Raw genomic sequence first — 57,671 nt, 5'->3', positions numbered from 1 at the left:
AGCATGGCTGCCTCCTGATAAACTAACGAATGCTGTAATAATGCCAAGCAACAACAAGAAAAGAATGATAAAGACGTTATAAGCATTGAAACCTTCATCCCAAAAAATAATCGTAAATGATGTTACAAGCTCTTGTAAGGCATCAAGTGGTGCAAACCATGTCAATATTACAGCTGCTGCTACAATACCGGTACCTAGCGACAATAGCACACGACGCGTTAAAAGTACCATAACGATTGCAATAATCGGCGGCAAAATCGAAAAAATCGTATTCTCCATAAAAACTCCTCCTAATTTTTGATGGGTGAAAAATGAGATAAAAAAAGCCGACCTCTCCAATTGGATAAAGTCAGCCTTCTACAATTCGTCTGTGCATTAGAACATCAAACAACCCTGTAGCTCCCCATTTAAGCTGTTGCTCAAATGACAGTGACATTCTTATTTAGAATGACCCCAATCCATCTTCTTAGACCTAGAAAATCGATTTCGGCAAAACTTCCTTTCAGATGCGTTCAACGCGGTCAAACTCGCGCATCTTACTGATCAGTCCTGCAGCCTCTACCCACCAATATATATTTCTTTATTAGCATAGCCCAAAATCACCATAAAATCAACTGCGTTTATATTCCGAATAGGCCTTCTACTTCAAGGCTTTGCTATGAAAATACTCGCTAAACACATCACGCAGAAACTCTGGCATAAAATATGTCTTAGCCGCTCTTTTCAAGCTTGGGAAAAAGTAGCCAAACGTTAACATGTCTAACGTAACCAACCGGTAAGTTTGATCGTGCACTGCTAGTTGCCCATTGATATAAAACCGGTGATTCATAATTTCCATATTCAAATGAATCATCTTGCCAAATACCGCGCCACGGAATCCCATTCCTTTTAACTCGAGCTGTGGCCATTCTGAGTTCAAAGACTGCAAATAAATCTCCTTTAACTCTGCTCCGCTTAGCTCGACAAGACAAGGGTTGATTGGATGAGGCAACATTTGATGAAAGTTGTAGCGAGTCATCGCACCTTTTGCCATATCTTCCATAAATATTCCGGCATTAAATAACGCACAATCGGCTTCTGTAAATTCAATCAGCGCTTGTCCAAACAAAGTTGCCAGCTCTGAATCTTTAAACCACTCTGCTTTTAGCGTCTTGTCGCTATGAAAAACTAACTCGTTCATTTGTATTTTTCCCTGCTCAATTAGCAGTTCATCAAATCCTTCTTGTTCTTCGCGTAACCGAGACACTTCAACGAGTTGCGCAGTGGTTTTTTCAAATGCTTCTGCTACAGCAATATGACCAACGTAAAAACCGAATTTTCCTGCAGCACCTAGCAAAGTGTCCCCTTGCCATTTGCCTTCATGAAAAACATGATGCGTATGTGCCCCCAAAATAATATTGATTTGTGGACAAAGATCCACCAATAACTCGTCTTCTTTAATGCCAAGATGTGATAAGCAAATAATTAAATCGGTGTGTTCTTCAATTTCTTTTACTGCTTGAATAATAGATTCTTTGGCATCTGTAAGTCGCCAACCCAGTTTATGATAAAAAGGCGTAAACTCTGCGGTTGCACCTACTAATCCAATCCGTGTTCCGTTTGTTGTACGGATAATATGATAGGGCTTAGCCCATTGAGGTCGATTGCCACGCAAATCAAATAAATTTGACACCACCACTTTAAAATCGGCTTGAACATACAAATCAGCAAGCTCTTCTTTTGACAGTGTAATGCCTTCGTTATTGCCAATCGTCACAGCATCGTATTGCGCTTCGTTTAGCAATTGCACATTGCCTTTGCCTGCTGTGCCTTCTGTATAAGGATGCGAACGATCAACATGGTCACCAATATCTAAAATAAGACAGACGTCGCCTTCTTCTTCGTGCCATCTTTTTCGTTCAGCTAAAAACGATTTAATCTGTGGCCAATTTGTAAAATGGCTATGCAAATCATTCGTATGATAAATATGAATAGTTTCACTCATGAAAACACCTCTTTAAGAACTAAATATTCCTTCGTAAATCGATCGCAACCCGAGAATCAAAAGGACAATACGCAAAATGGTCACCAGCATTTCCGAATTCAGGCGCTTGTTTAACTTCGCACCTATTTTCGCACCCATGTATGCACCTGGAACAACAGCTAGCGTATAAATCCATGGCACGTTTCCTAATGAGATATGGGTAACGGAGTTGACAAGTGCTGATAAAAACACCATAAACATAGACGTCCCAATGGCTACATGTGGTGGGAATAAGAACAATAAAATCATCGCAGGCACGATAATTGAGCCACCACCGATACCGAACAACCCTGAAGCCACTCCAACAAAAAAAGTTAATAACAAGGCAAACCAAATTGGATAACCATAAATATATTCTTTATTTTGATTGTCTATAAACGTTGTTTTACGACCGTTGTCCACGAACCAGCGAACCGATTTGAGCCGGTCGCGCAACAGTAAAAGCAACGATAGAAAAACGAGAAGAATTCCGAAATACAGATTGAATGACGGCAAGTCCAAGTTTTTATTAACAAAAGCACCAATGATTGTACCGGGTGCACTTCCTGCAAAGAAAATAAGTCCACTTTTATAATCGACTGTTCGAACTTTCATATAAGCTAAAGTTGAAGACAAGCCTGTGAAAATCATCATGATGACTGATAAGCCAACAATTTTCTGAGGCGAAAGGTCCGGAAAAAATGCAAAACTGGTGCCTAGAAAAAGTAAAGCTGGAACCAGTATAACGCCACCACCAAGCCCTATCAATGCACCCACTATGCCAGAAGCCACTCCGACAAGTGCCATAACGATGAAAACCATTAAAATCCTCCTTCAAATAAATCCATTTGCTTTGGTGAAAGTCCCTCAAATGATAAATCATTCATATTCTGGAACTCTTTAGCGTCACCTGCTGCATGGCCTCCTGAGTTATTATTAAAAATCACGTAGACCGTTTCTGCTGTTTGCGCCAATAGATTTACAGCACGACTGATCTCGCCCAGTTCTTCTTTATTATAATCATAGAGATAACGAACTTCCCGCCAGTTTTGTCCATGTCCTGGATTTAGCCAGCCATGAACATTGCGACCGTGAATACGAAGTAGCACTTTGTCTGTTCTTGAAGAAATTGGAACCAGTGGAATTGAGCCATCTCCTGCCTGCGGTTCGTCACACACTGTGTGAATCAACTGATTATCCCGTAAGAAGTCCACGGTTTTTTCACTCATCCCATTGGCATACCAGGATTGATGACGAAATTCGATTGCCAGATCAAATTCTTTTAAACGCCCTGTAATCTCTCGAAGTTGATCGACATTGTCTTTTTGGCAATCAAACCACGGCGGAAACTGAAGCAGTACCATTGCCAGTTTCCCAGCTTCTTTTAATGGGCGAATGGATTTTCTAAACGCTTCAAACATGTCATCGCGTGAGTCAAATGGATTTTCTCCACGCAGATGTCCTGTCATTCCTTGATAAGCTTTTACTACAAACTGAAACGACTCTGGCGTTTCTTCCATCCACTTTCGAATATTTTTTTCCGGCTGAACTGCATAAAAGGAGGAATCCAATTCTACAATTGGAAAATGAGCACTGTAATCGATCAATTTATCTGTTTTCTTTGAGCCAGGGCTATAGACATCTGGATGATCTCCCCACCCCGTCAAACCTACATAAATCATCGTCCCGCCTCCATTTCTGGTTATTATTTTATGATAGCATAGAAAAAATAGAACGTCTTTTTTAAAGGGAGTTTCTTTAGATCAATTGAGAGTTTAGGGAGAAAATATTATTTTAGGTTACTAAGATAGCCGTCTAGTTAGAAGTATTTTAATTCCACCGAATAGCATGGGAAGCAATTAAATCTTACAAAACACAAAAAGACTGTCACCAAAAGTCATATTTCATGACCTTTTGGGACAGCCCGTTAGTTATTCGTCTATTAACCGATCGAGCCTTCCATTTCGAACTTGATTAAACGGTTCATTTCTACTGCATATTCCATTGGAAGTTCTTTCGTGAATGGTTCGATAAAGCCCATTACAATCATTTCTGTTGCTTCTTGTTCAGAAACACCACGGCTCATCAAGTAGAACAATTGCTCTTCAGATACTTTTGAAACTTTCGCTTCGTGCTCCAAAGAAACGTTATCGTTTAAGATTTCGTTGTATGGAATTGTATCAGAAGTTGACTGATTGTCCATAATTAACGTATCACATTCAATGTTTGAACGTGCGCCGTCCGCTTTACGTCCAAAATGAACGATTCCGCGATACGAAACTTTCCCGCCTTGTTTTGAAATTGATTTCGAAACAATTGATGAAGATGTATTTGGAGCCAAGTGAATCATTTTCGCTCCAGCGTCTTGATGCTGTCCTTTACCAGCGATTGCGATCGACAAAGTCATGCCGCGTGCGCCTTCACCTTTCAAGTAAATAGCTGGGTATTTCATTGTCAATTTCGAACCGATGTTGCCATCAATCCATTCCATTGTTCCGTTCGCGTCAACAAATGCACGCTTTGTTACAAGGTTAAAGACATTATTTGCCCAGTTTTGAATTGTCGTATAACGGCAATAAGCATCTTTTTTCACAATAATTTCAACAACAGCAGAGTGAAGTGAATTCGTTGTGTAAACAGGAGCTGTACAGCCCTCTACATAATGAACGCTTGCGCCTTCATCAACGATAATTAATGTACGCTCAAATTGGCCCATGTTTTCCGAGTTGATACGGAAATAAGCTTGAAGTGGAGATTCTACTTTAATGCCTTTTGGCACGTAAATAAATGATCCACCAGACCAAACTGCCGTATTCAACGCTGCAAACTTATTATCTGCTGCTGGAATTACTGACTGCCAATATTCTTTGAAAAGGTCTTCGTTTTCACGAAGAGCAGAACCGGTATCTTTAAAGATAATCCCCATGTCTTCCAATTCAACTTTCATGTTATGGTAAACAACTTCAGATTCATACTGAGCCGAAACACCCGCCAAATACTTTTGCTCTGCTTCTGGAATACCTAACTTATCGAATGTGCGTTTGATTTCTTCAGGAACTTCATCCCATGAAGTTTGGCTCGCTTCTGATGGTTTTACGTAATACGTAATTTCATCAAAGTTTAGTGAACCTAAATCGCCGCCCCATTGTGGCATTGGCATTGAATAAAACAATTTTAATGCTTTCAGACGGGATTTCAACATCCATTCTGGCTCATCTTTAATTTTTGAAATTTCTCTTACAATATCTTCAGTCAGGCCACGTTTAGATCTAAAAACTGATACATCTTTGTCGTGGAACCCATATTTATAATCACCGATTTCCGGCATTTTTTTCGCCATCGTCGTTCCTCCGTTCTATATTACGATTTTTCTTCGTTTTGCACGCCTTTTTCCATGGCTTTCCATGCCAAAGTCGCACATTTGATACGGGCTGGAAACTGAGAGACGCCTTGCAATGCTTCAATGTCACCAAGATCAATCGAATCATCGTACTCTTTGCCAAGCATCATATCTGAAAAAATGCTGGAAAGTTTTAATGCCGTATCAATTTCTTGCCCTTTGACAGCTTGCGTCATCATTGAAGCAGAAGCCATTGAAATCGAACATCCTTCACCGTCAAACTTCGCATCTTTGACAATGCCGTCTTCGACCTGCAAAGTCAATTGGATGCGATCTCCACAGGTCGGATTGTTCATTTCAATACTAACGCTATCATTTTCAAGCGTCCCTTTGTTGCGGGGCGTTTTATAATGGTCCATAATAACACGTCGGTATAATTGATCTAAATTATTAGAAGACATCGTTGAAATACTCCTTTGCCGAACGCAGGCCTTCTACTAAACGGTCAACATCTGACTCGCTATTATATAAGTAGAAGCTCGCGCGTGCTGTAGCTGAAACTTCCAGCCATTTCATTAAAGGTTGCGCACAGTGATGACCAGCGCGCACCGCAATGCCGCTCATGTCAAGAACAGTTGCAACATCATGTGGGTGAACATCATTCAGATTGAATGTGACAATCCCTGCCCGTTTTTGTGGATCAGTTGGACCGTAAATAGCCAATCCTTCAATCAAGCTCATTTTTTCCATTGCGTAAGCAGCCATTTGATGTTCATGCTTTTCAATTTCATCTAAGCCGATTTCATTGAGAAAATCGATTGCCGCACCTAGTCCAACAGCACCGGCAATAATGGGTGTACCGCCTTCAAATTTCCAAGGCAACTCTTTCCATGTCGAATCGTATAACCCCACGAAATCGATCATTTCTCCACCAAATTCGACAGGTTCCATATTATTTAATAACTCTTTCTTGCCGTAAAGAACGCCAATTCCAGTAGGGCCACACATTTTATGACCCGAAAATGCAAAGAAATCACAGTCAAGTTGCTGAACATCTATTTTCAAATGCGGCGCTGCTTGAGCACCATCAACAACCATCACTGCACCATTTTCATGAGCAATCTGTGCAACTTCTTTTACTGGATTCATCGTGCCGAGAACATTCGAAACATAAACCATCGAAACGATTTTAGTTCGCTCTGTTACAACTGCACGGACCTGCTCCAAGGAAATCGTGCCATCTTTTTCAAGTTCAACGTATTTTAAAATGGCGCCGCGTTCTTTAGCCAATTGCTGCCATGGAATAATATTAGAATGGTGTTCCATATAAGTAATGACAATTTCATCGCCTTCTTGGACATTGGCTCTTCCGTAGCTTTGCGCAATGAGGTTCATGGCAGTTGTCGTTCCTCGCAGGAAAATAATTTCTTCCATCGAATTAGCGTTAATGAATTTCCGGACTTTTTCGCGTGCGCCTTCATAGTGTTCGGTTGCGCGATTCCCAAGTGTGTGAACGCCTCGGTGCACGTTGGCATTATCCAATTCATAATAATTTTTTAATGCTTCAATTACTTGAACCGGCTTTTGTGAAGTAGCAGCACTATCCAGATAAATCAGTGGGTGACCATTTATTTCTTGGTTGAGTATTGGAAAATAGCTTTTTATCTCTTGGTTGATCATTAGCGGACTTTCCTTTCGATAACCTCCGTCAATTGCTTTTTAACGCCTTCGATTGGCAATACACGGACAACCGGTGCCAAGAAACCGTGAATAACAAGACGTTCAGCTTCCTGTTTTGTAATACCGCGGCTCATCAAGTAATACAATTGAAGCGGATCTACGCGTCCAACTGATGCCGCATGTCCTGCTGTTACATCGTCTTCGTCGATTAACAGAATCGGGTTAGCATCGCCACGTGCTTTTTCACTTAACATCAATACGCGTGATTCCTGTACTGCGTTAGATCTTGTCGCACCGTGTTCGATTTTACCAATGCCGTTAAAGATAGCAGAAGATGAGTCTTTCATAACGCCATGCTTCAGAATAAAGCCTTCTGAATCTTTGCCCCAATGAACAACTTGCGTCGTAAAGTTTTGTTTTTGCGATCCCCGTCCAACGACTACACTTTTCGTATCTCCAAAAGAATTATCGCCGATCAAATGCGTTGTGTTTTCAGAAATTGTATCGCTATCATTCATCATGCCTAAAGCCCATTCAATACGTGCATCACGTGCTACAATGCCACGGCGGTTTACATACGTAATAAAACCTTCTGCTAGCGTGTCTACAGCGCCGTACGTAATTTGTGCGTTATCTTCAGCAAAAACTTCTGACACGATGTTTGCCAAGCCATTCGCGTGTGAAACTGTTGAGTAATAGTTTTCCACATAAGTTACTTTACTGCTTGTATCCGCAACAACGATAACGTGGTTAAACAATGACGCTTCTGCATCATCATGATAGAAAACTACCTGTACAGGTTCTTCTACAACAACGTTTTTCGGAACATAAAGGAATGCTCCGCCGTTCATCAATGCAGCATTTAACGCTGTCAATTTGTGCTCGTCCGTTTTCACGCCTTTAGTCATAAAGTATTTCTTAACCAAATCGCCATGTTCACGTAGAGCTGTAAAAATATCCGTCAAAATAACACCTTGTGCCGCAAGTTCATCAGAAACACGTGAAAATGCAGGTGTATTGTTGTGTTGGATATAAAGGTTTTTTTGCTCTAAATCTACGATAGCTTTAACATCTTCTGTTAAATCTTCAAGTGAATCGAACTTTGCACTTTCAACCGTGTGTACCGGGAAATCTGTAAAGTTCCAGCTAAGAATTTTTGTTTTATCTGGTTTTGGCAATGGCAAGCTTTGCGCTTCCCCAAACGAACGAAGACGAAGCTCAGTAAACCATGAAGGTTCACCATTCATTTCTGAAAAAGAGCGCACATCCTGCTCGGTCATTTTTAAATTTGTTTCAACCGTCATGCTAGTCTCTCCCTTCAATTATGCTTGTCCTACAGTCTCGTCTTCAATGCCAAGTTCAGCTTTGATCCAGTCATATCCTTCAGACTCGAGTTTAAGAGAAAGTTCTTCTCCGCCTGATTTAACGACGCGGCCTTGCATCATAACGTGAACATGATCAGGCGTAATGTAGTTTAGTAGACGCTGATAGTGAGTGATAATCAGGCAACCAAAATTTTCGCTTCTCATTTGGTTAATGCCATCTGAAACAACTTTTAATGCATCAATATCAAGTCCAGAGTCAATTTCGTCTAGAACAGCGATTTTAGGTTTGATCATCATAAGTTGTAAAATTTCATTACGTTTCTTTTCTCCGCCTGAAAAACCTTCGTTCAAGTAACGTTGCGCCATTTCTTGTTCCATATCCAAAACTTCCATTTTGCTGTCTAGTTCACGAATAAATTTCATCAATGAAATTTCAGATCCTTCTTCGCGACGAGCGTTCATTGCAGAACGCATAAAGTCAGCGTTTGTTACGCCAGAAATTTCGCTTGGGTATTGCATTCCTAGGAAAAGACCTGCACGAGCGCGTTCGTCAACTTCCATCTCTAGAACGTCTTCACCGTCAAGTGTAATTGTTCCTTGAGTTACTTCATATTTAGGATGACCCATAATAGCAGATGCTAAAGTAGATTTGCCCGTACCGTTAGGCCCCATAATTGCGTGAATTTCACCTGTATTAATTGTTAAGTCTACACCCTTTAAAATCTCTTTGTCTTCGATTTTAACGTGTAAATCTTTAATGACCAAAGTTGACATGTAAATACCTCCATAAAGTTAATGTTGAATGGCGAACCATTCTTAATTAGTATCATTCTAATCTTAACTCATATTCACCTTACTAGCAAATCATTAAACTACTAAAAAAATGACGATAAAACAATTTAGATTGCTGCATTTATCACTTATTTGTAAAAGCCTAGTGTGACAACTGTCACACCTTCATATTTTCAATAAAAGAATCCTAATTGAGAAATTATATCATTAAAAAAGCCAGCATCCGAAGATACTGGCTTCATGTTGTTATATGCTCTGCTTAGTCTCGATGAACCTGCCGCTCGATCTGACTGGCTACTTTTTGGCCTAGCTGATAATCTTGCTCACGACGTTGTTCTACTTCGAGAATTTTGTCCGGGTCATTTTGATATTCGTCAATTCCGAAGCCATGCGCATTTCTAAATGCATGCTCCATTTTATCGGTCTTCTCAATGCCGTTCGATTCAATAATGAACCATTCCTTTCAATCTGTTGATTTAACGCTTACCTTTTACAGTATACCCGATAAAAGAGCAAATAAACACTAAAATAATCAAACTAATCTGAAAACAGATCTTTTGCCTTATACATAACTTCATCAAAAAGCCCTCTGACATTTAGTTGTCAAAGGGCTTTCTACTTATTGTGAAACTTCGTTCTGAATACTAGAACCGGCTAACCCTTGCTCTGTTAGTAATTCATTTAACATCGTATCTGCTTCGGTGAACTTTTCGTCAGCTGCTTCAAAAGATGCATCTTTCGTTAGTTCTTCCGCTTTTATTTCATAGGACTCACGAATAGCTGTGAATGCTGTTTCAATTTGTTCTTTTTGATTTTCTAATACTGCTGGAATTTCCAAGGTCTCAATAGCAGCAGCTGAATCTTTAGCAGAAACAATCGCTGCGTCTGTCATCGCTTTCAGCTCTTCACCTTCTGGTAATAGGTCTTCTGCTTTCATTTTTTCAAATGTGTTCAGATCTACATCAACTGCATTGATCGTATTTGAAATGGTCAGATAAAATCTCATCATGTCTTTCTTAACATCTTTGCTATCTTCTGAACCGGTAGTAGCTTCAGTTGACTCCGCTGATTGTTCTTCTCCACAGCCAGCCAATAATACTGCCGCCAACAAACCAATTGCCCATAATTTCTTCATGGTGTTTCCCCCTATTGTGTAATATCTTCGCTATAATAGCACAGAAATTATCAATAGAATAGACCTTTCAAAATAGCCATAATTGTTCGAATCGATCGACTATTGCAAACTCTTTTGACCATTTGTGAAACGGTCGACGATGTGTGCTAAAGCACCATCTCCAGTAACATTTGCTGCAGTACCAAAGCTATCTTGCGCCATATAAAGTGCGATCATTAATGCGACCATTGTTGCATCAAATCCTAGCATACTTTGCAGCAAACCAATCGCTGCCATAACAGCTCCACCTGGTACGCCTGGTGCTGCAATCATCGTAACACCCAACATTAAAATGAATGGAAAGAAGCTGCTAAATGTCGGCGCTCCACCTGTTAGTAATAATACGCCGATTGCACAGGACACTAATGTAATAGTACTGCCTGATAAATGGATAGTTGCAAACAACGGAACGGTAAAGTCTGCTACGCGTTCGTTAGCTCCTGACTTGCGTGCTTGACGCAATGTGACGGGGATGGTTGCTGCAGAAGACTGCGTTCCAAGTGCTGTAAAATAAGCAGGCATCATCGTTTTTAAAATTGATAATGGATTCTTTCCTTTTAATGCACCGGCTGCCGAATATTGCAGCAACAGCATTGTCCAGTGAAGTATGATAATCATCACAAAGACGACGGCAAACAACGACAAAATTTCAAATACCGCTCCGCCATACGCCATATTGGCAAATATACCAAAAATATGAAACGGTAATAGCGGAATAATAATGTAAGAAATTGTTTTTTCAATAATTGCCTGAAATTCATCAAAAAACGATACCATTGTTTTGCTTCCTGTAGAAGCCATACCAATACCTAGTAAAAAAGCCAAGATCAATGCGGACATAACACCAAAAACAGGTGCCATATCGAGTGCGATAAACGAAGTCGCTAAAGCATGCTCTGGATCTTCCATACTGCTTAAAGAACCCGCTTTCATAAAGTTAGGTAGAACTGTCGTCGCCACGAAGAATGCTAAGATTCCTGCCGCAATGGTGGAAGCGTATGCAACAACTGTAGCCACCCCCAATAACTTACCAGAACCTTTCCCTAGTTTGGCAATTCCCGGTGCAATGAACCCAAGAATGATTAGCGGCACAACAAAGTTTAAAAAGTTACCGAAAATCGTTGTAAACGTCGCAAATACTCTCACTAATTTTTCTGGTGCTATCAAACCAATTAGCACCCCTAGAACGATTGCCACCACTATTCGAGGCAATAAACCAAAATTGAACTTCATGAACCTGTCCCCCTCATATGAACAAATGCTTCTTTTTTATTATTCAAAAATAGCACAAACCACTCGTGAATGTAAGGCATACAAGAAAACGCGCAATATTTTTATTATTTTGAAAATAATAAAAGGGGGGCTGTCCCAAAAGTCATGAGAAATGGCTGATGTCCATTCCGACGGGCGCTTTCCGTGGGCACGGCCTCAGCCGGCTACACCGTCTTCACCATGTGCTGTTTCCCGCAGGAGTCACCGTCTCCATTCCCATCAGCCGTTCTGGAACAAAAAAGGATACAAAAAACCGTTCATTATTATTCGATGCACCAGCGTCCAACAGATACACACTGTTTTATTCCGCACCTGAAAACTAGCGGTTTCCAGCCTGCCCATGCCAAAGACGGTCATCGCGGTCGCAGGTGGCAGCGAAGAGAATTACCCGTATGCGCTCAGGGATGAAAAAGAGCCACGATTCGACTTTCTCATTCCATAAAGTAACTAGCATTCGCCAGCCACTTTCAGGATCCTCTCCAACCAATCAAAAACAGACGGAGAAAAAGAAAATCTTTTTCTCCGTCTGTTTTATTTTTGGGGCTTATGAGACAGCTCCTTTTTTATTCAATCTACCGGTACTACTGAGCCGCCCCATTCTTCTAAAATAAAGTCTTGGATTTCCTGGGATTGTAATACTTCAACTAAAGCTTTCACATTGTCGTTATCTTCATCACCTGCACGCACGGTAATAATATTTACGTATGGCGAATCAGATGATTCTATTGCAATTGAATCTTCTAGAGGACTGATGCCAGCATCAATTGCATAGTTAGAGTTGATCAAGACTGCATCTCCCTCACCTGATTCATATAATTGAACAAGTAAAGCTGCTTCATAGTCTGGCTCAAGCTGTAAATTTTTCGGATTATCAACAATATCACTCACTTCAGCCGATGTTTTATCTACACCTTCTGCCAATGTGATTAAGCCTTCTACCTCAAGCAGCGATAAAATACGACCCTGCTCCGATACCGAGTTGCTCATCAAAATGGTTGCATCCTGTGGTAGTTCATCAAGAGAAGCATATTTTTGTGAATAAACACCGATTGGTTCAATGTGAATCCCTCCAGCATTTTCAAACTCATAACCATTATCAGCTATTTGAGTTTCTAAGTAAGGAATAGTTTGGAAATAGTTGGCATCAATTTCACCAGACTCTAAATCTTTGTTTGGCAAAATATAGTCTTGATACGTTTCAACTTCAAGTTCAATTCCTTGCTCTTCTAAAAGGGGCTTCGCTTGTTCTAAAATTTCAGCATGCGGTACGTTAGAAGCGCCTATGCGTAATGTCTTAGACTCTTCTTCACTTGCTCCACCGTTTCCACATCCTGCGAGTACCAATGCCGTTAACGCTGTTCCTACTACAAATTTCTTCATCTCAATCTCTCCCTTATGTGTTGTTTTATAGAACGGAAAATCCGTTTTTACCGTTTGTCTGCTTTTATCGTGACCCAATCACCAATGTATTGAATGATAAAGACAATGATTAAGATTAAGATTGTTGCCATCAATGTAACGTCTTCACGACTGCGTTGAAAGCCGTCGAGGAAAGCAAGTGTACCAAGACCACCTGCGCCGATAATGCCGGCCATTGCTGTATAGCCGACCAATGCAATCGCCGTGACCGTAATGCCGGATATCAATGCCGGTTTTGATTCCGGCAATAAAACTTTCCAAATGATGGTGCCGGTTGTTGCACCCATTGAACGAGCCGCCTCGATCACACCTTTATCAATTTCTTTTAGCGCAATTAGCACCATTCGTGCATAAAATGGAGCTGAACCAATGATTAATGCCGGTAAAGCCGCATTCGGTCCGCGAATCGATCCCATCAAGAACAAAGTGACAGGAATCAATAAAATGATCAAGATGATAAAAGGAATTGACCGGAAAATATTGACGAATGCGCCAGTCAGCCAATTAACGAGTTTGTTTGCCCACAATTGTTTCGGTGCTGTTAAGAACAAGATAATACCAAGTGCTAAACCAATAACAAATGTAAATACAGTTGATAATGCGGTCATGTAAAGTGTTTCAAGAGTAGCTTCCCACATGCTGTCCCACTTTACGTTTGGAAATAATGATTCAATCATTGTCCATCACCTCCGCTTGAATATCTTCTGAGCGAAGAAATACCAGTGCTTCTTCAATTTCTGCTTGAGACCCTTTAAGCTGTAAGATTAAGGTGCCGTATGCGCCACGCTGCGTATGCGAGATATTGCCTTGAACAATATTCACTTCCACGGCATGACTGCGAATCAATTTAGTTAAAATGGGTTGTTCGGTTTGATCGCCAACAAAAACCAATTTCACCAATTCGCCAGTTGGGTATAATTCCCGCAGGTTTTTGATGGTTTCCTGTGAATCTCCACTGTCGGCTACTTGCGCAACAAAGCGTTTCGTGATTGCCTCTTTCGGTGATTGGAATACATGTAAAACGTCGCCAAGTTCTACAACTCGTCCGCCTTCCATTACAGCCACACGGTGGCAAATTTTCCGGATGACGTGCATTTCATGAGTAATCAATACAATTGTCAATCCCAATCGCTTATTGATGTCTACTAACAAGTCAAGAATGGCATCTGTTGTTTCTGGATCGAGTGCTGATGTCGCTTCGTCACACAACAAGACTTCTGGGTCATTTGCTAATGCCCGGGCAATACCGACGCGTTGTTTTTGTCCTCCTGATAGCTCAGAAGGATAGGCGTTTTCACGACCCGTCAATCCGACTAATTCAATTAACTCCTGTACACGATTTCCGCGTTGTGCTTTTGCCACTCCGGCAATTTCTAGCGGAAATTCAATATTTTCTCTCACTGTACGAGACCATAGTAGATTAAAATGTTGGAAAATCATACTGACTTTCTGACGTGCCTTGCGTAATTCTCCGCCTTTAATCGCTGTGATAATTTGTCCATTAATCTCTACAGTTCCTGACGTTGGCTTTTCTAACCCATTCAACAATCGGATTAAGGTACTTTTACCTGCTCCACTATAACCAATAATACCGAATATCTCTCCATCAGAAATGGATAAGTCCACTTGATCCACAGCTGTTAAAATTGCCTTGCCTGTATCGAATTTTTTTGTCACTTGCTTTAACTCAATCATTCTTCCAACACTCCTAAATCTTAAAAATAAAAAACCCTTCCGCGCATAACTGAGCAGAAGGGCAAACGTATAGTATACGGAAACCAATCTCTCATCGTCCAAAGCTTTCGCTTTGTGTGATTTGGCACCATTTCATTTTCATGACGGTTGCCGGGCTTCATAGGGCACTTCCCTCCACCACTCGTAATAAGAGTTTTGATATAAAATTTTCGGAAAACTTAAGGACTGTATTCTATTTGACTCTTCGCTTGTTGTCTAGATTTCAGACAAGCAATTGGTTTTTTTATCAGAAGACTAATTTACCATGACCGACTGTATTCGTCAACAGGTTTTAACTTACTATACAAGTATGGCACTGATTGAAAAGCATAGATTTTCTCTTTTAGTTTGCCACCTTCTGTTATAAGTAAGCACGGTACACTCTCCACTTCGTAGAGATCCGCTATTTCTTGAACGTAATTTAAATTTGCTTTGCCCATTGGAAGATCCGGTAACAATTCGGTGACGACTGATAGCATCTTAGACGCAACCTGGCAAGTTCCACACATTGGCGCGTACAAATAATAAGCCGTTGATTTATTCGTATTCTTTTCTTTGATCCATTCTTTGTGCGTCCATTCATTCATTTTCTTCATCCCTCTGTTAATAGCTTATTTACCTGGATATTCGCTGTGATGAGCACATCCATCAATATCCGGAGTGGTGTTGCTGCAACTTCTTTATAATTTCGGTTAATGTAAAAATGACGAGCTTCAGGAAATTCACGCTTGACGAGTTTTCTCAGTTTTTCTCCTGAAGAGTCTGCATCTACTAGTATGATCATATCCTGACCTTCGTACGGTAATAGTAACTCTTCCAGTCTCGATGCACTTACTGTACCATTTGTACAAAGAATGGTCACGGGTTCTGCAATGAGTGGTGTAATCCTCGACTTATCACTGAGTCCTTCGACAACAATCACCTTTCCCATAACACTCACCCCATCAAATATAAAATAAGAAAAGTTCTAAGACTTAGTGGTAAAAGAAAACTTTTGTTTTATTGCGATAAAGCTCTTTATATAAGTCGAACTAATGATTTCCACTTGTTGATATTCCGTAAAACAGCAGTGCTTTCGAGCCCACAGGATGTGGATTATGCAACCCGTTCCTTTGCTGAGCCCAAAGCAGTATAGAAAAGTCGGTTTCTTTTACCAACTTATCTAGTTTTAAAATACCAATAGAACAGGCTGACGTCCATTTCCATGACTTATGCGAACTGCTGACAACACTTATCGGTCATAAAAAAAAGCGCCAAGATAGGCGCTTTTCAGTAATTACTCGTTGGTCATTTCTTTGTATTCGTCTGCTGTCATCAATGCATTAACTTCTTCTTCAGAAGGGGCTTCGATTACAACCATCCAAGCCTGCTCGTAAGGAGACTCGTTCACAAATTCTGGGCTATCTTCAAGTTCAGAGTTAACCTCGATTACTTTTCCGCTAATTGGCGCATACAATTCTGAAACCGTTTTAACGGATTCAACACTGCCGAAAGGCTGATCTTTTTTTAGCTCGTCTCCAACTTGTGGAAGTTCAACAAAAACGATATCCCCTAGTTCCGCTTGTGCGAAATGAGTGATACCGATACGTGCATTGCCATCTTCGGTTTTAACCCATTCATGTTCTTTTGAATAACGAAGTTCTGCTGGTGTGCTCATCTTGACCCCTCCAAATTATGTAGTTCATTCACATTCAGTTTGACATAAACAGCCACGAAATACAAGATGGTGCTACTCGCTTACAACCAGCTATTTTGATAATCTGCTTCTTTAAAGCCAAGTGTCACTTTTTTGCCATCCCAAGCCAAGGGACGCTTGATCAACATGCCATCAGAAGCAAGTAGTTCCAATTGCTGGTCTTCGCTCATAGTCGATAACTTATCTTTTAAACTAAGTGAGCGATAAACCAAACCACTCGTATTAAAAAACTTCTTCAATTCTAAACCACTCGCTTGATACATTTGAGCTAATTGTTCTTTAGTTGGTGGGTTTTCCGCAATGTGTATTTCATTGAATTCCACTTTGTTTTGTTCTAGCCAACTTTTTCCTTTACGGCAAGTCATGCATTTTGGATATGCGTAATAAGTAATCACCTTAAAACCTCCCTTTTTTCTAAGCTTACCAAAGAGAAGCCTTGTGGTCGATGAATAAAAACAGGCAACCCCCAAATTAACGGAGTTGCCTGTTTCATAAAACTTCTTACACGACGTATTTCTCTACGTCAATTAGCTTAACAGCAGCTTCACGTTTTTTCGCAATAACGTTATAAGGAGTTGAACGCGTTAATTTGCGCAACGCTGAAAGCATCATGCGTTGATTATCGCCTTCGATAGCCGCGATCAATGTTTCTTTCGCATCTCGCTCGATCTGATCAAACGCTTCTTGACAATAAATTTGTGTATACAACAGTTTTTGTTTTGCTTTTTCTTCACCTGAAGCGGCAATTGCTTTTTCAGTACGCAACACGACAGATTCCATCGCAAAGACGTTGCTGACGATATCGGCAATGTTCACTAGCACTTCTTGTTCGGCCTCTAGTTTTGTGCCGTATGTTTGTGCCGCTAGTCCCGCTGCGAGCAATGCAATTTTCTTCGCGTTTTTCACCAAGTATTTTTCTTGGTCTAATGCATCTGTCCCTACTTCTTCAGGCATCATCATTAACAGCTCTTCTTGTAACTTTTGAGCGTGTTGCAATAACGGCAATTCACCTTTCATTGCTTTACGCAACAATGTACCTGGTACGAGTAACCGGTTGATTTCGTTGGTGCCTTCGAAAATACGGTTAATGCGTGAATCGCGGTAAATGCGCTCAATTTCATATTCTTGCATAAAGCCGTAACCACCATGCAATTGAACGCCTTCATCGACGATATAATCTAACGTTTCTGTACCGAAAAACTTATTTAACGAACATTCTACCGCAAATTCAGCAATTGAATCTGCCACTAGCTTGCCGTCTGCTTGTTGCTCGTCTGTAAACCCGCTCATTCGGTCTTCAAAAAGGCCAACAGTACGGTAAACAGAACTTTCAACTGCATACAATTTAGAAGCCATTGTTGCTAATTTTTCGCGCGTCAAGTTGAAAGACGAAATCGGTGTTTTAAACTGCTGGCGTTGGTTCGTATACGGAATTGTCAATTCCATTGCACGTTTCGAGGCACCAATTGTCCCTACTCCTAATTTATAACGACCAATGTTCAAAATGTTAAACGCGATAATATGGCCACGTCCTGCTTCGCCCAAAAGATTTTCCACAGGAACTTCAGCGTCTTCAAGAATTAACGTCCGAGTTGAAGACGATTTGATACCCATTTTCTTTTCTTCAGGTCCAACAGAAACACCTGGGAATTCACGTTCAACGATAAACGCAGAGAATTTGTCTCCGTCAATTTTTGCATATACAACAAAGACATCCGCAAATCCAGCATTGGTGATCCATTGTTTTTCACCATTCAAGACGTAATGAGTACCCGCTTCATTTAATTTCGCTACTGTTTTCGCACCCAATGCATCAGACCCTGAACTTGGTTCTGTTAATGCGTAAGCTGCAATCATTTCGCCAGTTGCTAGACGTGGCAAATAGCTTTGTTTTTGCTCTTCGTTACCAAAAAGAACGATTGGCAATGAACCAATTCCTACGTGGGCTCCGTGAGTAATTGAGAAACCACCTGCTTTGGACATTTTTTCAGCAATTAGGGCCGAAGCAATTTTGTCTAATCCCAGACCGCCGTATTGTTCAGGAACATCAGCACCTAGAAGGCCAAGCTCACCTGCTGTTTTTAAAAGACGAACCGAATGCTCAAATTCATGGTTTTCTAACTTTTCAACAACTGGCATTACTTCAGTGTTGACGTAATCTTCTGTTGATTTAGCGATCATTTTTTGCTCTTCAGTAAAATCTTCCGGCGTAAACACACGCGACAGGTCTGCATCTTCGATTAAAAAGCTTCCGCCTTTGATCAATGTTTTTTCTTGTTCCATGATGAATTCCTCCTAGTTTTTACTTGCTTATAGTGTTATAGGTTGAAGAATTCGCTTCAAGCGGACGCTTTCCTGGGGGGCCGGCTGAAGCCGCTTCCCTCGCTTTGCTCAGTCCAGGGTCTTCATCTCGGCCTGATCCCCAAGGAGTCGCCGCCTTCCGCTCATTCTTTTAAATTTTAATGGCGAACTTTCTCTTCTTTTGATAGGTATCGAGTTTTAATATCTTTTCGACAGACAGCTAATAGCTTAGGCGCGTCCACGGGCTAGGCGAAGCTATGAGACGAGTGCTTTTCTCGGCTCATGGCGGGAGCCATGCCCAAAGCGGCCGAAGCGACTATTACCCTACGCCTATTCTCTACAGCATTTCAAAGACGCCTGCTGCGCCCATTCCTCCGCCGATACACATGGTTACAACACCGAATTGTTTGCCTTGGCGTTTTAATTCACTCATCATGCGAATGGTTAAAATAGAACCTGTTGCACCTAGCGGATGTCCGAGAGCGATGGCACCTCCGTTAAAGTTGACTTTGTCGATATCAAGACCTAAGTGACGAATAACACCAAGTGATTGAGAAGCGAATGCTTCATTTAGTTCCCATACATCAATGTCATCAATTGTTAAGCCTGCCAATTTCAAAGCTTTTGGAATAGCCACGATTGGGCCAATTCCCATGATTTCTGGTGGGACACCGCCTGTTGCGAATGAACGGAATTTAGCAATTGGTTTGAGTCCAAGTGCTTCTGCTTTTTCGCGGTCCATCACGAGCAATGCGCCTGCACCATCAGACGTTTGTGAGGAGTTCCCAGCTGTCACGGAGCCGCGTGCTGAGAAAGCAGGGCGCAATTTTCCGAGTCCATCCGAATTGGTTCCGTGACGAACACCTTCGTCCATTTCGAACATAGACGTTTTTTCTTGGTATTTATTGTTTTCGTCAACATAAGGTTTTGTTACTTCAACAGGGACGATTTCATCATCAAAGTTTCCAGCTGCAATAGCTGCTGCTGCCTTTTCATGAGAGCGAACTGCAAAGGCATCTTGGTCTTCACGGCTCACACCGTATTTGGTCGCAACTTGTTCTGCTGTATGGCCCATGCTCATGTAATATTGAGGTGCTGTTTCAGCTAGTTTTGAATTGGGACGAATGACGTTACCCATCATCGGTACCATACTCATTGATTCGACACCGCCTGCAATAATGGCTTCGGCTGAACCGACCATAATCCGTTCTGCTGCGTAGGCAACCGACTGAAGACCTGATGAACAAAAGCGGTTAACGGTTACGGCTGAAACCGTATCGGGCAATCCTGCAAGTGCTCCGATGTTACGCGCGATGTTCATGCCTTGTTCTGCTTCTGGCATGGCGCAACCCATGATTAAATCATCGATCGGCCCGTCATAGCCACCAGCTCGCTGTAGCGTTTCTCTGACAACTAAAGCACCGAAATCATCCGGTCGCACAGTCGCTAAAGAACCTTTTGTCGCTTTTCCGACCGGTGTTCGAGCACTGGCCACGATTACTGCTTCACGCATGTGTATTTCCTCCTTTTATCCTCAACGATTAATTACGTAATGGTTTTCCTTTGACCAGCATATGTTGCATACGTTGCTGGGTTTTCGGTTCTGCGACTAGGCTTAAGAACGCTTGGCGCTCAAGATCAAGCAAATATTGTTCATCTACTTTTGTGCCGTATGGAACTTTGCCGCCTGCTAGAACAAATGCTAGCTTTTTAGCGATTTTTAAATCGTGTTCGCTAATATAGCCGGATATAAACATACCTTCTGCACCTAAAAGTAGCGTTGCATAGCCAGGTTCACCGGGAACAGGCACTTTTTCACGTAAAGGTGCTTGATAGCCATTTTCATATAATGACAGAGCAGCCTGTTTGGCATCGTAAATTAAATGGTCACTATTGGCGCTAATACCATCTACAAAGTTTAAGAAGTTATTTTCACGTGCTTCTTCTGCTGAAGTCGAAACTTTTGCCATAGCTATTGATTCGAATACTTTCGTTGCGATGTTTTGATAATCGACTGTTACACCATTCGGTAAGCCTTTTAATTGTTTCATATAAAGTTCTTTGTTTCCGCCGCCGCCAGGAATTAATCCCACGCCCACTTCGACAAGACCCAGATACGTTTCCATTGAAGCTTGAATGTGTGCGGCCGGCAAGGTTACTTCTGCACCACCGCCTAGAGACATACCAAATGGTGCTGCTACTACCGGTTTGTTACTGTATTTGAGTTTCATCATGGCATTTTGGAACGTTTTAATCGTGAAATCGAGTTCGAACATATTATCATCTTGTGCTTCCATCAAGATCATGCCGAGGTTGGCACCGACACAGAAGTTTTTGCCTTGGTTCCCAATGACCAGTCCTTTGAAGTTTTTCTCGACCTCGTCGACCGCGAAATTAATCATTTGCATAATATCTAAGCCAATCGCATTTGAACGTGAATGGAACTCTAATAACGCAATCCCATCACCTAGATCAATCAAACTAGCACCCGAATTCGATTTGATAACGCCGTGTTTTTTCTTATAGCGCTTTAAATCGATTACTTTCTCATTTACCGGGACAGGCTGGTAAGTTGTGCCATCAAAGAAGTACACATCGTTATTTTCTTCTTTATAGAAAGTTTCGTTTCCACTGTCTAGTAAAGCTTGTGCAAATGCTGGAATAGTGTGGCCTTGTTCTTTCATTTTATGGACTGATTTTTCAACACCAATGGCATCCCAAATTTCAAATGGTCCTTGTTGCCAGCCGAAGCCCCATTTCATGGCATTGTCAATGGCAACAATATCATCAGCGATTTCTCCAGTTAACTCAGCCGAATACAAAAGTGTCGGAGCAAGTATGCTCCAAAGCAATTCACCGGTGCGGTCTTCTGCATACACAAGCGTCTTCATTTTAGCTGCAAGACCTTTTTGCTGTTTCGCGAGTTCTTGTGAAGGCGTTTTCAATTTACCGGCTATGCGGTATTCAAGCGTCTCTGGATCAAGTTCTAAAATCTCTTTGTCTTTTTTCAAGAAGAAGCCCTGTCCCGACTTTGCTCCTAACCAGCCATTTTGCACCATTTTCGTCATAAATTCAGGCGCTTCAAAAACCTTTTGCTCTTCTCCTGAAGTTTGATCATGGACATTTTTGGAAACATGCATGAACGTATCTAGTCCAACAACATCAAGTGTACGGAATGTTGCTGATTTTGGACGACCAATTAGTGGACCCGTTACCGAGTCAACTTCTCCTATTGAATAGCCACGTGCCATCATTTCACGTAACGTAACCAATAGACCATATGTACCGATTCGGTTAGCGATAAAGTTTGGTGTATCTTTTGCAATAACTACACCTTTTCCTAAACGATTTTCCCCAAATGCCGTCATGAATTCGACAACTTCTGGAGCAGTCGTTGTCGCAGGAATGATTTCTAACAGCTTCAAATAACGTGGTGGATTGAAAAAGTGAGTTCCTAGGAAATGTTTGCCGAAATCCTCCGAACGCCCTTCGACCATCGCATTAATGCTAATACCCGATGTATTTGAAGAAATAATGGTGCCATCTTTTCTAACGCTATCAATTTTTTCATATAATGATTTTTTTACATCCAGGTTTTCGACAATAACTTCGATAATCCAGTCGATGTCTTTTAATTTATCCAAATCATCTTCCAGATTTCCTGGTGTGATTAGTTGAAGATTTTTTTTAGCTGTTAATGGAGCTGGTTTCTGTTTAAGTAACTTCTGAATAGAGCCGGTTGCAAGTCGATTACGGACCACACTATCTTCCATAGTAAATCCTTTTGCCTGTTCTTCTTTTGACAATTCACGAGGAACAATATCAAGCAATAATACAGGAATTCCTATATTTGCAAGGTGCGCTGCAATTCCCGAACCCATAACACCTGAACCGAGTACAGCCGCTTTTCTAATTTGGTAAGCCACTAGCAAACCCTCCTTGTTTTTTTGAATGAATACTCATTCATTTTTAGTTTAAAAAAATAGAACGTTCTCCTATGTCTCTTAGTGTAAGTTATTTTCTCTTTTTTCGCAATATTTAATCGCTAAAAAATCCCTTAATTTTTCAGAAACAAATTCTTTGCCATTTTATAAATACACGGTAAACTGAAAGGGAACCTATAAGGAGGCCATCTAAATGAAATCACTTTCTACGAACGAACAATTTAACGAAGCTATAAACGGCGAACAACCGGTAATCGTAAAATTTCAAGCTGGTTGGTGCCCAGACTGCAGAAGAATGGATATGTTTATCAATCCAATCGTCGAAGAATACAACCAATACCAATGGGTAGACGTTAACCGCGATGAACTTCCAGAACTTGCTGAAAAATATGACGTAATGGGTATTCCAAGTCTATTGATTTTCAAAAACGGCGAGAAAACAGCTCATCTTCACAGCGCTAACGCAAAATCACCTGAATCTGTTACAGAATTTTTGAACGACCAAAAAGAGTAGGCTCATGCCTACTCCTTTTTTCTCTACTAAAATTTTCAAGCGTCTATCATATGTTTCATTTAATAAATTCATACTTACTACAAGACCCTGGAGGTATATAGATGGATCCACAGCAGGAAATAACCCATTTAAAAGAACAACTGCTTTATTATGAAAAGCTAATCAAAAATATGTCTGCCCCGATAATTCCATCAGTTGTTCCAAAGACCATTTTAGTACCAATCGCTGGTTTTATTTTTTCAGAGCGCTTTGATTTGATTCGTACAACTGTATTAACCTACGCAGAAAAGCATCGCGATACTGAACGTGTCATCTTTGATTTTACTGGTGTGACAACTGATAACTTGATGGAATTCGACTATGACGGATTAGCAAGTGAACTGAGCCAGTTGAATTCTACTCTGAATTTAATGGGACTGCGTGCTATTTATGTCGGATTTAATCCATTGTTTGTACGTGAAATCGTCCGGGCTGGCATCCAAGTCGAACTGGAATTTTATACAACATTCAAAACTGCTCTTGAACGTTTGCTCACTGAAAACAAAAAATTAACGACTACGTGATAAAACTAATTGTTAGAAACTCCGTGGAGGTAAAATTGCCATGAAAAAACTCATCGCTTTTCAAGGTCTTTCCCAACATGATACAAGTATTCTCAAAAAATATCGTTCTTCTGCGTGTGGACCTGTGACTATTGCTGCCATTATGCACTACCATGAAGAACTTGATATTGGTATCAATCAACTGTATCAACTTCTCGGCTCTACACGCATCGGGTTGTTTACTTGGAGACTATTGAAAAATTTTCAGAAGCTCAGCGGCAAACGGTATGAGGCAAAAAAAGTTCTCGATATGTCCGAGGTAAAAGAAGAATTGTTGGCAAATCGACCGCTTGCTATGAAGTTTGACCGCTACTTTACTTTTCGTTGGTTTTCTAAACCGCTATATAGCTACCACTGGGTCCCGTTAATTGGTTTTGAGGAAAAGTCAGCTGACCTTGTTCTCTATTTTCACGACAACGGACAAAAAAACCGCCCCAGCAAAATGCGGACGGCTTCTTATTTAGCAAATCAACACGTGCTGACCTTTGTGAAAATTACGCCCAAGGATCGATCGTAACTTCGGCATTTTTTTCGAGTTGTTTAGCCAGTAACAATAATTGTTGATCGCGACATAACTGTATATGGTCATTGGTGTAGCTAGGAACAACAAGTTCATCTAGCGGCATATCCAACTGGATGTCACATTTGATGACAGCCAGTTTTTTTGATAGCAGCAGCATTTCTTTGTGTTCTTCAATTTTCTTTTTCTGTGCCGGTTTTAATTCGTCGATGGCTCTTAGTACACCATCAGTCGAGCCGTACGTTTGAATCAGCTGAAGCGCCGTCTTCGGTCCAATCCCTTTAACACCAGGATAGCCATCGCTTGGGTCACCCATAAACGCTTTAACGTCGGCAAACTGCGAAGGTTGAATGCCATACTCTTCAATAAATCGCTCATCAGTATAGACATCGTAAACGTGAAATCCTTTTTTCATAAACGCAATTTTGACAGAAGGCGATAATAGTTGCAGCATATCTTTGTCACCGGTGATGATGGTAAAGTCGACTTGGCCCTGCCATTGCTTTGTAAATGACCCGATAAAGTCATCTGCTTCAATCCCCGCTTCACCATAATTTTTCCAACCCAGTTGCTCAGAAATTTCTTGTGCCCAGTCAAACTGATGCACCATGTCTTCTGGTGGTGCCGGACGATTGGCTTTATAGCCATCGAAAAGATCTGTACGGAAAGTTTTAGATCCCATATCCCAGCACACGGCCATATGTGTCGGCTTCATCATCGTTTTAGCCGCTAGCACGTGTCGCGTAAATCCTTGAACGCCATTTGTCGCTAATCCTTCTGTTGTGCGGAAATATTGGTTGACTGCTGAGGTTGCAAAAAACGACCGGAACAAAAGAGCCATTCCATCTATTAATAACACATGTGGTTTTTCCATATAAAAATCCTCCATCTTTTTATTGCTTCCCTTCTATTATAACGTCTATGTATTGAAAAAACCGCCAAAGCGGCGGTTTTAACGTTTGCGTTTAATTGCTTTGTATTCAATTGTTACTGCTTTATAGAAGGATGTCATCATGAGTAGGATAATAATCGAGAACGGGAACGCCGCGATGATTAGCACCGTTTGCAATGTATCCAGTCCACCTGTCGAGAGTAAAATGACCGCGATAGCTGATTGTGCAATCCCCCAAGTTAATTTTACTGTGTTTTGAGGATATAACGATCCACCTGTTGTTTGCATACCGAGAACAAATGTTGCCGAATCGGCAGAAGTAACAAAAAACGTGGTGATTAAGAATACGGCAATAACAGATAAAATCACGCCAAACGGCAATTCATTAAATACAGCAAACAAAGTTTGCTCTGTCAATAATCCAGTCAAATCCACTCCGCTTTGTTGCACATCGATTGCTGTTGTGCCAAAAGCCGCAAACCAAAGGAAACTGATAAACGTTGGAATCATCAATACGCCTAGTAAGAATTGACGAATTGTCCGACCTTTGGAAACACGCGCGATGAAAACACCAACAAATGGAGACCAAGAAATCCACCAAGCCCAGTAAAAGATGGTCCAGCCATCAATCCACGCACGATTTTCGCCATCGATTGGGGCTGCACGGAAACTCATTTCAACGATGTTTTGGAAATACGTACCGATTGTGTCAGTAAACATATTCATAATCAACAAGGTTGGCCCAAGAATGATAACGGCTAGCAATAGTACAACAGCTAACACCATATTGGTATTTGACAAGTATTTAATCCCTTTGCTTAGCCCAGACCACGCTGAAATCATAAACAATACCGTCACAATAGCAATGATGACCAATTGAACAGAAAAACTATCTTCTGGTATTCCATCGAACAAATACGCAAGACCACCGTTTATTTGGATAGCGCCAAAGCCAAGAGTCGTTGCGACACCGACAACTGTTGCGAAAACCGCAATGACGTCAACAAACGTTCCCCAAGGCCCTTTCATCTTGTCTCCAAATATTGGTTTTAACGTTGCCGAAATCAAGCCAGGTTCTCCTTTTCGGAACTGAGCATATGCAAGTGCTAATGCCACAACGGCATAAATCGCCCATGCATGAATACCCCAGTGGAAAAAGCTGAATCGCATTGACTCACGCATCGCTTCAGCGGTTCCAGGTTCAGCGGTTGCTGAATCAATCGCGTAATGCGACAGCGGTTCTGCCGCTCCCCAAAATACCAAACCAATTCCCATTCCTGCTGAAAACAGCATGGCAATCCATGTTCCAAATGAAAACTCAGGCTTGTCTGAGTCTTTCCCTAATTTGATTTGCCCCATCGGACTGATGAGGAAAAACAAACAGAACAAAACGATGATGGAAACAATTAATAAGTAATACCATCCGAACGAAGTTGTTAGGAATGATTCTATATTCCCTGTAACTTCTGAAAAACTATCAGGTGCAAGTGCGCCAAAGCCAATGGCTAACAATACGAGCGCAAGTACAATCCAAAATACATTGGTTACTTTTTTCATATAGTACCTCTCCTCTTCCATTTTTATCGCCGCTTTAACGGTCAGTAGATTCTTGCAGCCTGTGCAAGATTCCGCTGACCGCTAAAGTCCGAATTGATGAACTAAAAAACAGCAGAGGATGAAGACCCCCGCTGATTGAAGTTTATCTTTATCACAAGTGTAAAGGATACGGAAATTTTCGGCTCCTGTCAAACTAGCCGGGCTAAAAAAAGAACCTGAAAGAAATCAAAATAAGATTTCTACAAATTCGAAAAATTATTAAACAGCCCATTAAATTACCATAGCAGGAATCGCTTGAATCCATATACAGCCGCCTTTACTAGCAGAATCCTTGTTCAAAACTAAACAACTGGTTTTGCCGCATAAAATTCATTTCTACGCGCCTCCTGTCCATCTATTTATTAAAAAAAAAATCAGATTCACAAGGAATCTGATTTTCGTTGGTTTATAAATTAATGGTGACTTCTGCTTTTTCGCGAAGTTTTGCGATTAACGCTTGTGTGGCTTCACTTTCTTTTTGCGCCTTCATTTGCTCTTCAATCTGTGGCTTGACTTCTTCAAATGCTGGAATTTCTTCGCCACCCGACTCTTCTTGCTGTGCTTTTGCTTCATCATAGTAAGTTTGTAGTTCTTTATCCGTTAGTTTGATTTCGCCAGTTTCTGATGCAACCAGCTGATCAATTTTTACTTGCGATTCTACTTGAGTCATTACTTCTTCTTTAGAAACGCCTTGCTCTTCAAGTGCTGTCAATAACTCATCTGACGACTTAAGGCCATTTTGCTGAGCCAATTCTTCTAACGCTGTATTGATCTGTTCTTCCGTTGCCGATAACTTTTGGTTTTTCGTTTCTTGAACAAGCAATTCTTGTGCCACTAGGCTTTCAGCAACTTGCTCTTTTAACTGAGTCTGATCGACTTCTTGACCAGACATTTGTGCTTGCATCGCCATTTGTTGGAATTGTCCAGTATAAGTCGATTCAAATTCTTTTTTATCGATTTTTTCTCCATTTACTTCTGCTACGACATCAGGAATGTCTTTCAAATCAGGTTCAGGCATTTCTGGTTGCTCCGCGCTTTCTTGATCGGTTGCTACCTCTTCTTGCGGTGTTTCTTCACCTTCTGTTTCTTTAGCAGTATCATCACCACAAGCAGCTAACGCTACCATGGATCCTCCAAGTACAATTGTTAAAAACCATTTTTTAATCATGGGTATTCTCCCTTCAAACATAATGTGGATTATTGTAGCACACTCTGTAGAGCTGTAAAAACAATAACCATTGCACCTTGTCTATTAACATTATTTAGAAATAAAAAAATTCTACATTATTCAGCAAGCTTTTCTTATATAAACACGCTTACCATCATTAGACTCCCTCAAAATAATCAGTTGCAATACGAAAGTCATAGATCTTCGTAATTTTTTGATTCGAATCACTTCTACTTTAATTTTAACTAGCTCTTACTTAATTTTAAAAAGTCAGCCATTATTTCAGCACTCCCTGGTGTAAACACGAACAATGAAAATGCAATAAAAACGATCCCTATAACGCCAAATTCGATGCGTATCGGTAACTGAAACCGCTTTTCATGATGACTCCGGAGAAGAGTAAACTTTTTCCTGTAAGCAACATCAAGAAATACCTAAACTCCATACGGACACCTCTTTTAGCGTCATATGGTAATAGGACGTTCGTGATTGGTAGAGGTTCGATCTATCTTAAATAAACAGAAAGTCAATGTTGGGCAGGAACCAAAAAACGCCAAAACCAGTAAAGGTTTTGACGTTTTTTATCTCACTATGGAGACGGCGGGAGTCGAACCCGCGTCCAGAAACTCCGCTACTTAAGCATCTACGCGTGTAGCTCATCTATTAAGGTTTCATGCGCCATTCTGCCGATAAGCAGGCGTCCTGGGCACTAATCTGAGAATCTCTCCCGGTTGCCTCAGATGGCAGCAAACGGTGTATCCCACTAAAGTTGAGCTTTACCTAGCCACATGGGCGACGGATAGATAAAGCAGATCCGAGCTTACGCTGCGAATGCTAGGTTTTGGTTTGTTTTGCCAGTTGTTATAAGTACGTTTGTGACGGAGACGACCCTCCGACGCGCAACTCAAGCCCAGATCATCCCTGTCGAATCCGTAACGTCCCCTTATTAAAAGAGACACGGAAGATGTATAAACAGCTTCATGTGCTATATCCTTATTATAAGGCAACGAAGGTCAGACATCAAGCCCTAGCGGTTGTGTTCTTTTATTGCTCGGGCAATGTCGCGTTTCGCATCTTTTTTCTTCAAATCTTCTCGTTTGTCGTAGTTTTTCTTACCCTTACCGACACCGAGTAAAATTTTAGCAAAGCCGTCTTTCAAATACATTTTCAGCGGAATAATCGCGGAGCCTTGCACTTTTGAGTGCGCCAGCAAATTAGCAATTTGCTTTTTATGAAGCAATAGCTTACGCGATCGTGTCGGATCGTGGTTAAACTGATTTCCCTGATCATATGGGCTAATGTGCATATTTGAAATCCACGCTTCACCGTTACGAATTCGGACGAACGATTCTTTTAATTGGACTTTGCCATTTCGTGCAGATTTAATTTCGGTTCCCTGCAAGACGATACCTGCTTCGATTGTTTCTTCAATGAAAAAATCAAAACCGGCTTTCTTGTTTTGGGCAATTACTTTGCCTTCTCCTTTGGCCATGTGGTTTCACCTCAGCTAGATTCAAAAAGCGGCCCTCGAGCCGCTATTTTATTTTTTCTTGTTGCGCCCTTGCTTTGCTGCGCCTTCATAGAACTTTTTCTTGGCATTTTTCGGCTTGCGTGTAGGTCCGCCGCTTTCTGGCTTTTTGCCATCACGTCTTGGTTTTCCAGCGCCGTCTTTTTTACCAGCACGGATTACTTTCGGCTGATCTTTTCTCGTACGACGAGGTGTTTGTACCATGCCAACAATTTCAAAATCAATGGATGACTCTTCTGGTTTAACACCAATTACTTTGATTTCAATTTCGTCACCAATACGGAATTGGCGATTGGTACGTTCCCCAATCATCATCATGCTGCGATCATCAAAGCGGTAATAATCATCGGTCATGTTAGACACGTGAACCAACCCTTCAATGGTATTCGGTAATTCAATGAATAAGCCAAAGTTCGTTACTGAAGAAATAATCCCGGTAAACTGTTCCCCGATTTTATCAGCCATAAACTGTGATTTCTTCAAAGCATCGGTATCGCGTTCTGCTTCTACTGCTCGGCGTTCACGCTCGGATGTATGGGTCGCAATGTCATCCATGTTCGCATCCCAACGTGCAATCGTTTTCTGAGACAAATCTTTTTCGATCAAATACGTGCGGATCAAGCGATGGACGATCAAATCCGGATAACGACGAATCGGTGAAGTAAAATGCGTATAAAATTCAGTCGATAAGCCAAAATGTCCTAAGCTTTCAGACGAGTATTTCGCCTGTTGCATTGAACGCAACATCATCGTAGAAATGACTGGCTCTTCTGGAGTTCCTGCAATCGATTCGACGATTTCTTGCAATGCACGTGGGTGGATTTGTGTACCCGAACCTTTGACCACAATACCAAAATTTGTAACGAATTCGAAAAAGCGTTGCAGTTTTTCCGGTTTTGGATCTTCATGTATGCGGTAAATTGCTGGTACTTCTAGATGATGAAAATGTTCTGCTACTGTTTCGTTAGCAGCTAGCATAAACTCTTCAATTAGACGTTCAGCAATCGTTCGTTCGCGAACAACTACGTCTACTGGGTAGCCGTTTTCATCTACTAATACTTTTGATTCTTTGAAATCAAAATCAATGGCACCTCGACGCATCCGTTTCTTACTCAAGACTGCTGCTAGTTCTTTCATCAATTCGAACATGGGCACCAATTCGCTGTACTGCTCTTTTAGTTCTTGATTGTCTTGCTCAAGAATTTCATAAACGTCCGTATAGGTCATACGTGCGGATGTGTTAATAACACTTTGGAAAATATCGTGAGACTGCACTTCACCTTGGTCATTGAAAATCATTTCACAAGACAAAGTCAAACGGTCAACTTGTGGATTTAATGAACAAATACCATTCGACAAGCGATGCGGAATCATTGGAATCACACGGTCAGTCAAGTAAATACTCGTTGCACGGTCATAAGCTTCACGGTCCATTGGAGACCCTTCCGTCATATAATGGCTAACATCTGCGATATGCACACCCAATTTGTACGTACCGTCTTCGTATTTTACAACTTGAACAGCATCATCCAAATCTTTAGCATCCGCTCCATCAATCGTTACAATTTGCTCGTTACGTAAATCACGGCGATCCTTAAGATCTGCCGGGTCGATTTCGTCTGGCACGTTGTTCGCTTGTTCTAAAACATCAGGCGGAAACTCCGTTTCAATGCCATATTTATGAATAATCGAAAGAATGTCAACGCCTGGATCGTTTTTATGACCCAAAATTTGCGTCACCATACCCGTCGCAGACATTCTGCCTTCAGGCCATCCCGTGATTTCAACTACTACTTTATGGCCATCAACAGCACCTAACGTATCACCTTTAGCTATAAAGATATCCATATTCATTTTTTTATCATCTGTTACGACAAAGCCAAATCCTTTGTTTTCTTGGAATGTACCAACAGCTTTTGTCGTTCCGCGTTCAAGGATTCGAATAATCGCGCCTTCGCGTCGATCACCAGATGACCCTTCTGAGACGCGAATCATAACTGTATCGCCGTTTACCGCACCATTTACTTCCGTCGGTGGAATAAACACATCGTCCAAGCCCGCTTCTTCAGGTGCCACAAAACCAAAACCTTTTGGATGCCCAATGAATTTTCCGCGCATCAAATTCATTCGTTCTGGCACACCGTAGCGGTTTGATCTTGAACGGATAAGTGTTCCAGATTCTTCCAAACGAACCAAAGTTTTGACCAATTTCTCGAATTCATCGGCATTTTCAAAACCGAATTGCTCTTCTATTTCCTGTACAGTCAGCGGCTTATATGCTTCTTCACGCATGAAAACCAATAAGCGCTGTTCTAATGAACTTTCGGGATTCCCCAAATCTAACTCCTCCTTTATGACCGTTCACACACTCCAATCAAGTGATTCGAAAAATGTGAAAATGTCTTCGTGCAATTGCTTTTTCTCTTTATCAAGCGTAATGACATGCCCTGAGTTTTCGTACCATTTGATGTTTTTATCGGTTGATTCCGCATTATCGTAAATGACATTAGCCGAATCTGTATTAATCACCGTATCCAGTCTACCTTGGGCAACGAACAAAGGCGCATAAATATGGTCTACATGTTCTTTGACTTCTTCAACCAAGGCGCGTAAATCGGCTAACGATTCCATCGGCTGCTCTTTCAATGCCTGCATCTCTTTTTCGATAAGCTCAGCACTTTTCCCTTCAAATCCCTTGTAATCGCGTGCATATTTTAAAACACCTTCATACATGAGATCTGTAGTTTTCATGTACATAGGTGCACACATCGTGACAATTCCTTTAATAGGTTTTGTATACCCTAATTTCAGGCTAAATACGCCACCAAGTGACAGTCCAGCCACGGCAATTTCTGTATAGCCTTCTTCTATCAGCGCATCATATGCTTGCTCTACATCTTTCCACCAATCTACTGGACCGGTGACTACCAATTCCTCAGGTGCCACACCATGACCTGCGTAATGCGGTGCAATGCTCGTATATCCTTTTGTTTCTAGAAAACGACCTAACATCCTTACATCCGCCGAATTCCCAGTAAATCCATGCAAAAGAAGTACTGCTCGAGGTCCAGATTTGAAGAAAAATGGTTTTGGTTGCGAAATCCGCATAACAATTCCTCCATTTCAATACTAAAAGAAAACGCCCAACCATGTATGGTCAGGCGATTTAATCATCTACATTAAACTTTCGTTACGGCAATAGCCAGAATAAAGAATAAGGCAGCAAGTACAATCGTTACTCGGTGTAAGACTAAGTCCAAGCCACGAGCTTTTTGCTTGCCGAAAAGTTGCTCTGCTCCACCGGAGATGGCTCCTGAAAGACCTGCACTTTTTCCGGATTGCAATAAAACGACTACGATTAATGCGAGCGATACGATGACGAGTAATGTCATTAACAACGTATGCATAAATTCCACCTCCTGAAACGAACGTTCACAACAAAACTAAGTTTACCAAAAATTGTGACCGGTGACAATAGCAATAGAAAATAGAAGGCAAATGCCCTCTATTTTCTAAAAGTCAAATCAGAAAATTTGATTTATCAATTATTTAACTTCAATCAAATTCTACTTTCTATCGCTTTATTTTTTCAAGTTATAGAAAGTTTTCAATCCTAGATATTGACCCGTTTCGAACAACTGATCTTCGATGCGTAGTAATTGGTTGTACTTCGCAACGCGGTCCGTACGTGACGGTGCACCTGTTTTGATTTGTCCAGCGTTTGTCGCAACTGCGATGTCTGCGATTGTTACATCTTCAGACTCGCCTGAACGGTGGCTGATAACTGCTGTGTAGCCCGCACGTTTCGCCATTTCAATCGCATCAAATGTTTCTGTTAATGTACCGATTTGGTTTACTTTGATCAAGATTGAGTTACTGATGCCTTCTTCAATTCCTTGAGCCAATTTTTTCGTGTTCGTTACGAATAAATCGTCTCCAACTAATTGAACGCGGTCACCGATTCGTTCTGTCAATAATTTATGTCCAGCCCAGTCGTTTTCATCTAAGCCATCTTCGATTGAAATGATTGGGTATTTATTGCAAAGCTCTTCGTACCAGTCAACCATTTCAGCAGATGTTTTCACTGTATTATCGCCTGGCAGGTTGTAAACACCTTTTTCTTTGTCGTAGATTTCAGAAGATGCAACGTCCATTGCAAGCAAGATGTCTGAACCTGGTTTGTATCCAGCTTTTTCAATTGCTTCCATGATTGTCGTTAATGCCTCTTCATTTGAACCAAGGTTCGGAGCAAATCCGCCTTCATCTCCAACAGAAGTATTATAGCCTTTTTCTTTTAATACAGCTTTTAAGTTGTGGAAAATTTCTGCTCCCATTTGAACAGCTTCACGGAACGATTTTGCGCCAACTGGCATTACCATGAATTCTTGGATGTCTACGTTGTTGTCAGCGTGTTCGCCGCCGTTTAAAATGTTCATCATTGGAACTGGCAGTTGCTTCGCGTTAAAACCGCCTAAGTATTGGTAAAGAGGCATATCCAAGTAGTTTGCTGCTGCATGTGCAACGGCTAGAGAAACACCAAGAATTGCGTTAGCGCCTAAACGCCCTTTGTTTTCAGTACCGTCTAATTCGATCATCGCTTTGTCGATTGATACTTGATCAAGCACTGAATATTTTTCTTCTAATGCTTCAGCAATTTCACCATCAACGTTTTCTACTGCTTTTAAGACACCTTTACCTAGATAACGGCTCTTATCGCCATCACGTAGCTCTACAGCTTCGTGTTCACCAGTAGATGCGCCTGATGGTACGATTGCGCGACCAAAAGCGCCGCTTTCTGTGAATACTTCAACTTCAATTGTTGGGTTTCCTCGTGAATCTAAAATTTCGCGTGCTTGAATATGTGTAATAATTGGCAATTAAAACAGCTCCCTTTAATATAATGGTTTTCCGGTCATTTCAACCGGTTGTTCTACATTTAGCATTTTTAAAATGGTTGGTGCTAAGTCAGCAAGAATGCCGCCTTTACGAAGTTCATGACCTGACTTCGTTAAAATTACTGGGACTTGATTGGTCGTATGTGCGGTCATTGGCTGTCCTTCAAGAGTACGGACTTCGTCAGCATTGCCGTGATCGGCAGTAATCAACGCCGAGCCACCCTGAGCATGTAGCGCATCAACTATACGACCTAGACATTCGTCCACTACTTCAATGGCACGAATCGTAGGTTCCAGCATCCCACTATGGCCAACCATATCCGGGTTCGCAAAGTTCAAGATGATGGCGTCGTGCGCACCCGCTTCAATTTGCTCAACTAGACGGTCGGTCACTTCGTAAGCACTCATTTCAGGTTGCAAATCGTAAGTTGCAACTTTTGGCGAAGCAACGAGAATACGATCTTCTCCAGGAAAAACGTCTTCACGTCCACCACTCATAAAGAACGTAACATGTGGGTATTTTTCGGTTTCTGCAATGCGCAGTTGCGTTAGTCCATTTGCGGATAACACTTCACCAATGGTATTTTCCAAGTTCAATGTTTCAAATGCTACACGCGTCGGCAAATCTTCACTATAAGAAGTAAAGGTGATATAGCTTAATGCTCTCGGATGCTTAGCACTTAATGGGAATCCAACAAAATCTTCACGAATAAATGCTTTTGTTAACTGAATCGAACGGTCCGGTCGGAAGTTAAAGAAAATTAGTGAATCGCCTGAGTCGACGGTTGCTACTGGTTTGCCATCTTCTTCGATTACGAATGGTAGAACAAATTCGTCCGAAACGCCTTCTTCATAAGAAGTAGCAATACCGGCAGTTGCCGATTCCGCCATTTTTCCAACGCCGTCAACTAAAACGCGATATGCTAAATCGGCACGTTCCCAGCGCTGATCACGGTCCATTGCATAATACCGTCCGCTAATCGACGCGAATTTCCCAATACCAATTTCTGTCATTTGCTGTTCAGCTTGCTCTACGTATTTAAGCGCAGTCCTTGGTCCCACATCGCGCCCATCTAAGAAGCCATGAACATAAACTTCTGTTAATCCTTGCTGTTTAGCAAGTCGCAATAAAGCAAAAAGGTGCTCATAATGGCTATGAACGCCGCCATCAGATAATAACCCCAATATATGAAGCGCTTTGCCGCGGCTTTTCGCGTTCGCAATCGCTTCAAGAAATGCTGGATTTTCGTAAAAATCGCCATCACGAATTGCTTTATTGATACGCGTTAAATTTTGGTAAACCACTCGGCCAGCACCGATATTCAAGTGACCTACTTCTGAATTACCCATTTGTCCTTCAGGCAACCCAACCGCTTCACCTGAAGCGGTCAGTAATTCATGTGGATAAGTCTCCCATAAACGATCAAAATTCGGCTTATTAGCCTGTGCTACTGCATTACCAAAACTTTCTTCACGGCAGCCAAATCCATCTAAAATGATAAGAGCCGCTGGGTGTTCAGTTTTACGCATGCGAACCAGCCTCCAACAATTTAACAAATGACTCGGCTTCTAGGCTTGCGCCTCCAACTAATGCTCCGTCAATATGTTCCATTGTCATTAACTCATCTACGTTTGCTGGCTTTACGCTGCCGCCGTATTGAATACGCAGTTGCTCAGCTGCTTCATTCTGATACAAAGATGCTACTTTTTTGCGAATGATTCCACAAACTTCGTTGGCGTCTTCAGCAGTAGCTGTTTTCCCTGTGCCAATCGCCCAAATAGGTTCATAAGCAATAACCAATTGAGTGATTTGTTGTTCAGTCAAACCAGCGACTCCTTTTTCTACTTGTGCTTCAACGACAGATCCCGTTTCTCCATTTTCACGTTGTTCAAGTGTTTCGCCAACACACAGAATCGGCACTAACCCATGAGTAAAAGCAGCTTTTACTTTTTGGTTGGCTGACTCGTCTGTTTCATTGAAATACTGGCGACGTTCTGAATGTCCAATAATGACATACTTAACGCCAATATCCGTTAGTTGGACAGGGCTAATTTCGCCTGTATAGGCACCTTCGTCTTGCTCTGACATTGTTTGTGCTCCGATTTGAAGCGGACTATTTTCTGCAGACACAACTAGTTGTGCCAAGAATAATGCTGGTGCGCAAATAACAGCGTCTACTTTATCAGATGCTGGCACTAAGCCATTCACTTTTTCAACAAATTGTTTTGCCTCTGTAGCGGTTTTGTACATTTTCCAGTTTCCTGCAATAATTGGTTTTCTCACAAGAGCACTCCCTTTCAGTTTAGCTATCTTATTTATTTGTTTGTTAACGCGCTGACACCTGGTAAATCTTTACCTTCCATAAACTCTAGTGAAGCGCCTCCGCCTGTAGAGATATGATCCATTTGTTCAGCCACATGGAATTTTTCAACAGCTGCTGCTGAATCTCCACCACCGATTACGGTGTAACCTGAAGTTTCAGCCATTGCTTGTGCGACAGATTTCGTGCCATTTTCAAATGCAGGCATTTCAAAAACACCCATCGGTCCATTCCAAATAATCAACTTCGAATTTTTAATAACATCCGCATATAACGCTACCGTTTCAGGACCAATGTCTAAGCCCATCCAGTCAGCTGGGATTTCCGTGATTTTCACACTTTTGGTTTCGGCATCTTTTGAAAATTCGTTAGCTACAGTTGCATCTACCGGCAAATAAAATTTAACGCCTTTTTGTTTTGCTTTTTCAATAAATGAGTTAGCCAAATCTAATTTATCTTCTTCAACAAGAGAGTTTCCGATCTCGTAACCTTGCGCTTTTATAAATGTGTAGGATAACCCTCCGCCAATAATTAAATTATCTACCTTATCTAACAAATGATCAATGACGCCGATTTTGTCTTTTACTTTCGCGCCGCCGATTATTGCCGTGAACGGACGTTCTGGCTCAGACAAAGCTTTGCCTAAAACCTCTAACTCTTTTTCTAACAGTAAGCCTGATACCGCCGGTAAATGACTCGCAATGCCTGCTGTTGAAGCATGAGCACGATGAGCTGCTCCAAATGCATCGTTAACGAAAACGTCTGCTAGCGAAGCAAATGCTTGTGCAAGTTTGTCGTCATTTTTTTCTTCACCTTCATGGAAGCGGACGTTCTCAAGTAAGATGATGTCGCCTTCTTGCATCGTTGAAATGTCCTGTTCTACTTTTTTGCCGATTGATTCGTCCAGGCTTTTCACTTCTTTATGTAACAATTCGCCTAAACGGACGCCTGTTGCAGCCAGTCGCATTTCTTCATTGACTTGACCTTTCGGACGACCTAAATGGCTAGCCAAAATTACTTTAGCGCCTTGATCGACTAAGTATTCGATCGTCGGTACAGCTGCACGGATTCTCGTATCATCCGTCACTTTACCATCTGACATCGGTACGTTAAAATCGACACGGCAAAATACCCGTTTTCCTTTCAAATCCAAATCTTTCATGGTCATTTTCTGCTGCATGAAAATACCTCCTATTTGTATTCAAAAAAATAAGGAGCGGGGTAAGTTCCCCGCCCCTTTTACCCTCTTTTATTATAGAGGTTCATTGGTAATTAAGCTATGATTTCGGGATTATAAGCCCGTTTTGTACATGTGAAGCGCAAGGTCGATACAACGGCCTGAGTAACCAGATTCGTTATCGTACCATGAAAGAACTTTAACCATGTTATCGCCAACCATCATCGTTGAAAGACCATCGATTGTAGCTGATGCTGTGTTGCCGTTATAGTCTCTAGATACTAGCGGCAATTCGCTGTAGTCCATGAATCCTTTTAATTCGTTTTCTGCTGCATCTTTTAATGCTTTGTTCACTTCTTCGACAGTTACGTCTTTTTCAAGATGAGCAACTAAATCGATAAGTGAAACGTTTGGTGTTGGAACGCGGATCGCCATTCCATCAATTTTGCCTTCTAATTCAGGCAATACTTTTGCAACTGCTAAAGCTGCACCAGTAGTTGTCGGAATCATTGATTCTGCAGCTGCACGCGCACGACGGAAGTCACTGTGCGGAGAATCTAAAAGAATTTGGTCATTTGTGTAAGAGTGGATCGTTGTCATCATTGCATGTTTGATACCGAAACGCTCGTTCAATACTTTCGCCATTCCTGCAAGACCGTTTGTTGTACATGAAGCATTTGAAATCACATGATGCTCTTTCGGATCATATGTTTCGTGGTTAACACCCATAACAAGTGTCTTCATGCCGTTTTTGCCTGGTGCTGAAACGATTACTTTTTTAGCGCCGGCTTCGATGTGTTTAGAAGCAGAAGCAGCATCCGTGAAGAATCCAGTAGATTCAACAACGATGTCTATGCCATGCTCGCCCCAAGGAAGGTTAGCTGGATCTTTTTCAGAGAATACGCGGATTGTTTTGCCGTTAACAACAATGTTGTCGCCATCAACTGAAACTTCAGCGTCTAAAATACCATGAACAGAATCGTATTTCAAAAGATGTGCCAACATTTTTGCGTCTGTCAAATCGTTTACTGCTACCACTTCTACTTCGTCATTTGTTAAAGCTTCACGAAATACAATGCGTCCTATACGTCCAAATCCGTTAATTGCTAATTTTAAAGTCATTTAGTATTCCTCCAATTTTTTAGTCAATTCCATAATTTTTCGTGCAGCACCTTCGTCTGTGATCAACACTGTCGGACTCGCTGCGTTTTTAGCGTACGATAAAATCGCTCTTGCTTTAGATTCACCACCGGCAACTGCCAAAACAGTTGTCGCTTTTTGCACCTGCTCTAATTGAATGCCCGCCGTTCGAATGCGATAAACAATTTTTCCGTCTTTATCGAAATAATAGCCGAAAGCCTCACTAATCGCTCCGCCTGAATGAATTTTTTCAACTTCTTCAGTAGAAGAGTGCCGACGAACCGCCATCTCTCCTGCATTGCCAATCCCGTGGACGACAACATCTGTTTGATCGTACAAATCCATCATTTCTTTGATCACTGGTTCTTTCATCATCATGGCAAATGCTTCTGCACTCAAATGATCAGGCAAGTATAGCGTCTTAAATGAACCACCTGTTTTTTCGGCAAATGCAGCTGCAATCGTATTTGCTTGGTGCAAAACATCTTCTCCCAGTCCACCGCGTGCAGCGATAAATTGCAGCGCTTTGTCGGGCTTTCCGTTCGTTAGTTCTTTCGAAATAGCCGCCATTGTGCTACCGCCAGTAACAGCGATTTTCTTATAGCGGGCAAACAACGTTTCCAAAAAACGAGCAGCCTCTTTACCAATATGAGACTTCACTGCTGGAATTTCATCGCTATCTTGCGGTAAAATCACAACTTTCGTAATTCCTAGAATTTCTTGTAGCTGTATTTCCATATCTGTCAGTCCAGACATTTCACGCACAAAAACTTTTAGCTTCTCTAGCACTTCCAATCCTTGCGAAGTAACTGTCATGCCCGCTGCTTTCATTTCAATCAATTGCTGATTGCGTAGTAAATCCGTGTCTTTTCTAATTTCTCGCTCTGTCAACCCGGCAACTTCACTCAAAGTTCGCCTACCGATTGGCTGTTCCAAGTTGATAATCTGTAAAATTTGATAACGTTTTTTCAGGAGTTCGGACATTTCCGGCATCAACTTTTGCTGAGCGACAGATAATGCATCCATAGGTTCACTCCATTCTATCTGGACGTTTTTTGTCCCACTAATTAATTATGCGTCCCACTAAATTCATTCTACCTAATCTTTCTTTTAATTGCAAATAAAAAGAAGCGTTAAGTTTCTAACGCTTCCAGTAATTCAACATAACCAATATTGCCATACACCAATACGCGATTGTTTTTTTCTAATACAGGGATCATCATCATGTATTTTTCGTGTAAGGCTTCATCACTTTCGATATCTACTTCTGTGTAAGGCAATGGTACCTCCTCGTTGACTAGTGCAATCATCAATTTGGCTTCCTCGCAAAGAGGGCAATTAGAACGCGTGTATAAAGTGTACATCTGTCTCCTTCTTTCTAAATAAAAGTATGAAGTTACTGGAGAAACTTTCTCCAAACCGATATCTGTCAGACAATCAATAACATGTTGCTATTGATCAACAGAACCTTCCATTGTTTCTACTAAGTTAGGTAGTAAATCAAGTGTACACTGTTACTAAATTTCAATTTGTGCTTAACACTGGTTACTCTCTTCTTTAAGGTGCACGAAGCCATTATATTGGTATGAAAATCGCTGCTACACTACCAATAGATACGATGACAATAAGAATCAATAATTTGCTCACCTGTTGCTTTCTTTACTAGTATAAGCTACTAGTCATTTCCCTTTCTACCGGCTCTTTTAAACTTCCCTTTTCTCTTTGGTTTTTTGAAATCAAAAAATACAGCCAAAAGTAAAAAACACCCCTTTACCAACTAAGGCAAAGGGGCATTTCTCAACTTTAGAACAATAGATTTTAGTTTAATAGGCTTTTTCCGGATTCAAGGAGTTGTTGCGCTTTTCTTATGCCCTCGGAAGGAATCGAACCTCCATTTCAAGAACCGGAATCTTACGTGTGATCCATTACACTACGAGGGCGTTTTCGCTATTAGCGACTTTTCTATTATACAAAAATATTTCAACATAATCAAGTCCGTTTTTTTGATTCGTTAGATTTGACCTTCATTGACCATGATGTGTATGATAATAGTACAGCTGAGAGAACTTTCAGCATTGTTTGCAAAACACTTAATCGAGGAGGAACTATTCTATGAACTTAATTCCTACAGTAATCGAACAAACTAGCCGAGGCGAACGTGCTTACGATATTTACTCACGTTTGTTAAAAGACCGCGTCATTATGCTAGGTAGTGCAATTGACGATAACGTTGCAAACTCTATTGTGGCGCAACTTCTATTCCTTGAAGCAGAAGATCCAGATAAGGATATTTCAATCTACATTAACAGCCCAGGTGGTAGTATCACAGCTGGTATGGCGATTTATGATACGATGCAGTTTATCCGTCCAGACGTTCAAACAATCTGTATCGGTATGGCTGCTTCAATGGGTGCTTTCCTACTTGCAGCAGGAACAAAAGGCAAACGCCTTGCGCTTCCAAATGCTGAAGTAATGATTCACCAACCGCTTGGTGGTGCCCAAGGACAAGCGACTGAAATCGAAATTGCAGCAAAACGCATTCTTCACCTTCGCGAAAAATTAAACCAGATTCTTTCTGAGCGCACAGGTCAGCCAATCGAAGTTATCGCTAAAGATACAGATCGCGATAACTTCATGACAGCAGAACGCGCACTTGAATACGGCTTAATCGACCAAGTGATTACACGTAGCAAATTGCCTGAAAACCACAAAAAAGAAAACTAAATCAAGCAAAAAACTCACAGTCATCTTTGACTGTGAGTTTTCAGCTTGTTGAGAAACTAAGGTTTTATCGATTATCTTCTCAGTGGATTGGTCAAGAAACAAAAGAACGTGAAGTTTTTAGACCCTTCTGCTTAGCAGAAGGGTCATTTTTTTGATGTTTTGCACTGCGGCTGTCAGATAAGCCTGTTCTTGGACAGACTTGCGCCCTCGTCGCCTTGCGTAACGGAAACTATGGAGTTCTTTCGCATCGGCGAAACTCCGTTCGATGGTCTGGCTTCGTAACTTGTATAGCTTTTTTCCGCTGGGGGTGCGCTTGTTGGCGCGCACCTTTTCTTTTTCGTCTTCCCAGATGTGTCGGAAAATCGAGCGCTGCTTGCTTTTCGCGGAAAAACAATTCGAGCGCAGTGGACAATGTTCACAATCCTCCGGCCGGCTTTTGTACTGCCGATATCCCTCTCGATCTGTGGTGGCGTAGGACAACTTACAGCCCATGGGGCAAGCATACGCATCCAGTGAAGGGACATACGTAAATAACCGTTTCGGCACTTTCGGGTTACCGCCTTTGAAACGGCGGTAGCCCATGACCACAAACGTTCCGGCTTCGTTTAACGTTTTACAGATGTGGCCGGTAAAATAGCCGGCATCCAAGGCGACGGCTTCCACCGGAAAAGCAAACTTCTTCTTTTGTACAGCGAGCCGGTCCAAATAAGGAACGGCGTCGTGCATATTGCCGGCCGTGATATAGGTATCCGTGATGAAATTGTATTTGGCATCCACCGTTCGGTGGTCGAGATAGAAAAAACCTTGAGGTTTCTGGTTTCGCATGAGGAACCCACTATCTGGATCGGTCACGCTTTCGCGGGTCATCGCCGGTTTGGTTTTGGCAACGGGCCGAATCACCTTCGGCTTCAGCGCTTTTTTCCATGGGCCTCCCGGTCAGCTACGACCGCTTCTTCCAATTCCCCCAGGTAGCTCACCACTTTTTCGGCCTTTGCTTTTCGGATAAACTTGTTCTTATTGGCATTGGCTTTGATATGCGTGGAATCGGACAGAAGCACGCGGCCACTCACCATGCCGTGGGCTTTTGCCTGACGAACCGTTTCGTCGAAGATTTCTTCAAAGACCGAGGTGTCTTCAAATCGGCCCTTCCGATTGAAACTGATGGTGGAGTGATCTGGAATCCGGTCGACGAGAGAATAGCCCAAAAACCATCGGTAAGCAATGTTATCCCGAATCTCTTTTTCCAGTTGGCGTTCTGAACGAACGCTATAAAAATAGCCGATGAAAATCATTTTGAATAAGGTAATGGGCGGAATGGCGGGACGGCCGTTATCCGGACAATAATAAGGGGAAGCAATCCGTTCAATAAAAGAAAAATCAATGAGGGCATCAACGGTACGAAGAAAATGGTCGTATGGCACGAGTTCATCAATTGAGACGGTGACCTGTTCATGACGGTGATTTTTGACGGGACCAATCATGGGACTTCGCTCCTTCTTTTTCTTTCAGTTTACATCAAAAAAGTATCGAAATAAACAAAAAAAGACTGTCGAGAGGGTTTCTCGACAGCCTGAAAACTCACAGTCATCTTTGACTGTGAGTTTTTTTATACGTTTCGTTTGTGGAAGTTACTTGAAATAATAGATTGCTGCTTTTTTACGCTTCTTTTTCAATAATCTCCGATAAAGACTGAACCGCTTTTTCTTCATCCAAGCCTTCTGCAGAAATGGTGACTTCTGTTCCTTTACTAATTGCCAAGCTCATAATTCCCATAATACTTTTGGCGTTTACTTTCTTATTGTCTTTTTCCAAATAAACATCTGCGCTGTATCGATTTGCTTCTTGAACAAATAACGCTGCTTGTCTTGCTTGAAGACCTGATTTTAATCGTACTTTTACTTGTTTTTCAACCATACGGATCCTCCTCCAAAACTCAACTCTCTTCTATATAAACGAACAGCCTAGCTAGCGGCCGATCATTTCTCCATTTCTCAGGGATGCTGCAATCTCATCAATTTTTCGCAGACGATGGTTTACCCCCGACTTGCTGACGGTTCCGCCCGATACCATTTCCCCTAGCTCTTTTAACGTCACATCTTGACACTCTACCCGGAGTCTGGCGATTTCACGTAGTCTTTCAGGCAATTGGTCAATGCCAATTGTTTGGTCGATAAATCGAATATTTTCTACTTGCCGCAATGCCGCATCGATGGTTTTGTTTAAGTTAGCGGTTTCACAATTTACTAACCGATTAACGCTATTACGCATATCTCGAATAATTCGAACATCCTCAAATTTCAATAAAGCAGAATGTGCGCCTGTAATGCTTAGAAAATCAGAAATTTTTTCTGCTTCTTTCAGGTAAGTCACAAATCCTTTTTTACGTTCAATCGTTTTGCTATTCAAACGAAATTCGTTCATTAATTCAACTAACGAGTCTGCATGGTCTTTGTAGAGCGAGTAAATTTCGAGATGGTAAGATGACGTTTCAGGATTATTGACAGATCCTCCAGCTAAAAAGGCACCTCGGATATACGAACGTTTGCAACAGTTCTTTTCAATCAGCGACTTGACAATCTGGTGCTGGAATTGAAATCCTTCAGTCAAAATTTCGAGATCTTCGAGAATATGCTTAGCGCCTTCTCGGATTCTACAAATGTAAATATTATTCTTTTTTAAGCGCATCTTTTTTCTAACCAGCAATTCGACGGGATAAGTTTTGTAAAAACGTTTTAATAACGTGTAAATACGGCGGGCGATCGCCGCATTCTCAGTTTGAATATCCAGGCTCAATTGCCGATTGGAAAACGATAGAGTGCCATTCATCCGGATCATTGCGGAAAGCTCTGCTTTGCCGCAGCAATCATCTATCTCTATTTGTGTCATTTCTTTTTTTGTTTCGGATGCAAAAGACAAAATTCGTTCCTCCTTTCAAAGCGTCAAAAATACAACTGCTTCGAATCTTCACTAGCACGGCCATCAGCATATTCGAATAACCATTCTGCAACTTTCGTCGGCTCGTGACGTACAGTTTCTCCAGAGATATTAGCAATGTCTTTTCTGTAGACTTCGAGACCCATTTTTTTCAGGCGCTCTTCGTCATACTCAACAGGCCATGCTTTCTCTTTTTCGTAACGTTCTGCAATGTTAGACGGCATTTGGACTTTATCAATTAGAATAGCATCTAGAAATTTTTCTCCGACATGATTGTAAAGTGCTTGAACATGGTCAGAGGCTGTATATTGATAAGTCTCCCCTGCTTGTGTCATTAAATTACAGATGTATATTTTCTTTGCCTTAGCAGCTATGACTGCTTTTTTAATATCTTTCACTAACAAGTTCGGCAAAATACTGGTGTATAAAGAACCTGGACCCACAACAATTACGTCTGCATTTTTAATTGCTGCAATTGTTGCAGGCAAGGCTTTAACATCATGTGGTTCAATAAACACACTTTTAATTGGCTGTAAATAGGCAGGAATTTTGGATTCCCCTTTTATAATCGTCCCATCTTCTAGCTCTGCGCTAAGCGTAACAATTTGGTTGGCGGCAGGTAAAACCGTGCCATTGACACTTAATACACGACTCATTTCGCGGACTGCATGGGAAAAGTCGCCTGTAATATCCGTCAGTGCCGCAAGCATTAGATTACCCAAAGAATGACCGTCAAGATCTAAGGAGTGCTTAAATCGATATTGGAACATTTCAGCAACTAAAGGTTCTGTATCTGATAAAGCTGCCATAACATTTCGAATATCTCCCGGGGGTGGAATATCCAGGTCATTTCTTAAGCGTCCCGAACTTCCACCATCGTCTGCCACTGTTACAATAGCCGTCAAATCCAGTGGATACAATTTTAACCCACGCAACAATGTAGACAGTCCCGTGCCGCCGCCTAAAATAACGATACGTTTCCGGTGCTGATTATGTTCCATGCACTCAATCCTTTCTAATTTTAATGTCTCTATGCGTGATAATCACTTTATTATTCTGTGCCAGAAGCTTGCCATAGTACTCAGCTAACGTAACCGAGCGGTGTTGGCCTCCTGTACAACCGAAGGCGATAACAAGTTGTGCCTTCCCTTCATTTTTGTACTGTGGAATCATAAACTGCAGTAAATCAGTTAATTTTTCTAGCAGCGTTTGCGTTTCTTGCCATTTTAGTACATAGCTCGACACTCGCTCATCAAGCCCTGTTAGCGGGTTCAACTCTTCAATATAATAAGGGTTTGGTAAAAAGCGTACATCAAACACCAAATCAGCATCAATCGGCATGCCGTGTTTAAATCCGAAAGACAAGACGTTTACGGTAAAGACATTACTGGTCTTTGATGAAAAATCGGCAATGATTCGTTCTTTTAGTTGGCGAGGCTTCATGTTAGAAGTATTGTATATATGCTGTGCTCTCCCTTGAAGGTCACTTAGCATATCACGCTCTTTTTTAATGCCACCCAAAACCAATCCACCGGGTGACAGTGGGTGAGATCTTCTCGTTTCCTTATAGCGGCTCACTAAGGTTTCGTTTTCTGCATCCAAAAATAGAATCGTGATGGAGACGTTCGGATCTTGTGATAGGTGGTCAATTGCGTCTACTAAACTATCAAAAAAATCGCCTCCGCGCAAATCCATAACTGCAGCTACGCGCTTCATCGATTTCCCCGAATCTCTCATCAAATTGATAAACGTTGGCAATAACGTAGGAGGCAAATTATCGATTGTAAAAAAACCTAAATCTTCAAAGCTTTGGATTGCGACCGTTTTACCTGCACCTGACATGCCTGTAATAATGATTAACTCTGTTTCTTCTTTATGCTTTTCCATTAGGATGATTCACCTCTTCAATTGATGATTGGATGGTTTCTTTGATCAGCTGAAATTCTGGCGTATAGTAGAATGTTCCGTACTGAACTCCTTGCTGGTTAGCTGCAAATTGCAGATTGGTCCGGTCCCCTTCAGCCATTGGCAAAGATGCCAACGCTTCTACTGGATGCCACTCTAACAGCCCCTCGGTCGTTTCTTCAAATAACTCTCCAATTACGCGGTTTGCAGCGAACGTAAACAACATCCACTCATCCACCGTTTTTTCATGTTCTTGAATCATCATGGTATAGACCCCTTTTAAATGTGTACCTATTGGGGTAGCATTCGTTTCTTCTTTGAACTCACGGACTGCAGCTTCGATAATCGATTCTCCGGCTTCCATTTTACCACCGGGCGCTACATACCAATCACGTCGTGGTTTTTTCAATAATAATACTTGTCCATTTTCAATGACTAATAAATTCGCGATTCGCTGCACATTCGACACTCCGTCTCTATTGTAAACTCTCTCCATTATACATCTATCCTGGCGTGTCATGCAAAAGAATAAAAAAAGAGGCTGTCTTTCGAGTTACTCGAAAGACAGCCCAACAAAATCTTTTATAAAAAGGGGGTCAATTTACTCTTCTTACTATAAACCTTATTCATGACAACCACGTTACAAAACAGTTAAAAACTAATTAAGCTTGTGCTTTCATGCTAATTTTCTCTACTAACTCTTCAATATAGTGTTGAGCGGCTTGTGCGGCAATACTGCCATCGCCTGTCGCAGTAACTACTTGACGTAATGTTTTTTCACGAACATCGCCTGCTGCATAAATCCCTGGAACAGTCGTTTCCATTTTGTCGTTCGTTACAATATATCCGTCCTTATTCAAAATGCCCAACTCAGCAAATGGTTTTGTTAAAGGAAGCATGCCGATATAGATAAAGACACCATCTGCTTTAAATTCTTTTTCAGAACCATCTTCAGTAGACACCAGCGTAACTGCACCTACTTTGCCATTGCCATCATCGTGAATTTCTTTAACTGTATTGCTCCAGATAAAGTCAATTTTTTCATTTGCAAAAGCACGATCTTGAAGAATTTTTTGTGCACGTAATTCGTCACGTCTGTGGACGATTGTTACTTTACTCGCGAAACGAGTCAAGTAAACACCTTCTTCAACCGCTGAATCACCACCGCCAACTACGACAAGTTCTTTTTGTTTAAAGAAAGCTCCATCACATACTGCACAATAACTGACACCACGGCCTCCTAGTTCATTTTCACCTGGAATCCCCATTTTCTTATACTCAGCACCGGTCGTCACAATAATTGCACGTGCTTTGTACTCTTTAGATCCGGCTTTAATGGTTTTGTATTCTTCGCCATCAATAATTTCGGTTACGTCACCGTATGCATATTCTGCACCGAATTTTTTTGCGTGTTCAAACATTTTTGTTGAAATGTCTGGTCCTAAAATGTGTGAAAATCCTGGATAGTTTTCAATTTCTTCCGTATTGGCCATTTGACCACCTGGAATACCGCGTTCTAGCATCAATGTTGTTAAGTTCGCGCGAGATGTATAAACAGCGGCTGTCATGCCTGCTGGTCCTGCTCCGATAATAATTACATCAAAAATTGTAGTTGCTTCAGTCATATTAATAGGCCTCCTATTTCTCAGTAGTTAAATCGTATAAGATTCATGCGAAAGCTTCAACTTTTATGCCTATGATTCGATGTGTGGTAAGAAAACAGTTAGTTCTTTACTGTATTTTGTCAACGTAGCAACCGATATACCAAATTGATCCGCCAGTTCTTTTTTTGTGGTTTTTTCATTTTTAGAAGAGTGAATCATATATTCTGCAGCTGCAGCAAGAGCCGCGGGATTTTTAAATGCATAGTTTCCGCTAAAGCCTTTTTCTAGCAGTAAAAACCACAGTTGAAAGAGTTCTTCTTGCTGTTTTTTCACCATTCCATATGAGCCATAAAGAAGTTCTGCTGCTTCCATCGCACGCATAAAAGCCTTTTCAGCCGGAACGCTTTCTTTGAAAGGATGACCAAGTGCATAACCCAAAACAAAAGTTTCCAAAACAGAAGGCTGATCAGATGCCAACCAATTTGGGTGTGAAATAATTTCTTGCTTATGTGCTGATTTGCTTAACAAAAACAAGCCGAATAACCGTTCACTTTTCTTTTGGTGATCCAGTTTTCCAACCAAATAATCTCGATCATGCTCAAGCGCATCGACGTGCGGCATTTCTGAATGCTCGTTCCATGGCGCATAACCGTCTTTATCCGGGTCCATTTTTTTCAATTGATCCCAGGCTTGCCTTGACGCGTCTTCATGGCCTGAATGATAAGCAGCATGCGATAACCAAAAGTAAAACGCTGCATCCCCTTCAAAGCCTTTTTTGTGCAAACTTTTGAGCCAGCGATAAGCTTCTTTGTATTTACCAACCAATGCAAAAGTCGCACCTAATTTATAGCGATGCTCAAATACATAAGGTTGTATTTTTTTTAGCAAATCGAGTACATCATCCAATTCTGCGTTTTTTTCATAGTAATGAAAGACTGCTAAATTACACAAAGCGTGCAAATTGCCAGTATTTCTTCGCAGTACATCGTAAAGCAGCGCTTTCGCCATTTCTGCTTCTCCAATATAAAAGTAAGCCAAAGCTAAGTTATTGCAAGCTCCCCAAAAATCCGGCTTTTCTTCAATTAACTTTTCAAGCAATTCAATAGCACCAGTAAAATCACCTTGCTCCATCATTCGACGTGCTTTTTCCTGTCGATAATGGTGTTCGCTGTCCTGCAAGTCCCCGTCCTCATCAAAATTTTGCCAATCTTCTTGCTCGGCAAAATCAATAATTCCCATTGCTTCAGATGCATATTTCCCTTGTGTTTCATAAACCAAGTACTTTTTAGCAAATTTTCGAGCATCCCAAAACAAGCCCATATGTGCATGGACTTCAGCAAGAAAATACAGAATGTCGGGTTCTTTTGAGTCTAGTTCATGTGCTGTATGCAGCACATCCATTGCCTGCTCAAACTCTTGTATTTCCATTAGCACAATTCCGTATTGCGTCAAAATGAGCGGATCTTTCGGACTCAACTCTGAAGCACGACGCAAATACTTATGTGCTTTTGAGTAATTTTCACGCTGAAGCTCTTTCAACGCTTTTCTGTAATAGAATTCTCCTGTCGGAATAAACGACAATACGTTTTTAGTATTTATTTTTTTATTCTCCAAAATATGCCTCCGAAAAAGTAAAAGAGACGATTTCCATCGTCTCCATACTCAAATATGCTGTAATTATAGCATATTTCCCTATTATTTACTTGTCGCTTTTGTTTCATGACGTTGTTTTAATACATTGGTCACTTTGTTAAAGTTTACCTTTTGTTCTTGTAAAAGCACCAACACATGATACAACAAATCGGCTGTTTCCATTGATAGCTCTTCAGCGTCACGATTTTTGGCTGCGATAATCACTTCAGCTGCTTCTTCGCCTACTTTTTTACAAATTTTATCTATGCCTTCTTCAAACAGATAAGTCGTATACGCCCCTTCAGGCATTTCTTTTTCACGCGCTTCGATTAACGCGGTCAATTGTGCGAACATATCGCCTGGAGATTCATTGCGCTCACCATGAATGGTTTCAAAAAAGCAGCTATCTTTACCCGTATGACAAGCGGGGCCATTTGGAATTACTTCATAAATTAGCGAATCGCCGTCGCAATCTAATCGCACAGCCGTCACTTTTTGAGTGTTACCACTCGTCGCACCTTTGTTCCACAATTCACTACGGCTTCTTGAGTAAAGCCACGTTTCATTTGTAGCCATTGTTTTTTGGACGGCTTCTTCGTTGGCATAAGCCAAAGTTAACACTTCTTTTGTTTCGGCATTCTGGATTATCACGGGAATCAGCCCGCTTGGATCATATTGTATGGTTGTCATCGGACGTTCACTCCCTCTTTCCGTAAATATTGCTTGACCTCATCTACACTGGTTTCTTTGTAATGGAAAATAGAGGCCGCTAAAGCAGCATCAGCATCCACCATTTTAAAGACTTCGCTAAAATGTTCTTTGTTTCCTGCTCCACCACTGGCAATGACCGGTACTTCTACCGCTTCGCGTACAGCTTGTGTTAATTCCAAATCAAAACCGTCTTTCGAGCCGTCTTTGTCCATGCTCGTCAACAACAGTTCACCAGCTCCAAGCTCAACACTTCTTTTTGCCCATTCAACTGCGTCCCAATCAGTTTTGTTGCGACCACCATGTGTGTAAACGTCCCAGCTGTCGCCATTTTTCTTAGCATCAATTGCTACGACAATACATTGAGAACCAAAAAAGTCTGCGCCTTCTTTGATCAACTCAGGACGGTCAAGGGCAGCTGTGTTTAAAGAGACTTTATCAGCTCCGGCGCGCAACAAACGTTTCATGTCATCAAGACTGCGAATACCACCACCTACTGTAAACGGAATCGACAGTTCTGTTGCAACAATTTTCACGACTTCGACCATCGTTTCCTTGCCTTCGTGAGAAGCCGAAATGTCCAAAAACACCAATTCATCTGCTCCTTGCTCATCATAAAAACGAGCCAATTCAACAGGATCTCCCGCATCACGCAACGAAACGAAACTAACGCCTTTGACGACACGTCCTTCTTTTACATCAAGACAGGGAATAATGCGTTTTGTCAACATGACAAAACCTCCTCCAGTGTAAAACGTTTTTCATAAAGTGCTTTCCCTATAATAACACCTGCGATGTTACTTTGCGCAGATGCTTCTTTAACATTTCGTACATCTTCTAGCGAACCAATGCCACCTGAAACAATGACTTGTGCTGATTCAGCACCCACCAACGATTTATTGGCGGTAATATTTGGTCCTGCGAGCGTGCCGTCTGTTGCAATATCTGTATAGATAAAATGTTTTGCACCTTTTTGCGCGAAATAATCCGCTACTTCTGTCGCTGCTTGTCCAGATGTCTCGATCCAGCCCTCTGTTGCAGCCATGCCATTTTTCGCATCAATACCGATCACAATTTGGTCGGCTCCAAATTCTTCAATAAACGATACAGCAAGTTCCGGATTACGGATTGCTAGGCTGCCGATAATGACACGTGCTACACCATTTGATAAATAATGCTGGATATCTTCACGAGTTCGAATGCCTCCGCCGACTTGTACTTTAGCACCGAGCTTTGCGGCTTCAATGACCACTTGATCGTTAATGCGGATGCCGTCTTTGGCACCGTCTAAGTCGACCATATGTATCCACTCTGCACCAGCTTCTACGAATTTTCGAGCCATTTCGACTGGTGAATCTCCGTAGATGGTTTCCTGAGTATAATCTCCTTGAAATAGGCGTACACATTTGCCATCCCTTAAATCAATCGCAGGATAGATTTGAAACTTAGACATGTAGGTTCCTCCTAACATTTGAAATCCATTGTTCTAATAAATAATGGCCAAAATCACCTGATTTTTCTGGATGGAATTGCATACCCGTTATCAAACCTGTCCCGACTACTCCCGGAACGTTGAGGCCTCCGTAGCTTGCTGTGGCTAAAACTTCTTGTTGCTTTGTATTTATCGCTAAAAAAGAATGTACAAAGTACACGTGCGTATCACTTAATACATCCTCTAACCAATACGGCATATGCGAAAATTCCAAACGGTTCCAGCCCATATGAGGAATTCGGTATGTGCCTTTTTCAAAACGACGAATTTGTCCTGTCAGTAACCCCAAACCTTTTGTCGGTTTTACTTCCGAACTATCTTCATATAACAACTGCATACCGAGACAAATCCCAAGAAGCGGAATATTTTTTTCTGGCAATGATTGGATAAATCCTGAAAGTCCTTTGTCGTTTAATAACTCCATAGCATCTGGAAAAGCACCGACTCCTGGCAGCAAAATCCCTTCTGCTTCGAGCAGCACCGCAGGGTCATCGGATACAATCACTGTACATTCCAGCTTTTTTAACGCCTGCTCGACACTAAACAAATTGCCCATGCCGTAATCAATAATGCCAATGATCATGTGAGCAACCCCTTTGTTGATGGTACACCTTTAACTCGTGGATCAATCATCGTCGCTTCATCAAGCGCACGTGCTAGCGCTTTAAAAATTGCTTCGATAATATGGTGCGTATTTTTTCCGTAATGAACGATAACGTGGACGTTCATCCTTGATTCTAGCGCAAATTTCCAAAGGAATTCCTGGATCAGTTCCGTATCAAACGTTCCTACTTTTTCAGTCAGCGGCTGACTACGGAATTCCAGATGTGGACGATTTGAACAATCAATAATTACTTGAGCCAACGCATCATCCATTGGTACAAATGCGTTGCCGTAACGACGTATGCCTTTTTTATCGCCAAGTGCTTCTTTAACAGCTTGACCTAAAACAATGCCAATATCTTCAGTAGTGTGGTGGTCATCAATGTGCGTATCGCCATCTGCCGTAATATCACCATCAAATAAGCCATGTTTAATGAACAAATCCAGCATATGATCCATAAATGGAACACCTGTATCAATTACCGATTTCCCTTCACCATCTAAGGAAAATTTGATGGCTACTTTGGTTTCATTGGTATTGCGTTTGATTTCAGCTTTTCTCATAATCGGTTCCCCTTTTCCCACGACCGCGATTCGACTGCACGCGCATGGCCTTCTAATCCTTCAAGACGTGCTAGACGAGCAATTTTTTCTTTATTGTTTTGCCAAGCCTGTTCGCTATAATGGATAATGCTGGTTCTTTTAATAAAATCATAAACAGATAAAGCACTCGAAAAACGTGCCGTGCTGTTTGTTGGCAATACGTGATTCGTTCCTGCAAAATAATCGCCAATTGGTTCAGACGAAAACCTTCCGATAAAAATGGCACCGGCGTGGCGAATCTTCTCCGCGACTGCTTCTGCATCTTCTGTCATAATTTCCAAATGTTCAGGCGCTAGTTGATTGGCGGCTGTAATCAGCTCTTCTACCGTTTGCCCTAGATAAATCATGCTGTGATTTATCATCGCTGGACTCGCAATGGCTTGACGAGGCAAGTTTGCTAATTGACGCTTTACTTCTTTAGAAACCGCATCAGCCAATTGTTCGCTAGTCGTTAATAACACAGCGCTCGCCATCGGATCATGTTCTGCTTGTGACAATAAATCGGCTGCCACTTCATCAGCATATGCGGAATCATCCGCAATTATCGCGATTTCACTTGGTCCAGCAATCATATCGATCGCCACGTCACCATTCACTTCTCGTTTAGCAAGCGCAACAAAAATATTGCCCGGACCGGTAATTTTATCAACGGGTGCGATAGATTCTGTGCCGTATGCTAAAGCTGCAATTGCTTGTGCACCACCTGATTTATAAACTTCTGTAATGCCAAGGATATGAGCCGATGCGAGTACTCCGTCAGACAATGTGCCATCTTTACTCGGTGGTGAAATTAAGACAATGCGTGATACGCCTGCTACTTGTGCCGGAATGACGTTCATCAACACAGATGAAGGATATGCAGCTGTGCCACCTGGTACGTAAAGTCCAGCTGACTCGATAGCTGTAACACGCTGTGCAACATACGAACCATCTTCGTTATCTAAACGGTAGCCTTGTTGTTGCTGACTTTCATGGTACTTCCGAATATTCGCCGCAGCTTCAGTTAAGTCCGTTAACAATTGCGGGTCAAAACGGTCGACTGCTTGCGAAATTTCTTCTTCTGTCACACGTAAAGAGGTTAATTTAGCACCATCCCATTTTTCTGTAAAGCGAAACATCGCTCTGTCCCCGTGATCTTTCACTTCTTGAATAATCGCTTTTACCGCTGTAACTTGCTGTTCTGTGCCTTCTGCAATCGTTCTTCTGATGGAAATTCCTGAAGACAAACGAGTCACTTTCATAAAATGGCCTGCTTTCTCAGTCTTTCTACTAGCTCTGTGATGCGTTTTTGCTTTAAGCGATAACTTACAGGATTTGCAATCAAACGTGACGTGATGTCGACAATTTTTTCGTATTCAACTAAGCCATTTTCTTTTAATGTTTTACCAGTAGAGACAATATCCACAATACGATCCGCTAAACCAATCATTGGCGCCAATTCAATCGAACCGTTTAATTCGATGATTTCGACTTGCTCGCCTTTGCCACGATAATATTGCGACGCTACTTTCGGGTACTTAGTCGCAACACGCGGAGATACTTTGTTCATCGGCGTGTCCGGCATACCTGCAGTTGCGATATAACAGCGGCTGATACCAAGGTCTAATAATTCATAAACATCTCGGTCATGCTCAAGCATCACATCTTTTCCAGCAATGCCAATGTCTACAACTCCATGTTCGACATAAGCTGGAACATCCATTGGTTTAGCAAGAATAAAACGAATATTTTCATTGGGTGCTTCGACAATCAATTTTCGTGAATCATCGAGTTCTTTTGGCAAATCATAGCCTGCTTTTACTAATAATTCATAAGCTTCTTCAAATATTCTTCCTTTGGGCATGGCAATCGTTAATGCATCCATTACTTCACACCTTCCAATCTTAGAACCTTGCTGAAATGTTTACTAAATTCGTCAAGAGCCATAACCGCTGGTGCAAATTGCAATGTGACTCGCGTTCCTTGCTGACGAAGATTTTGTGCTTCATCATAGGCACGCTCTTCGTGTTGTTCATCAAATAAGATTAATGTATGGTCTTGTTGTTCGGAAACAGCTGAAATCAGTTCTAGTAAACGATCTACACGTAAACCAAAGCCGGTTGCACCAACCTCTAATCCAAATTGCTTCATTAATCCGTCATAACGTCCCCCGTTGCCAAGTGGAAACCCACTGCCCGTTGCATACACTTCAAATACTAAGCCAGTGTAATAGGTCATATGGCTGTTAAACGACAAATCATACGTTACCGCGTCTGCTAAGCCGCTGCGATCCAATATGGTTTTCAGCTTTTTCATACCTTCGAATAAAGAACTTTGTTTGGCGTTATGAGGATCAATCCATTGCTGCCATTCTTCTACAGTAGAAGTGGACATCAAACCAATAAATGATTCTCGACTAGAAGCTTCTATAGGTAACTGGTGAACCAAGCTTTCAAAGCCTACACTGTTTTTGGAAACGAAAGCACTGCGAACTTGTTCAATTTGCTGCTGATCCAAACCGAAATCCTCTAAAATCAACTGCAATAATTGGGTATGTCCAATAACAAAGCGGCTAGACTCAATATCTAGATTTTTTAAAATCGTCCATGCCAAAATAATAACTTCTGCATCTGCATATAAAGAGTCATCGCCGATCAACTCAACACCCATCTGTTCAAACTCAGCCGGACGTCCACCTTCACGTTTTTGAGCGCGGAAAACATTTGAATAATAGCCAAGTCGTACCGGCATCTTTTCTTTTAGTAGCTTAGATGCAGCGACGCGTGCAATGGGTGAAGTCATATCTGGACGTAATACCAAGGTTTCACCTTGGCTGTCTAGTAATTTAAACAACGCATTATCAGCAATTGCTGAAATTTTACCGATGGTTTCGTAATATTCTAAAGTAGGTGTTTGCAGCAAATCATAGCCTGCCTGTTGAATAATAGACGTTCCATTTGTACGGAGTTCCGCTTTCTTTTTTGCGATAAATGGGAAATCATCTCTCATGCCTAGTGGTTTCTCGAACATTTGTATAGTCATTTATAAAACTCCCTAATATTGGTTATTTCACTTTAGTTCGCTAATGTGATGAAGTAATATTTATTTTAGCGCATTGTTCCATCTACCGTCAAGAGATATACTCGAAAAAAATCCTGAAAGCAATCGTTGCTTTCAGGATTTTGCTTGGCGCTCTGCCATTTGTTCAGCTGTATAAATAATATTCATCGGATTTCCGCCGACAAAAGCTCCAGCTGGCACATCTTTATGGACGAGCGTGGCAGCGGAAACAATTGCGCCGTTTCCAATCGTGATGCCGGGCAAAATCGTAGTGTTTGCTCCAATCATGACGCGGTTTCCGATAACTACGTCGCCAAGTCGATATTCATCTATTAAATATTCATGTGCAAGAATCGTTGTATTGTAACCGATTACGGTGTTTTCTCCAACCGTTATTTTCTCCGGAAACATAACATCCGGCATGACCATCAACGCAAAAGATGAGTGTTTTCCAATTTTCATATGGAGAAACGTTTTATACAGCCAATTTTTCATAGGCAAAAACGGCGTATATCTAGCCGTTTGAATCACTAGAAAATTCTTGGCAACTTTCCAGAATGGCACTGTTTTGTAAATATGCCAAAGTGAATTCGGCCCTTCCACAAAATGCCGTTGTGTGTCTCTCATTTTACAGCCTCTTTAGTTAATTCCAGTAAATCACTAATATGCTGCAACATAAAGTCCGGATTAAAACTGGCTAAGAATTCTTCTCCTTTTGCAGACCACGCCACGCCCGCAGTTCGAACTCCCGCATTTTTACCACCTTCGATATCGTGGGAATTGTCACCAATCATTAAGGCTTCATCGTGAGACGCACCTAATTGCTCTAATGCCAAATGCAAGGGCTCTGGATTTGGTTTTGGGTTTGTGACATGATCCAGACCAACCAACACATCAAAAACATCGTTAACACCCATTAGCTTCAAGCCATGACGTATTGTGTCACTTCTTTTTGTCGAGACAATTGCCATTTTCATTCCTTGCGCTTTCAGTAAACGTAAGGTTTCTGCGACGCCATCATATTCTTCGACTAGTTCATCGTGCAACGTACGATTGAGCGCGCGGTATTGAACAGTCAGCTCTTCCACGCGGTCCGGGTCAATCGCTGCAAATGTTTGTGTTAACGATGGGCCGATAAAATCCAGTGCATCTTGACGATCAAAGCGACCAGGATAATGTTCACCAAGGACGGCTAAGAAAGTTTGAATGATTAATTCATTGGTATCGAGCAAAGTTCCGTCAAAATCGAATAATAGCGTATTTATTTTTTTTGCAGTCATGTTGAAATCACTTCCTTTTGTTTTTCTTCCGCTCTACGCCACATATAAGAAACAAAGACCGTTAGTACTAATGCCGTAACGATTCGGATTAACAATAGCGGCCAGATTGGAATAC

59 protein-coding genes, 1 tRNA gene, 1 other RNA gene and 2 riboswitches (2 of these 63 running past the window's edge) are annotated in these 57,671 nt (G+C 41.5%); of the genes, 4 read left to right on the top strand and 57 right to left on the bottom strand.

The window, feature by feature from the left end; translation table 11 throughout:
- The 22 genes from AJGP001_RS05765 to AJGP001_RS05665 all read right to left on the bottom strand — a co-directional run.
- Positions 1-279 carry the 5' portion of a Na+/H+ antiporter NhaC family protein gene (locus tag AJGP001_RS05765; RefSeq protein ID WP_071153788.1) on the bottom strand. It extends 1,296 nt beyond the left edge of the window, so only the first 279 of its 1,575 coding nucleotides appear in the window; its start codon is at positions 277-279; the stop codon falls past the left edge of the window.
- A gap of 109 nt (positions 280-388) precedes the next feature.
- A riboswitch (Lysine riboswitch) is annotated at positions 389-569 on the bottom strand.
- A gap of 71 nt (positions 570-640) precedes the next feature.
- Entirely contained in the window at positions 641-1,984 is a 1,344-nt protein-coding gene (locus tag AJGP001_RS05760) for a bifunctional metallophosphatase/5'-nucleotidase (protein ID WP_071153787.1), read from the bottom strand.
- A 12-nt stretch (positions 1,985-1,996) separates the two neighbouring features.
- Positions 1,997-2,824, bottom strand: a complete 828-nt coding sequence (locus tag AJGP001_RS05755) for a sulfite exporter TauE/SafE family protein (protein ID WP_071153786.1) — start codon at positions 2,822-2,824, stop codon at positions 1,997-1,999.
- The gene (locus AJGP001_RS05750; protein WP_071153785.1) at positions 2,824-3,684 is read right to left on the bottom strand and encodes a DUF72 domain-containing protein; all 861 of its coding nucleotides are present in this window, start codon (positions 3,682-3,684) and stop codon (positions 2,824-2,826) included. Before AJGP001_RS05750 ends, AJGP001_RS05755 begins: the two co-directional genes overlap by 1 nt.
- Positions 3,685-3,944: 260 nt before the next feature.
- Entirely contained in the window at positions 3,945-5,342 is a 1,398-nt protein-coding gene (gene sufB, locus AJGP001_RS05745) for a Fe-S cluster assembly protein SufB (RefSeq protein ID WP_058385871.1), read from the bottom strand.
- A gap of 20 nt (positions 5,343-5,362) precedes the next feature.
- Positions 5,363-5,803 carry a Fe-S cluster assembly sulfur transfer protein SufU gene (sufU, locus tag AJGP001_RS05740; protein WP_058385872.1) on the bottom strand — a complete coding sequence of 147 codons (441 nt, stop codon included), beginning with the start codon at positions 5,801-5,803 and terminating at the stop codon, positions 5,363-5,365.
- The gene (locus AJGP001_RS05735) at positions 5,793-7,022 is read right to left on the bottom strand and encodes a cysteine desulfurase (RefSeq protein WP_078080245.1); all 1,230 of its coding nucleotides are present in this window, start codon (positions 7,020-7,022) and stop codon (positions 5,793-5,795) included. The genes sufU and AJGP001_RS05735 overlap by 11 nt, the downstream gene beginning before the upstream one ends.
- On the bottom strand, positions 7,022-8,326 hold the full coding sequence (gene sufD, locus AJGP001_RS05730; RefSeq protein ID WP_071153784.1) for a Fe-S cluster assembly protein SufD: 1,305 nt from the start codon (positions 8,324-8,326) through the stop codon (positions 7,022-7,024). Before sufD ends, AJGP001_RS05735 begins: the two co-directional genes overlap by 1 nt.
- A gap of 18 nt (positions 8,327-8,344) precedes the next feature.
- The gene (sufC, locus tag AJGP001_RS05725; RefSeq protein WP_281251063.1) at positions 8,345-9,127 is read right to left on the bottom strand and encodes a Fe-S cluster assembly ATPase SufC; all 783 of its coding nucleotides are present in this window, start codon (positions 9,125-9,127) and stop codon (positions 8,345-8,347) included.
- Positions 9,128-9,398: 271 nt separating this feature from the next.
- On the bottom strand, positions 9,399-9,554 hold the full coding sequence (locus AJGP001_RS17480) for a YuzK family famiily protein (RefSeq protein WP_169793157.1): 156 nt from the start codon (positions 9,552-9,554) through the stop codon (positions 9,399-9,401).
- A gap of 204 nt (positions 9,555-9,758) precedes the next feature.
- Positions 9,759-10,274: a hypothetical protein gene (locus AJGP001_RS05720; protein WP_071153783.1), complete on the bottom strand. Its 516-nt coding sequence runs from the start codon at positions 10,272-10,274 to the stop codon at positions 9,759-9,761.
- 99 nt (positions 10,275-10,373) lie between these two features.
- Positions 10,374-11,546, bottom strand: a complete 1,173-nt coding sequence (locus AJGP001_RS05715) for a dicarboxylate/amino acid:cation symporter (RefSeq protein ID WP_071153782.1) — start codon at positions 11,544-11,546, stop codon at positions 10,374-10,376.
- Positions 11,547-12,152: 606 nt separating this feature from the next.
- Entirely contained in the window at positions 12,153-12,965 is an 813-nt protein-coding gene (locus AJGP001_RS05710; RefSeq protein WP_071153781.1) for a MetQ/NlpA family ABC transporter substrate-binding protein, read from the bottom strand.
- Between the two features lie 47 nt (positions 12,966-13,012).
- Positions 13,013-13,681 carry a methionine ABC transporter permease gene (locus AJGP001_RS05705; RefSeq protein ID WP_058385879.1) on the bottom strand — a complete coding sequence of 223 codons (669 nt, stop codon included), beginning with the start codon at positions 13,679-13,681 and terminating at the stop codon, positions 13,013-13,015.
- On the bottom strand, positions 13,674-14,699 hold the full coding sequence (locus tag AJGP001_RS05700) for a methionine ABC transporter ATP-binding protein (RefSeq protein WP_058385880.1): 1,026 nt from the start codon (positions 14,697-14,699) through the stop codon (positions 13,674-13,676). The genes AJGP001_RS05705 and AJGP001_RS05700 overlap by 8 nt, the downstream gene beginning before the upstream one ends.
- An 88-nt stretch (positions 14,700-14,787) precedes the next feature.
- Positions 14,788-14,892, bottom strand: a riboswitch (SAM riboswitch).
- Positions 14,893-14,998: 106 nt separating this feature from the next.
- Positions 14,999-15,325 carry a thioredoxin family protein gene (locus tag AJGP001_RS05695; RefSeq protein ID WP_058385881.1) on the bottom strand — a complete coding sequence of 109 codons (327 nt, stop codon included), beginning with the start codon at positions 15,323-15,325 and terminating at the stop codon, positions 14,999-15,001.
- 5 nt (positions 15,326-15,330) lie between these two features.
- On the bottom strand, positions 15,331-15,669 hold the full coding sequence (locus tag AJGP001_RS05690) for a ribonuclease M5 (protein WP_071153780.1): 339 nt from the start codon (positions 15,667-15,669) through the stop codon (positions 15,331-15,333).
- Positions 15,670-16,014: 345 nt separating this feature from the next.
- Positions 16,015-16,395: a glycine cleavage system protein GcvH gene (gene gcvH / locus AJGP001_RS05685; RefSeq protein WP_058385883.1), complete on the bottom strand. Its 381-nt coding sequence runs from the start codon at positions 16,393-16,395 to the stop codon at positions 16,015-16,017.
- Between the two features lie 80 nt (positions 16,396-16,475).
- Entirely contained in the window at positions 16,476-16,829 is a 354-nt protein-coding gene (locus tag AJGP001_RS05680) for an arsenate reductase family protein (protein WP_078080244.1), read from the bottom strand.
- A 106-nt stretch (positions 16,830-16,935) separates the two neighbouring features.
- A complete protein-coding gene (locus tag AJGP001_RS05675; protein ID WP_058385884.1) occupies positions 16,936-18,717 on the bottom strand; it encodes an acyl-CoA dehydrogenase family protein in 1,782 nt (593 codons plus the stop codon).
- Positions 18,718-19,072: 355 nt separating this feature from the next.
- Positions 19,073-20,248, bottom strand: a complete 1,176-nt coding sequence (locus tag AJGP001_RS05670) for an acetyl-CoA C-acetyltransferase (protein WP_078080243.1) — start codon at positions 20,246-20,248, stop codon at positions 19,073-19,075.
- 28 nt (positions 20,249-20,276) lie between these two features.
- Positions 20,277-22,661, bottom strand: a complete 2,385-nt coding sequence (locus AJGP001_RS05665; protein WP_078080242.1) for a 3-hydroxyacyl-CoA dehydrogenase/enoyl-CoA hydratase family protein — start codon at positions 22,659-22,661, stop codon at positions 20,277-20,279.
- Between the two features lie 211 nt (positions 22,662-22,872).
- Here AJGP001_RS05665 and AJGP001_RS05660 point away from each other — a divergent pair, with 211 nt between their 5' ends.
- From AJGP001_RS05660 to AJGP001_RS05650, 3 genes are all read left to right on the top strand, one after another.
- On the top strand, positions 22,873-23,193 hold the full coding sequence (locus tag AJGP001_RS05660) for a thioredoxin family protein (protein ID WP_078080241.1): 321 nt from the start codon (positions 22,873-22,875) through the stop codon (positions 23,191-23,193).
- Positions 23,194-23,294: 101 nt separating this feature from the next.
- Positions 23,295-23,756, top strand: a complete 462-nt coding sequence (locus AJGP001_RS05655; protein WP_078080240.1) for an STAS domain-containing protein — start codon at positions 23,295-23,297, stop codon at positions 23,754-23,756.
- A 40-nt stretch (positions 23,757-23,796) separates the two neighbouring features.
- On the top strand, positions 23,797-24,312 hold the full coding sequence (locus AJGP001_RS05650; protein WP_078080239.1) for a hypothetical protein: 516 nt from the start codon (positions 23,797-23,799) through the stop codon (positions 24,310-24,312).
- Here the strand turns inward: AJGP001_RS05650 and AJGP001_RS05645 are convergent.
- The 16 genes from AJGP001_RS05645 to AJGP001_RS05565 all read right to left on the bottom strand — a co-directional run bounded on the left by AJGP001_RS05645 (position 24,290) and on the right by AJGP001_RS05565 (position 40,972).
- The gene (locus AJGP001_RS05645) at positions 24,290-25,189 is read right to left on the bottom strand and encodes a 5'-3' exonuclease (RefSeq protein ID WP_078080238.1); all 900 of its coding nucleotides are present in this window, start codon (positions 25,187-25,189) and stop codon (positions 24,290-24,292) included. The two genes, AJGP001_RS05650 and AJGP001_RS05645, sit on opposite strands and share 23 nt — an antisense overlap.
- A 78-nt stretch (positions 25,190-25,267) precedes the next feature.
- Positions 25,268-26,764, bottom strand: coding sequence for a glycine betaine uptake BCCT transporter (locus AJGP001_RS05640; protein WP_078080237.1), 1,497 nt, complete (start codon positions 26,762-26,764; stop codon positions 25,268-25,270).
- Positions 26,765-27,209: 445 nt separating this feature from the next.
- Positions 27,210-27,971 carry a SurA N-terminal domain-containing protein gene (locus AJGP001_RS05635; RefSeq protein ID WP_071153690.1) on the bottom strand — a complete coding sequence of 254 codons (762 nt, stop codon included), beginning with the start codon at positions 27,969-27,971 and terminating at the stop codon, positions 27,210-27,212.
- Between the two features lie 589 nt (positions 27,972-28,560).
- Positions 28,561-28,914: a transfer-messenger RNA gene (gene ssrA / locus AJGP001_RS05625) on the bottom strand.
- Between the two features lie 84 nt (positions 28,915-28,998).
- Entirely contained in the window at positions 28,999-29,463 is a 465-nt protein-coding gene (gene smpB / locus AJGP001_RS05620) for an SsrA-binding protein SmpB (RefSeq protein ID WP_049694328.1), read from the bottom strand.
- Between the two features lie 48 nt (positions 29,464-29,511).
- Positions 29,512-31,836, bottom strand: a complete 2,325-nt coding sequence (gene rnr / locus AJGP001_RS05615; RefSeq protein WP_078080236.1) for a ribonuclease R — start codon at positions 31,834-31,836, stop codon at positions 29,512-29,514.
- A 24-nt stretch (positions 31,837-31,860) separates the two neighbouring features.
- The gene (locus AJGP001_RS05610) at positions 31,861-32,607 is read right to left on the bottom strand and encodes an alpha/beta hydrolase (RefSeq protein ID WP_058385893.1); all 747 of its coding nucleotides are present in this window, start codon (positions 32,605-32,607) and stop codon (positions 31,861-31,863) included.
- A 71-nt stretch (positions 32,608-32,678) separates the two neighbouring features.
- Positions 32,679-32,906, bottom strand: a complete 228-nt coding sequence (gene secG, locus AJGP001_RS05605) for a preprotein translocase subunit SecG (RefSeq protein WP_008429540.1) — start codon at positions 32,904-32,906, stop codon at positions 32,679-32,681.
- 174 nt (positions 32,907-33,080) lie between these two features.
- Positions 33,081-34,376, bottom strand: coding sequence for a phosphopyruvate hydratase (eno, locus tag AJGP001_RS05600; RefSeq protein WP_058385894.1), 1,296 nt, complete (start codon positions 34,374-34,376; stop codon positions 33,081-33,083).
- A gap of 15 nt (positions 34,377-34,391) precedes the next feature.
- The gene (gene gpmI, locus AJGP001_RS05595; protein ID WP_071153689.1) at positions 34,392-35,924 is read right to left on the bottom strand and encodes a 2,3-bisphosphoglycerate-independent phosphoglycerate mutase; all 1,533 of its coding nucleotides are present in this window, start codon (positions 35,922-35,924) and stop codon (positions 34,392-34,394) included.
- Complete coding sequence (gene tpiA, locus AJGP001_RS05590; protein WP_058385896.1) at positions 35,917-36,678, bottom strand: triose-phosphate isomerase; 762 nt, start codon at positions 36,676-36,678, stop codon at positions 35,917-35,919. Before tpiA ends, gpmI begins: the two co-directional genes overlap by 8 nt.
- A gap of 32 nt (positions 36,679-36,710) precedes the next feature.
- Positions 36,711-37,895 carry a phosphoglycerate kinase gene (locus tag AJGP001_RS05585; RefSeq protein ID WP_071153688.1) on the bottom strand — a complete coding sequence of 395 codons (1,185 nt, stop codon included), beginning with the start codon at positions 37,893-37,895 and terminating at the stop codon, positions 36,711-36,713.
- 111 nt (positions 37,896-38,006) lie between these two features.
- Entirely contained in the window at positions 38,007-39,014 is a 1,008-nt protein-coding gene (gap, locus tag AJGP001_RS05580) for a type I glyceraldehyde-3-phosphate dehydrogenase (RefSeq protein ID WP_058385898.1), read from the bottom strand.
- Positions 39,015-40,058: a sugar-binding transcriptional regulator gene (locus AJGP001_RS05575; protein WP_071153687.1), complete on the bottom strand. Its 1,044-nt coding sequence runs from the start codon at positions 40,056-40,058 to the stop codon at positions 39,015-39,017.
- A 107-nt stretch (positions 40,059-40,165) separates the two neighbouring features.
- Positions 40,166-40,396 (bottom strand): glutaredoxin family protein, encoded by a 231-nt coding sequence (locus AJGP001_RS05570; RefSeq protein WP_071153686.1) that lies wholly within the window; start codon positions 40,394-40,396, stop codon positions 40,166-40,168.
- Between the two features lie 504 nt (positions 40,397-40,900).
- Positions 40,901-40,972 (bottom strand) — tRNA-Arg (locus AJGP001_RS05565).
- A 172-nt stretch (positions 40,973-41,144) separates the two neighbouring features.
- Between AJGP001_RS05565 and clpP the strand changes: the two genes are divergently transcribed.
- On the top strand, positions 41,145-41,756 hold the full coding sequence (gene clpP / locus AJGP001_RS05560) for an ATP-dependent Clp endopeptidase proteolytic subunit ClpP (protein ID WP_058385901.1): 612 nt from the start codon (positions 41,145-41,147) through the stop codon (positions 41,754-41,756).
- A gap of 117 nt (positions 41,757-41,873) precedes the next feature.
- Here the strand turns inward: clpP and AJGP001_RS05555 are convergent.
- The 19 genes from AJGP001_RS05555 to AJGP001_RS05465 all read right to left on the bottom strand — a co-directional run.
- Positions 41,874-43,237 (bottom strand): IS1182 family transposase gene (locus tag AJGP001_RS05555; protein WP_425439674.1). Its coding sequence is split into 2 segments (ribosomal slippage): positions 41,874-42,665 and positions 42,668-43,237, totalling 1,362 coding nucleotides; the frame shifts between segments, so codons are not numbered across the junction.
- A 175-nt stretch (positions 43,238-43,412) separates the two neighbouring features.
- Positions 43,413-43,670, bottom strand: coding sequence for an HPr family phosphocarrier protein (locus AJGP001_RS05550; RefSeq protein WP_058385902.1), 258 nt, complete (start codon positions 43,668-43,670; stop codon positions 43,413-43,415).
- A 51-nt stretch (positions 43,671-43,721) separates the two neighbouring features.
- Positions 43,722-44,672, bottom strand: coding sequence for a DNA-binding protein WhiA (gene whiA, locus AJGP001_RS05545; RefSeq protein ID WP_058385903.1), 951 nt, complete (start codon positions 44,670-44,672; stop codon positions 43,722-43,724).
- A gap of 23 nt (positions 44,673-44,695) precedes the next feature.
- Positions 44,696-45,691 (bottom strand): gluconeogenesis factor YvcK family protein, encoded by a 996-nt coding sequence (locus AJGP001_RS05540; RefSeq protein WP_058385904.1) that lies wholly within the window; start codon positions 45,689-45,691, stop codon positions 44,696-44,698.
- Between the two features lie 4 nt (positions 45,692-45,695).
- A complete protein-coding gene (gene rapZ / locus AJGP001_RS05535) occupies positions 45,696-46,577 on the bottom strand; it encodes an RNase adapter RapZ (protein WP_071153685.1) in 882 nt (293 codons plus the stop codon).
- Positions 46,564-47,055, bottom strand: coding sequence for an NUDIX domain-containing protein (locus AJGP001_RS05530; protein ID WP_071153684.1), 492 nt, complete (start codon positions 47,053-47,055; stop codon positions 46,564-46,566). Before AJGP001_RS05530 ends, rapZ begins: the two co-directional genes overlap by 14 nt.
- Before the next feature lie 202 nt (positions 47,056-47,257).
- The gene (gene trxB / locus AJGP001_RS05525; RefSeq protein WP_078080235.1) at positions 47,258-48,220 is read right to left on the bottom strand and encodes a thioredoxin-disulfide reductase; all 963 of its coding nucleotides are present in this window, start codon (positions 48,218-48,220) and stop codon (positions 47,258-47,260) included.
- A 69-nt stretch (positions 48,221-48,289) separates the two neighbouring features.
- The gene (locus AJGP001_RS05520; protein ID WP_078080234.1) at positions 48,290-49,813 is read right to left on the bottom strand and encodes a tetratricopeptide repeat protein; all 1,524 of its coding nucleotides are present in this window, start codon (positions 49,811-49,813) and stop codon (positions 48,290-48,292) included.
- A gap of 81 nt (positions 49,814-49,894) precedes the next feature.
- Positions 49,895-50,521, bottom strand: a complete 627-nt coding sequence (gene hisIE, locus AJGP001_RS05515) for a bifunctional phosphoribosyl-AMP cyclohydrolase/phosphoribosyl-ATP diphosphatase HisIE (RefSeq protein WP_071153683.1) — start codon at positions 50,519-50,521, stop codon at positions 49,895-49,897.
- Positions 50,518-51,270, bottom strand: a complete 753-nt coding sequence (hisF, locus tag AJGP001_RS05510; protein ID WP_058385910.1) for an imidazole glycerol phosphate synthase subunit HisF — start codon at positions 51,268-51,270, stop codon at positions 50,518-50,520. Before hisF ends, hisIE begins: the two co-directional genes overlap by 4 nt.
- The gene (hisA, locus tag AJGP001_RS05505) at positions 51,264-51,992 is read right to left on the bottom strand and encodes a 1-(5-phosphoribosyl)-5-[(5-phosphoribosylamino)methylideneamino]imidazole-4-carboxamide isomerase (RefSeq protein WP_058385911.1); all 729 of its coding nucleotides are present in this window, start codon (positions 51,990-51,992) and stop codon (positions 51,264-51,266) included. The genes hisF and hisA overlap by 7 nt, the downstream gene beginning before the upstream one ends.
- Positions 51,985-52,614, bottom strand: coding sequence for an imidazole glycerol phosphate synthase subunit HisH (hisH, locus tag AJGP001_RS05500; protein WP_058385912.1), 630 nt, complete (start codon positions 52,612-52,614; stop codon positions 51,985-51,987). Before hisH ends, hisA begins: the two co-directional genes overlap by 8 nt.
- Positions 52,611-53,201 carry an imidazoleglycerol-phosphate dehydratase HisB gene (gene hisB / locus AJGP001_RS05495; protein ID WP_071153694.1) on the bottom strand — a complete coding sequence of 197 codons (591 nt, stop codon included), beginning with the start codon at positions 53,199-53,201 and terminating at the stop codon, positions 52,611-52,613. Before hisB ends, hisH begins: the two co-directional genes overlap by 4 nt.
- Positions 53,195-54,478, bottom strand: coding sequence for a histidinol dehydrogenase (gene hisD / locus AJGP001_RS05490; protein ID WP_071153682.1), 1,284 nt, complete (start codon positions 54,476-54,478; stop codon positions 53,195-53,197). The genes hisB and hisD overlap by 7 nt, the downstream gene beginning before the upstream one ends.
- Positions 54,475-55,101, bottom strand: coding sequence for an ATP phosphoribosyltransferase (hisG, locus tag AJGP001_RS05485; RefSeq protein WP_058385914.1), 627 nt, complete (start codon positions 55,099-55,101; stop codon positions 54,475-54,477). Before hisG ends, hisD begins: the two co-directional genes overlap by 4 nt.
- The gene (gene hisZ / locus AJGP001_RS05480) at positions 55,101-56,258 is read right to left on the bottom strand and encodes an ATP phosphoribosyltransferase regulatory subunit (RefSeq protein WP_071153681.1); all 1,158 of its coding nucleotides are present in this window, start codon (positions 56,256-56,258) and stop codon (positions 55,101-55,103) included. Before hisZ ends, hisG begins: the two co-directional genes overlap by 1 nt.
- A gap of 132 nt (positions 56,259-56,390) precedes the next feature.
- Positions 56,391-56,903 carry an acyltransferase gene (locus AJGP001_RS05475; RefSeq protein ID WP_058385916.1) on the bottom strand — a complete coding sequence of 171 codons (513 nt, stop codon included), beginning with the start codon at positions 56,901-56,903 and terminating at the stop codon, positions 56,391-56,393.
- Positions 56,900-57,556: a pyrophosphatase PpaX gene (ppaX, locus tag AJGP001_RS05470; RefSeq protein ID WP_058385917.1), complete on the bottom strand. Its 657-nt coding sequence runs from the start codon at positions 57,554-57,556 to the stop codon at positions 56,900-56,902. Before ppaX ends, AJGP001_RS05475 begins: the two co-directional genes overlap by 4 nt.
- Positions 57,553-57,671 carry the end of a nucleoside recognition domain-containing protein gene (locus tag AJGP001_RS05465; protein WP_071153680.1) on the bottom strand. It continues 817 nt past the right edge of the window, so the window shows 119 of its 936 coding nt (coding positions 818-936); its start codon lies beyond the right edge, outside the window — the gene reads right to left on this strand; its stop codon occupies positions 57,553-57,555. The genes ppaX and AJGP001_RS05465 overlap by 4 nt, the downstream gene beginning before the upstream one ends.

Source organism: Planococcus faecalis, from assembly GCF_002009235.1.
GTDB classification, from domain to species: domain Bacteria; phylum Bacillota; class Bacilli; order Bacillales_A; family Planococcaceae; genus Planococcus; species Planococcus kocurii.
Note: the sequence above shows the minus strand (reverse complement) of the source record. Positions and strands in the feature narration are given on the sequence as shown.

Coding starts and splice junctions, on each gene's coding strand:
- AJGP001_RS05760 (WP_071153787.1), bottom strand. CDS start 1,984: ATGAGTGAAACTATTCATATTTATCATACGAATGATTTGCATAGCCAT.
- AJGP001_RS05755 (WP_071153786.1), bottom strand. CDS start 2,824: ATGGTTTTCATCGTTATGGCACTTGTCGGAGTGGCTTCTGGCATAGTG.
- AJGP001_RS05750 (WP_071153785.1), bottom strand. CDS start 3,684: ATGATTTATGTAGGTTTGACGGGGTGGGGAGATCATCCAGATGTCTAT.
- sufB (WP_058385871.1), bottom strand. CDS start 5,342: ATGGCGAAAAAAATGCCGGAAATCGGTGATTATAAATATGGGTTCCAC.
- sufU (WP_058385872.1), bottom strand. CDS start 5,803: ATGTCTTCTAATAATTTAGATCAATTATACCGACGTGTTATTATGGAC.
- AJGP001_RS05735 (WP_078080245.1), bottom strand. CDS start 7,022: ATGATCAACCAAGAGATAAAAAGCTATTTTCCAATACTCAACCAAGAA.
- sufD (WP_071153784.1), bottom strand. CDS start 8,326: ATGACGGTTGAAACAAATTTAAAAATGACCGAGCAGGATGTGCGCTCT.
- AJGP001_RS17480 (WP_169793157.1), bottom strand. CDS start 9,554: ATGGAGCATGCATTTAGAAATGCGCATGGCTTCGGAATTGACGAATAT.
- AJGP001_RS05720 (WP_071153783.1), bottom strand. CDS start 10,274: ATGAAGAAATTATGGGCAATTGGTTTGTTGGCGGCAGTATTATTGGCT.
- AJGP001_RS05715 (WP_071153782.1), bottom strand. CDS start 11,546: ATGAAGTTCAATTTTGGTTTATTGCCTCGAATAGTGGTGGCAATCGTT.
- AJGP001_RS05710 (WP_071153781.1), bottom strand. CDS start 12,965: ATGAAGAAATTTGTAGTAGGAACAGCGTTAACGGCATTGGTACTCGCA.
- AJGP001_RS05705 (WP_058385879.1), bottom strand. CDS start 13,681: ATGATTGAATCATTATTTCCAAACGTAAAGTGGGACAGCATGTGGGAA.
- AJGP001_RS05700 (WP_058385880.1), bottom strand. CDS start 14,699: ATGATTGAGTTAAAGCAAGTGACAAAAAAATTCGATACAGGCAAGGCA.
- AJGP001_RS05695 (WP_058385881.1), bottom strand. CDS start 15,325: ATGAATGAATGGACGCACAAAGAATGGATCAAAGAAAAGAATACGAAT.
- AJGP001_RS05690 (WP_071153780.1), bottom strand. CDS start 15,669: ATGGGAAAGGTGATTGTTGTCGAAGGACTCAGTGATAAGTCGAGGATT.
- gcvH (WP_058385883.1), bottom strand. CDS start 16,395: ATGAGCACACCAGCAGAACTTCGTTATTCAAAAGAACATGAATGGGTT.
- AJGP001_RS05675 (WP_058385884.1), bottom strand. CDS start 18,717: ATGGAACAAGAAAAAACATTGATCAAAGGCGGAAGCTTTTTAATCGAA.
- AJGP001_RS05670 (WP_078080243.1), bottom strand. CDS start 20,248: ATGCGTGAAGCAGTAATCGTGGCCAGTGCTCGAACACCGGTCGGAAAA.
- AJGP001_RS05660 (WP_078080241.1), top strand. CDS start 22,873: ATGAAATCACTTTCTACGAACGAACAATTTAACGAAGCTATAAACGGC.
- AJGP001_RS05655 (WP_078080240.1), top strand. CDS start 23,295: ATGGATCCACAGCAGGAAATAACCCATTTAAAAGAACAACTGCTTTAT.
- AJGP001_RS05650 (WP_078080239.1), top strand. CDS start 23,797: ATGAAAAAACTCATCGCTTTTCAAGGTCTTTCCCAACATGATACAAGT.
- AJGP001_RS05645 (WP_078080238.1), bottom strand. CDS start 25,189: ATGGAAAAACCACATGTGTTATTAATAGATGGAATGGCTCTTTTGTTC.
- AJGP001_RS05640 (WP_078080237.1), bottom strand. CDS start 26,764: ATGAAAAAAGTAACCAATGTATTTTGGATTGTACTTGCGCTCGTATTG.
- AJGP001_RS05635 (WP_071153690.1), bottom strand. CDS start 27,971: ATGATTAAAAAATGGTTTTTAACAATTGTACTTGGAGGATCCATGGTA.
- smpB (WP_049694328.1), bottom strand. CDS start 29,463: ATGGCCAAAGGAGAAGGCAAAGTAATTGCCCAAAACAAGAAAGCCGGT.
- AJGP001_RS05610 (WP_058385893.1), bottom strand. CDS start 32,607: ATGCGGATTTCGCAACCAAAACCATTTTTCTTCAAATCTGGACCTCGA.
- secG (WP_008429540.1), bottom strand. CDS start 32,906: ATGCATACGTTGTTAATGACATTACTCGTCATCGTATCGCTCGCATTA.
- gpmI (WP_071153689.1), bottom strand. CDS start 35,924: ATGCGTAAAACTGAACACCCAGCGGCTCTTATCATTTTAGATGGATTT.
- AJGP001_RS05585 (WP_071153688.1), bottom strand. CDS start 37,895: ATGCAGCAGAAAATGACCATGAAAGATTTGGATTTGAAAGGAAAACGG.
- gap (WP_058385898.1), bottom strand. CDS start 39,014: ATGACTTTAAAATTAGCAATTAACGGATTTGGACGTATAGGACGCATT.
- AJGP001_RS05575 (WP_071153687.1), bottom strand. CDS start 40,058: ATGGATGCATTATCTGTCGCTCAGCAAAAGTTGATGCCGGAAATGTCC.
- AJGP001_RS05570 (WP_071153686.1), bottom strand. CDS start 40,396: ATGTACACTTTATACACGCGTTCTAATTGCCCTCTTTGCGAGGAAGCC.
- clpP (WP_058385901.1), top strand. CDS start 41,145: ATGAACTTAATTCCTACAGTAATCGAACAAACTAGCCGAGGCGAACGT.
- AJGP001_RS05550 (WP_058385902.1), bottom strand. CDS start 43,670: ATGGTTGAAAAACAAGTAAAAGTACGATTAAAATCAGGTCTTCAAGCA.
- AJGP001_RS05540 (WP_058385904.1), bottom strand. CDS start 45,691: ATGGAACATAATCAGCACCGGAAACGTATCGTTATTTTAGGCGGCGGC.
- rapZ (WP_071153685.1), bottom strand. CDS start 46,577: ATGGAAAAGCATAAAGAAGAAACAGAGTTAATCATTATTACAGGCATG.
- trxB (WP_078080235.1), bottom strand. CDS start 48,220: ATGACTGAAGCAACTACAATTTTTGATGTAATTATTATCGGAGCAGGA.
- hisIE (WP_071153683.1), bottom strand. CDS start 50,521: ATGACAACCATACAATATGATCCAAGCGGGCTGATTCCCGTGATAATC.
- hisF (WP_058385910.1), bottom strand. CDS start 51,270: ATGTTGACAAAACGCATTATTCCCTGTCTTGATGTAAAAGAAGGACGT.
- hisA (WP_058385911.1), bottom strand. CDS start 51,992: ATGTCTAAGTTTCAAATCTATCCTGCGATTGATTTAAGGGATGGCAAA.
- hisH (WP_058385912.1), bottom strand. CDS start 52,614: ATGATCATTGGCATTATTGATTACGGCATGGGCAATTTGTTTAGTGTC.
- hisD (WP_071153682.1), bottom strand. CDS start 54,478: ATGAAAGTGACTCGTTTGTCTTCAGGAATTTCCATCAGAAGAACGATT.
- hisG (WP_058385914.1), bottom strand. CDS start 55,101: ATGGATGCATTAACGATTGCCATGCCCAAAGGAAGAATATTTGAAGAA.
- hisZ (WP_071153681.1), bottom strand. CDS start 56,258: ATGACTATACAAATGTTCGAGAAACCACTAGGCATGAGAGATGATTTC.
- AJGP001_RS05475 (WP_058385916.1), bottom strand. CDS start 56,903: ATGAGAGACACACAACGGCATTTTGTGGAAGGGCCGAATTCACTTTGG.
- ppaX (WP_058385917.1), bottom strand. CDS start 57,556: ATGACTGCAAAAAAAATAAATACGCTATTATTCGATTTTGACGGAACT.